We start from the raw sequence: 56697 nt of genomic DNA on the forward strand, positions 1-56697 counted from the left end.
GCCATTCCTGCGGGGAACCTGCTCGACATCTCGATGGACACCTGGCGCAAAGCCTGGGAGCTGAAGGTCTTCGGCTATATCGCCCTTACCAGGCACTTCCTCAAGTCGATGTCCGATGCGGGCGACGGGGTCATCGTCAACGTCATCGGCAGCGCTGGCGAGATCCCGGATTTCGATTATGTGTGCGGCTCGACGGGGAACGCGGCGCTGATGGCCTTCACCCACAGTTGCCGACGATCGTCTTTCACGACGACAGCGATCGCGTGGTGCATCCCTCGCATGCCGGCGGGTTCCTGAGAAACCTGGAGGGATCGCGTTCGGCGCCGCTTGTCTGCACGAGCAGCTTCGGCCGCTCGCCCGGCCGCCGCGACTTCACGCGGAAAACCTGTTCCACCGAGGCTGGAGAGACCCTTCTGGAGGAGTGGACGGTGCATGGCAGCGGTCACGGCTGGTCGGGGGGGCGGGCCGCCGGCTCGCACACGGACCCGGCCGGGCCGGATGCATCGCGGGAAATGCTGCGCTTCTTTCTCTCCAAGCGGCGATCCGGCTAGGCCGAGATGAACTATCGCGAACAGGACTGCAGCGTCATCAGACGAAATCAACGCGCTTTCACGTGATCAGGCACGTCCAAGCAATCGTGATTGCCGGATGGTATCCTGGTCAGGAGATTGGCCTCCGAGAGGGACGACAATGGGACCTCGCCCGGCCACTTCACAGGCACAGCGAGGTGGTCGCCACCGGCATGAGGCTCCAGACCGTTGCGACGAGCGCCGCGAAGCCCAGGATCGTGGCCAGGCGTTGTACCCAAGGCAGGGGCGAACCGCAGCGCGGCAGGCGCAGGATCACGAGCATGGCGACCTGCAGCGAGATGGCCGCGGCCCAGGACGCGATCAGCGCGGCGCGTCCCTGACCGAGGCTCAGCCCCGCCGCGGTCCACAGATCCGAACAGACGATCCCCTCGAGCCCGTAAACTGCGCTGAAAGCCGCAATCCAGACGGTGATCGGGACCGAGATGCGCAGAATGTCCATCATCGCGGCACCTCCGCCAGGATCCCGGGCAGCCATGCCGCGCCAAGCCCCAAGGCCGCGACCAGCACGGCGTAGTCGATCCACAGCCGCACCACACGGGCGTCGCCGAAGCGCCGGGACGACAGATAGCCTGCCCGGATGCGGAACAGCAGGAACAGCGTCATGATCCCCGCAAGCGTGGCGTGAAAGATGATGTAGCCCGCGATCACCCAGAGCGTTGCGTCATAGGCATGGGCGTTGTGGGTCGTTCCTCGGAACACCGTGGCGGCAGCCGCCATTAGGGTGACGAGCCCGGCAAGGCTGACCAGAACGCCCGCCCAAGCCGACCCGTCGGACCGGATCGCGCGGTCGGCGAGCCGGATGCCCCCGCTGGCAAGACCCGCGCCGCCAACTGCCAGGACCGGCCCCAGAACGCCCGGTTCCAGGATCCGGGGTGGCGGCCAGTTCGGGGCGACGGTCCACAGGAAGGCATAGCCGAACAGCAGCGAGCCGAAGAGCACCGAGTCCGCCAGCAGCAGGAACAGCGATCCCCACCACCCCGGCGGATGGGGGATCTCGTTGTGGGTGGGCAGGGACACGCCGCGCCCGGCGTCCAGCAGGCCCTCGTCCTCGCGCGAACCGCCGGACCATGCCCAGACAAGTGCCAGAGCCGTCACCCCGACGGCCGAAATGCCCGAGAGCCACCACCATTTGAACGTCGGGGCCATGAACATGATGCTGGTCACCACCGCCATGACGAAAGGCACGATCGAGTTCTGCGGAAAGACGGCGATGAACTCGGGCTCTCCCCGGGACACGCTGACCGCCAAGGTCTCGCGCCGGTTGCGAACCGGCTCACCAAGGAAGCCCTCGCCGCGGGCGATCTGGACGGGCAGGTCAGGATGGTCGTGCAGGGGATAGCGGCTGTTCACGACAGGGATCGAGGCAAAGTTGTAGGCCGGCCCCGGGATGGGCGTACCCCATTCCAGCGTCCCCGCGTTCCACGGGTTGCGCCGGCCGCGCACCGCGACAAACGCGTTTACCGCGATGTCGAGGATCACCAGGCCGAAGCCGATCGCCAGGACGAAGCCGCTGATCGACGCAAGCAGGTTGATGAGCTCCCACCCCGAGCCTGCCTCGAAGGTGTCGATGCGCCGTCGCATGCCCAGAAGGCCGACCCAGTGCAGCAGCAGGAAGGTGCCGTGGAACCCCACCATGACCAGCCAGAACGCCGTCTCGCCCATCCGGAAGAAGCGCTTGCGCCCGGTGAGAACCGGCAGCCAATAGTAGATCCCGGCGATCATCGGGAAGACATAGCCGCCGATCAGGACATAGTGCAGATGGGCGACAATGAAGTAGCTGTCATGCGCCTGCCAGTCGAAGGGAACCATCGCCACCATCACCCCGGTCAGCCCGCCCATGACGAAGGTCACGAAGAAGCCGAGGATCCACAGCATAGGCAGATGCAATTCGGGGCGGCCCTTCCACAGGGTGCCGATCCAGATGAAGATCTGCACCCCGGTGGGCACCGCGACAAGGGTCGAGACGGCGGAGAAGAAGGCCAGACCCATATGCGGGATGCCGGTGGCGAACATGTGGTGGACCCACAGCCCGAAGCTGAGAACCGCCAGCGAGATCGCCGCCGCGACGACCCAGCCATAGCCCAGCAGGGTGGTGCGTGCCATGACCGGCAGGACCGTCGACACGACGCCCGCCGCGGGCAGGAAGATGATGTACACCTCCGGGTGGCCGAACAGCCAGAACAGGTGCTGCCACAGCAGGCTGTCGCCGCCGTTCTCGGCCTGGAAGAAGGGCATGTCGAAGGCCCGCTCCAGCTCCAGGATCAGCGAGCCCAGGATCATGGGTGGAAAGGCGGTGAGGATCATCACCGCCACGACCAGCATGTACCAGGCAAAGATCGGCAGCTTGTCCAGCGACATGCCGACGGCGCGGTAGCGCAGCACCGTGACGACGACCTCGACGGCCGCGCTGATCGCCGAGATCTCGATGAAGCTGATCCCGAGCAGCCAGATGTCGGCATTGATGCCGGGCGAAAACGCGGATGAGGACAGCGGCGGATACATGAACCAGCCGCCGTCGGGCGCGACACCTGCGACAAGCGCGATGATCATGATCGTGCTGCCGATCATGTAGCACCAGAAGCCGTAGGCACTGAGCCGGGGAAAGGCCAGGTCGCGGGTCCCCAGCATCCCGGGCAGCAGGAAAATGGTCAGCGCCTCGAAGAAAGGGATGGCAAACAGGAACATCATGATGGTCCCGTGCATCGTGAAGACCTGATTGTAGATCTCGGGACCCATGAAGGCGGACTGGGGCGACGCCAGCTGTGCCCGGATCAGCATGGCCAAGATGCCGCCGGCCAGGAACATGCCGGTGGCGCCCAGGATGAACATGTTGCCGATCGTGTTGTTGTTGACCGTGGTGAACACGCCCTTCCAGCCGGGGTCATTCCGCCAGATGGAATACAGCGCCTTGTGCAGGCGCAGCGCGGTCATGCGTCGCTTTTCGGTCACGGCATCTCCCCAGTCAGAAAGGCGTCCCAGCCGGCAGCGTCATGGGCGATCACGGTGAACCCGTGGGTGCGGTATCCGGTGCCGCTGAACTCACCACTCACACCCGCGTATTCGCCGGGCTCCCACGCCTCGACGCGCAGGACGTTCACATGACCGGGGATCGCGTCAAGCTTGCCGGCAAGCCGCGGCACCCAGAAGCTGTGGATCACGTCGGTGCTGGTGATCCTGACATCGATCGGGCGCTGGGCCGGGATGTGGAGGGTATTCTCGGTCGTGCGGCCGGGCGCGTCCGGATAGGAAAAGCGCCACGACCATTGCCGCCCTTCGGCCTCGACCGCCACCACGTCGGGCCCGGGACGTGGCAGCAGCCGTTCGCCGATCCACAGCCCCCAGGCGGTCAGGGCCGCCAGCACGGTCATCGTGAAGCCGAGGCCGAAGCCCTTGACCCAGACCATCTCGCGCTGCCGGTCCGCCCCCGCGTCCGACGGCCCCTCGCCCCGGCGGAAGGCGAGGACCAGCAGGACCACCACCAGCAGGAAGATTGCCGCCGCCCCGGCCAGCATGGTCCACCACAACGTGGCGATGAGGTCGGCCGCGGGTCCGGCCGGATGGACGGCGGACAGGCGTTCTTCGCAACCCGCCAGCGCCAGCGGCGTTGGGACCACGAGCAACATCCTGGAGAAAGTGCGCCAATGGCTGAGGAACGGGACGAGACACAGGATGACGGCTCTGGAAGCGCGCAGCAGAGCGCCGACGACGGCCGCAAGGGAAAAAGCGAAACGGACGACGCCCCGTCCAACGGCGAAGAAGGGCAGGAGAAGGAGGGTCGGTTCGAGGATCCGGTCGCGGATCTGCCGGGCTTCGACCAGACCTCGTCCACGATCGCCATCGCGGGTCATCCCCTGCATGCGATGAGCGTGGCGTTCCCGATCGCGCTGACCTTCTGCAATTTCGGCGCCGACGTGTTCTACTGGTGGACCGGCGACAGCTTCTGGGCACGGGCCGCATTGTGGGCCGCTGGCATGGCGTTCCTGATCGGCGTTGCCGCGGCGTTCACGGGAACGCTGGAACTGCTGTTCGTGCCGGGCATCCGGGCGCGGGCCGCGGCGTGGACCCATGCCGGGATCGCGGTCGTCCTGCTGTCGGTACTGGGCGCCAACTGGGGCTACCGGCTTTACGGCTACGAATCCGCGGTTCTGCCCTACGGCATCCTGCTGTCCGGATTTTGCGTCCTGATGGTGGGGGCGACAGGCTGGCATGGCGGCAGGCTCGTGTTCGACTACCATCTGGGAACGTCCGAAACCGGCAGTTGACGGTTGCGCGGCTCGGTCAGCCAGTCGGGCAGGGGAATGTCCTCTAGCGGTGGCTTGCTCAGCACCAGGGTCAGGATGACGAGAACGGGCACCAGCAGAACCAGAAGCGGCACCCGTGGCCCCGGCGGATCATGCCGCCCGTCGCTTTCCCCCATCTTGACGACATGATGGCCGACCCAGGCATGAAAGCCGATGAGCAGCGCCACGAAGACCAGCTTGGCGAACATCCAGACGACGAACACCTCGCGCAGGAAGATCAGCCACGTCCCGGCGATGATGGCCGTCACCGCGGCGGGCGTCACGATCCAGACATAGCTGACATGCGAGGCCAGCCGGATGCGGGTATAGTCGGCCTGCCCGATGATATGGTCATGGCGGGACAGCATGACCGGCAGGCCGAAGAGGCCGCCCACCCACAGCGCCAGTGCGATCACGTGCAGTGCCTTGAGGTGGGGAATGACAGGCTCCAGCCAATCGATCATGTCGGCAGTGCCTGCAGCCGCCGCCAGCCCCGCAGCGCCACCAGCGCCCCGAAGGCGGCATAGGGAACTGCCGCCGGCACCCACATGATGATCCCGCCCAGCTGCTGGTCCGACAGCGGTGTGAACCCCCAGGCAAGCGGCGCCTGCTGGTGGATCGCATAGAGCGGATCGGGCGCAAAGGTCAGCAATGCCCCCAGCAGTCCCATCTGCATGTAGGCGCCCAGAATTGCCAGTCCCGCCTGTCCGGTCGGCTGGTCGGACGCCAGCACCGCCCGCCAGAACGCGACGGCCGAGCCGAGCAGGGTCGCCTGCATGACCCAGTAAAGCCCCTTGTTCGCCATGGCCGCGTCATAGGCCTGTGGCAGGTGCCAGGCCCACAGCACGGCCGTCGCGACCAGGAACAGTCCTGTCGCCCCGCGCGGGGTCCGTGCCGGCCAGGCCAGCGCGATCAATGGCGCCGCGACGGCAACCAGCAGCAGATGATGCACCACCCGCGCCGAAAACAGCGCCGCGGACAGCGCACACAAGGGCGAGACGAAGGCCACGAGCAGCACGGCGACCGCCGCCGCGCCGGGGCGCGACCGGCCGAGCACCAGCGCCAGCACCGCCATGGCCGCCAGCAGCAGCGGATCGAGGTTCCAGTTTGCCCAGATCGCGCCCGGATCGGGGGCGGGGCTACAGTAAAGCCCCTCCAGACCGCCCCCGATCAGCGCGTCGGGGATCATTCCGCGGCCCTCGCCTCGGCGCCGGCGTCATCGGGATGGATGCGAACGGGAACGCCCTTGTAGGCGGGGGTGTCGGACATCTCGTCGCGGTAGTGCACCGGAACCAGCGGGTTCACCTCGGGATAATAGGCTGCCACGCAACCGTCGGGCAGATCGTAGCCGACCAGGCGCAGGCCTCGGACGGTCCGCTCGTGACCGTCATCGACGGTGGATTCGAGCTTCACGGCCTGGCCTTCCGCCATTCCCAGGCGAGCCATCTCGTCCGGGTTGACCAGCACGATATCACGCCCGGCCAATCCTCGCAGCCGATCCGAGAACCCGTAGACGGTGGTGTTGAACTGATCGTTCGAGCGCAGCGTGACCAGCGTCAGTTCATCGCTGCCGACCGGTTTCTCACCCAGCGCGCTGATCGTTTCAGGCGCGGTGAACTCGGCCTTGCCGCTGTCGGTCTGCCAGATCCGCTCGCGCGCCTTGTTGCCGCGATGGAAGCCGCCGGGGGTAAAGAGCCGGTCGTTGAAGTCCCGGAACTTGTCCGGATAGGTCGCCTCGATCAACTCGCGGATCAGCCCGTAGTCGCCGGTCCATTCGTCCCATTTGACCTTGGGGTTCGGCGGCAGCGTCGCCTTCGCAAGGCCCGCGACGATGTCGATTTCGGACTTCAGCTGCGGCGAGGCCGGCTTGCGCTTGCCCAGCGAGCCGTGGATCATGCTGAGGCTGTCCTCCATCGACACCGCCTGCGGTCCGGTGGCCTGCCGGTCCTCTTCGGATCGCACCAGGCAGGGCAGCAGCCAGCTGTGCTTGCCCGGAAACAGATGCGAGCGGTTGAGCTTGGTCGCGACCTGCACGTTCAGGTCCAGATTGCTCCAGCAGGGCTCCGCCCGCTCGCGGTCGGGGATGGCGCGGGCGAGATTGCCGCCCAGCGAGATAAAGCCCTTGACCGACCCGTCCAGCAGTCCCTCGACCAGTGCGGTGGTATTGCGGCCCTCCTCCATCGGCGGCTCGAACCCGAACAGCTTGCGCAGCTTGTCGTTCGGGACCAGCTTCGGCTTTTCGGTGATGCCCACGGTCCGCTGACCCTGCACGTTGGAATGGCCGCGCACGGGCGAGATGCCGGCCCCCTGCCGCCCGATATTGCCGCGCAGAAGCAGAAGGCTCACGTACATGCCCAGGTTGAGCCAGCCCTTGACGTGCTGGGTCAGGCCCATGCCGTAGATGCCGATGGTCTTCTCGGCCTTGCAGTACATGTCGCCGACCGTCTCGAGATCCTCCCGCCGCAGGCCCGACGTCTGCTCGATCTCGGCCCAGTCGATCTGTTTCACTGCGATCACGAAGTCCTGGTAGCCGGTCGTATGGGTTGCCAGGAAGGCGTGATCGATGATCTTGCGGTCGTTCCGTTCGTCCTGCTCGATCACGCGCTTGCAGATCCCCGCCAGCGCCGCGACATCGCCGCCTGGTTTCACCTGCAGGTAGAGGTCGGAAATCGTGGTCGGCGGGCGTACCGTCATCTGGGTGGGGCTCTGCGGATTGGCGAACTCGACCAAGCCCCGTTCGCGGATCGGGTTGAAGGTGACGATCTTGCAGCCCCGTTCGCGCGCGGATTGCAGCGTGTGCAGGAACCGGGGAGAGTTCGAGCCCGTGTTCTGCCCCATGAAGATGATCATGTCGCAGTGATTGAAGTCGTCCAGCACGCAGGTGCCGACCGAGACGCCGATGAACTTCTTCAGCGCGACGCTGGTGGTCTCGTGGCACATGTTCGAGCTGTCCGGCAGGTTGTTGTGCCCGTAGAGCCGCGCGAACAGCGCGTAGAGATAGGATGCCTCCAGGCTGGCCCGGCCCGAGGTGTAGAAGACCGTCGATTTCGGATCGAGCGCCCTGAGCTGTGTCCCGATGCCCGCGAAAGCCTCCTCCCAGGTCGTCTCGACATAGCGGTCGATTGCCGCGTCGTAGCGCAGCGGGTGGGTCAGCCGCCCGGTCTTTTCCAGCTCGTGGTCGGACAACTCGCGAAGCTCCGTGACGGTACGGTCGGCAAAGAAATCCGGGCCGCAGCGGTCGCGGGTCAGGTCCCAGATCGTCGCCTTGGCGCCGTTCTCGCAGAACTCGAAGGTATGGGGATGCTCGGGCTTGGTCCAGGCGCAGGATGTGCACATGTGCCCGCCGGGCTTGTTCTGACGCATCAGGGTGCGGAGCGCGCCCGCGGTCGGTCTCTGGTCGGCCAGGATGCGACTGACACCCTTGAGCGAGCCCCAGCCGCCGGTGGCGTTGGTGTAATAGGGCGTGTCCTCTCGCTGCTGGGTGGACTCGACTCCGGTGGGCTCGTCATCGCTCATCGTTTCCTCCTCTGGGCAGTGCAGGCGCCGGGTGCTATCGGCAACACGGGTATGCGGGGCCGGGTTCCAGCGTCGGCGGTCTCGATGGCCCACGGTGTAGCATCGCTCCAGCTTCCATATGGCAGATCGGGCGCGTTCGGGATCTTGGCCCGTAACGGTCGAGAGCGCGAATCGTCTGAGTGGGTCAGGGTACCCACGGGTCGGAACGACAGCGACCAGATGGATGGCCTTCTCGATGGCATGCTTGACAGGCTCGGCCCTGATTGCGCTTGATGTCGGAAGTGGGGGCACGATCGTGATCAGACTAATTGCCGCGAGCGGTTTTTGCGTCGCCTTGGCTGGCGCAGCATTGGGGCAGAGCCCCGAAGCATCATCATCGGATTCACCGACGCAGGCGCAGGCCAGCGCACTGCGCGAGATCATCGTGCTGATGGAAGACGAGGCGGCCGATCTGCGCAGGCAGATCGAGTCCATGCGGGCCGAGGTTGCTGAAGGGCAAGCCCAAGGTGCCAGTACCACCCAGGGCGAGGCGAGCGGGCCCGAGGCAGCAGCAATGGCCCAGCAACTGCAGGCGGCACAGGACGGAATGCGTGCGGCCGAGGAGCGGGCGGCCGCGGCCGAGCGCCGGCTGCAGGAACGTGAGGATGAACTGGAGGCCGCCCGGCAAGCCGCGGCAGCGGAAGCCGCGAGCGCAGAGGAGTTGCGCGACAGCGAACGCACGGCACAGGAACTCTCCGCGCAGCTGCGGGCCGCCAAGGACGAGGCAACTGCGGCGCAAGAGCGGCTGCGCGCGGCCGAGGCGGCTCTGGCCGAGCGCGAGGCTGAACTGGCCGCCGCCCAGGAAGGCGCCGCGCAGGCAGCCGCCAGCGCGGATGAAGCGGCCGGGGATGAAGAGGTGCTGGCCGAACTGCGTTCACAGCTTGCCGCGGCAGATGCCGCGCGACTTGAAGCCGAAAAGACGCAGGCCGACCTGACCGCCGCTCTGGATGCCACCCGGCAGGAACTCGAGACGCTGCGCCAGGCCGAGGACCGTCAGACTGCCGATCAGGCTGCCGTGGCAGACGCGGAAGCCCGCCTCGCCGAACTGCAGCAGCAGACGGCCGACGGAGAGTCGCGTCTTTCCGACCTGCAACAGCAGGCCACCGAGGCGGAGCAGCGACTTTCCGGGCTGCAGCAGGAGGCGGTCGATGCGGAAACCCGCCTTGCCGAACTGCAGCAGCAGACGGCAGACGCGGAAGCGCGTCTTTCCGAGCTGCAGCAGCAGGCCACCGAGGCGGAGCAGCGACTTTCCGGGTTGCAGCAGGGGGGGGTAGATGCGGAAGCCCGTCTCGCCGAACTGCAGCAGCAGACGGCAGACGCGGAAGCGCGTCTTTCCAACCTGCAACAGCAGGCCACCGAGGCGGAGCAACGACTTACCGGGCTGCAGCAGGGGGCGGTCGATGCGGAAACCCGCCTTTCCGAACGGCAGCAGCAGACGGTCGATGCGGAGACGCGCCTGGCCGAACTGCAGCAACAGTCGACCGAGGCGGAAGCGCGGTTGGCGGATGTGGAGCAACAGCGCACCACGGTTGAGCAGCAGATCGCGGAACGCAGCGAAGCGCTCGGCGCCGCCCGGCAGGAGGTCGCGGCCCTTGTCGAGCAGCGCGAAGCGACGGAGGCGGAAATTGCTGCCTTGGAAACGCGCCAGACCGAGGCCGAGGCCAGGCTGACCGAGACCCGGCAGCGCGAGGAAGAGCTGCGTGAAGGGATGGAGGCGGCGGCTGCTCGACAGGCGGCTGCAGAGGCGGCGGCGACCGAGGCCGAGCGACGGCAGGCCGAAGCCGAACAGGCTTTCGCGGAGGCGCAGGAGCGGCGCGCCATGACCGAGGCCGCCCTGGCCGAGACAAGCTTGCAGCTCGAACAGATGAATGCGTCCCGCAGTGCGTTGGAAGAGGAAAGCGCCAGCCTGACCCCGCCGCCAGCCGAGCAGGTGAGCGACGAGGTCCAGGGCGGGGAGCCCGCCGAAGGGGAGCCGGCCGAAACCGAACCCGCCTTCGCGCAGCCGCGATGGTCGACAGCACAGATCGATGCGGCGTTGTCGCGGGCGCCGGGGCTTGGCACTGGCCGTGAGCGGGCAGAGTTGCGCCAGAATCTTGCCAGCGGCGCATGCCCGCCTGAAGCCTTGAGAAGCGCCTATGGACAGATCAACCGGCAGACATTGCGGATTCTGGTCGCGGAACTCGGTGCCTGCAACTGACAATTTCGGCCCGACCGGCCGAGCGGGGAGGACAAGGACATGTTGAGGACCAGATGGCTCGGGGCGGCACTGGGCGCAATGCTGGCGCTGTCGGCCAGCCCCGCGGCCGCGCAGGAGGAATTCGGCAAGGCGATGATGACCGGCGGCGCGACCGGCACCTACATCCAGATCGGCCGAGATCTCGCGGGGCTGATGTCGGAGTGCGGACAAACGCTGGACGTGATCGAATCGGAAGGGTCGCTCGAGAACTTCATGGCGGTCCGCACGCGCAGCAACACCCAGTTCGGCATCGTGCAGAACGACGTGCTGGAATATCTGAAGACCTATTCCGCCGACGATCCTGCCGTGGCCCGGGCCATCCAGGGGGTGCGCATCGCCTTCCCGCTCTACGACGAGGAAGTTCACCTGCTGGCGACATCCGACATTGGCAGCATCGGTGACCTGGCCGGCAAGCGCGTCGGCGTCGGGGTAGAGGAAAGCGGCACGTTCCTGACGGCGTCGCTGGTGCTTGACCTGACTGGCACCGAGCCTGCCGAGCGACGCGAGATCTCGCCGGCCGACGCGCTGCCGGCGCTGAAGGCGGGTGAGCTTGATGCCTTCTTCTATGTCGCCGGCGCGCCGACCGCCCTGTTTGCCGAGGGCGAGATCGACGGCGAGAAGTTCCATCTGGTGCCGATCTCGGACGGAACGCTGGAAAGCGTCTACGACCCCGCGACGATCCCCGCCAACACCTATCCGTTCCAGCCTGAGGCGGTGACCGGGATCGCCGTCAAGGCGCTGCTGATGACTTATGAATTCAACCCGCGTGCCAATGGCTATCACCGGCAGAGCTGCAAGGCGGTGTCGGATGTGGCCAATCTCGTCCTGACGCGGTTGCCGCAGTTGCAGGAGAACGGACATCCGAAATGGAAGAACGTCGACCTGCAGGACATCCCGCAGGGCTGGGACATCGGCAGCTGTGTCAACGCCGGCCTTCAGCCGGGATACGAGCTTCAGTGTATGGCGCCGGAGGCAAGCACCACGGCCGAGGAGAGCGAGGCAAACCGCGCGTACCGGGAGTATATCTGTGCTGCCATAGGCTGTTGATACGCCGACGCCGGCAGGTCGGACGATGCCGGTGCGGAACCGGGGTCGCTTTTGCGTCTGGCAACACTGCTCGGCGGGCTAGTCGGTCGCGGGGATCATCTGGACCATTGATGACGGAGCGCTTTCTTTGCCGTCCGCCCCGATCGCCGCCACGCGCCAACTGTGGACCACTGACGGCAGGATCACGCCTGGCACCGTCGTCTCCTGGTTGGCGATCGGCGCATCGTCGGGGCCGAAGACCTCGACGCGAAAGCGGGCTGGTGGCGCGCTGCCTGTCGGGCGCCAGATCATCTCGCTGGCGCCATCGCTCAGCCGGGCCTGAAAGATCGGCACCGGCGTCGACGGTGCGCTATCGGACGCCGTGGCAGCGGGCAGCGCCTCCAGCCGCGCCTGGGCCGCCGAAAGGTCAGCGGCCGCCGCATACCATGCTCGCGCCGAGGCGGGGTCCCTTTCGACGCCGATGCCCGTCTCATAGAACTGGCCGAGGTAATAGGCCGCACGGGCACGCCCGCGAATGGCGGCACGGGCATAGGACAGGGCCGCGGCGGCAGGATCCTGTCCTTCGGTCTCCAGCGCATGCTGCATCAACTCGGGGACTGTCGGTGCCGGGGTCACGGCGACCGGCTCCAGAACCGCGGGCTCGGCTTGCAACGTCGCGGGTGCGAGCTGTCCATCAGGCGGGCTGAGAGCAGGTGCGGCCGCTGCCGGCTGCTCGACGGCCTCGGGGGAGGGCGGGGGCGGATCGCGGGGCGCGGGCGTTGGCCCTGGACCGGCCTGAAGCCAAAGGAACGCAAGGCCGACTGCGAGAGCCATACCTCCGGCCAGGGCCAAGGCAGGTCCGGGACCCCAGCCCAGACCGGGCCCGGACGGGAGCGCCTGCGGAGCTGATGGTTCCCGCTGAGGCGGCAAGTCGACCGCGGCGGCGGCGGAGGGCAGCGTGGCCTGGTCGCGGGTGCGCGGCGACTCCGCCAGAGGTGCCGGCCACATGGGGATGTCGCCGTCCACTGCGGCGACCGGGGCCTTTTCCTCGGGCATCTCCGCCGCCGGCGCGGTGGTTGGCCGGTCGTCTCGCAAAAGGACGGCAGGAGGTGCGACTGCGGTCGTCGCTGCGGTGTCGTCCGACATGTCCTCTGCCGCGGCACCTCGCATTGATGTCTCGACCGAGGGGCCAGGCGCCGCCGTCGCAGCCTCTGTTGCCGGAGAAGGTGCTTCGACGCGGGGAAGTACGCTCAGGTGGCTCAGCACGCCAGTTGTCGTTGCCTGACGCAGGGTGGCCCAGACCCAAGAGGCATCCAGTTGCCGCAAGCTCTCTGCCGCCGCGTTCGACAGGCAGTAATCGGCCATGATGTTGATCACGCGCGGCACACCCTGACTGAAGGCGTGCAGCATCTCCATCGCACCGGGGTCGAAGATGGCCGTCCCCGCGCCAGCGCGCGCCAGCCGATGCGCGACGTAGGCGGCGGTGTCGTCTTCGCTGAAGGTCGTCAGAACCGCGTGGGCGCTGTCCGATGTCCGCAAGTGGAGCAACTCGGGCGCGGCCAGCAGCTCGCGCAGCTCCGGCTGCCCCACGAGCAGCACTGTCATCGGCGCCTCGTCCGCCGAGTCCTGGGCCAGCGAGGCCAGGGCGGAGATGCCGCCTGTCCCCAGTGCCTGCGCTTCGTCCACGATCAGCAGGGTTCGACCGTCGCGTGCCCGGATGGTCTCGGCGAACCGACGGATCTGCGCGGGTGCGGCTTCGGGGCCTTGCTCCTCATCCGGCAGACCGAACGCGACACGCGCCTGGTCGAGGATGTCGTCGTTCCACCAGGAATGGAATGCCGAGATGAGCCCGACCGACCAGTCCGTGCTGTGTCGTTCAAGCAGGAACCTCAGCAGCGTCGTCTTGCCTGTTCCCACGGGACCGAGCAGCAGCAGCAAGGGCACCCGCGCGGCGACGTCACGCTCGATCCAGTCGAGCACCTGCTGGTGCAGCTGCGAACGGTAGAAAAAGGCCGGGTCGGGCCTGATGCGAAACGGCGCCTGGCTGAGACCGAAGTGATCAAGGTAAAGCACAGACATGGTTAACCCTATGTGCCGGGTTGCCTTCGCACCCGCAAGCGCCTCGGCAGGTCGAAGCGGCGGTGGGTGCGTCGACCTGTTTACCTCGTCGGAGGAAAGGATCGGCGGCAGCGCGCTATCCGCCGGCACAAGTCGGCAACGACGCTGCGGCTGGCGGGCGGATCCGAGGGGCGATTTGTTCCGCTGCACCCGCGGTGGTCGGCGCCGGATGAGCGGTTGATTCAATCCTGCTTCGCGCCCACACTGCGCCCCGACAAGGACCGGGGGGCCGATGCTGCAACAGTCCGACGACCTGAGCGATCCGCGCCAGCTTCGCGCGCTGATACGGGCGGGGCGCTTCGACGGTCCGACGGCCGGTGTGGGTGGCGACGCGCTGCAAGGCAACCTGGTCATCCTTCCGCAGGAGGACGCGGCCGACTTCCTGCGGTATTGCCAGCAGAACCCGCGTCCATGCCCGCTGCTGGCGGTCGGCGCTCCGGGCGATCCGTCCCTGCCGACCTTGGGGGACGGAATCGATCTGCGGCATGATCTGCCGCGCTATCGCGTCTGGCGGAACGGAAACCTGGTCGGCGAGCCGACCGACGTCGCGGATCTGTGGCGCGATGATCTGGTCAGCTTCGTCCTCGGCTGCTCTTTCAGCTTCGAGGATGCGCTGACCCGCGCGGGTATTCCGGTCCGTCACCAGACGGCCGGGCGCAACGTGCCGATGTACCGCACCAGCATCAGCACCCGTCCGGCGGGACGCTTTGGCGGACCGCTGGTTGTCAGCATGCGCCCGATGCCCGCGGCCGATGCGATCGAGGCCGTCCGCATCTGCGACCGTTTTCCACTGGCACATGGCGCACCGGTCCATCTGGGCGACCCGTCGCAGATCGGGATCGCCGATCTCGACACACCCGATTACGGCGATCCACCCGATATCCGCGACGGCGACCTGCCGGTGTTCTGGGCATGCGGCGTTACCCCGCAGGCGGCCATCGCGGCGGCGCGGCCCGATTTCGCGATCACCCATGCGCCCGGGCACATGCTGGTCACCGACATTCCCGCCGCACAGGCCGACCGCATCCTGACCGGTCCCGGCGACCGCAGCTGACAACAAGAACCAACAGGAGAGACCGATGAAAAAGACCCTCGCGATGTTGATGACAGGAACATTGCTGTCCGCCCCCGCCATGGCTGAGGAACTTGCCGTGGTCGGCAGCTGGTCGAACCTGCCGCTGTACCAGGACTTCGAGACGCCGTTCTGGACCGAGCGTCTGCCCGAGATGACGGACGGCGAACTGACCGCCCAGCTGACCAGCTTCGACCAGATGGGGATCGCCGGCGCCGATGTCTATCGTATGCTGGGCGACGGCGTCTTCGATGTGGGGTCGACCGTTGCCGACTATACCGTCGGCGATGCGCCCGAGCTGGAGGGGCTGGATGTGCCCTTGGTCGCAAGTGACGCAGCCGAGGCAAAGGCGATGGTCGAGGCGGCCCGGCCGATGGTCGAGGACATCATGCGCGACCGGTTCGGCGCCCAGGTGTTGGGAATCGCGCCCTATCCGCCGCAGGTCGTCTTCTGCAAGGGCGAGATCACCTCGCTGGCCGACCTGGAAGGCAAGAAGGTCCGCGGGTCGGGGCGCATGACCACGAAGTTCCTCGAGGCGCTGGGCGCCGAGGGCATCAACATCGCGTTTTCCGAGGTTCCCGGCTCGCTGGAGCGTGGCGTGATCGACTGCGCGGTGACCGGCGCGGGGTCCGGCTATTCGGCGGGCTGGTGGGAGGTGTCGGATCACCTGCTGACGCTGCCCCTTGGCGGCTGGGACCCGGTCGTGATCGCGATGAATGCGGATCGGTTCGACGGCCTGTCAGAGGAGCATCGCGCGGCCCTGCTCTCGGCCGTGGCCGAGGGGCTGGAGGCGCCCGCCTGGGACGCCGCCCAAGGCGGGCTGGAAAGCGACATCGCCTGCCTCACCGGGCAGGGCGAGTGTGCCGCTGGCCAGGCCGCGTCGATGACGCTGGTCGAGGCCAGCGAAGAGGACGTGTCCCGCGCCCGCGAGATCCTGACCAACGAGGTGCTGCCGGACTGGGCATCGCGCGCGGGCGAGGAATGGGCGACCCGCTGGAACGACACGGTGGGCCAGGTGGTCGGCCTGACCATCGCCCGCTAGACCCCGGCAGATGGTCGACCGGATTCACGGCGTCCTGCGGCAGGCGAACAGGGTCGTCGCGCTGCTGCTGGGTGTCGCACTGGTGCTGACGGTCCTGTTCATCCTGGGCGACGTGCTTCTCAGGCGGCTCGCCTGGGGCTCGCTGGGCGGCTCGGACGAGATCTCGGGATATGTGATGGCGGCCGTGTCCAGCTGGGGGCTGGCATTCGCGCTGATCGAACGGGCGCATGTCCGCATCGACGTTCTTCGCCTCAAGCTGGCGGCAGGCGGGCGTGCAGCATTGGACCTGCTGGCGATGATCGTCGCGAACGCCATCGTCCTGCTGGTGGCGTTCCAGAGCTGGCCCGTCCTGCAAAAGACGCTCGAGCGCGGCTCGCGCGCGAACACGCCGCTCGAGACACCGCTCTGGATTCCGCAGGGCATCTGGTTCGCGGGCTGGCTGTGGTTCGCCCTCACGGCGACTGCGCTCAGCTTGATCGCGCTGGTCTACCTGATCCGCGGACGACAGGACGCGCTGGAAGCGACCGTCGGTATCGGATCGGAGGCCGAGTTGTGATCTGGTCGGTCGCCATCGCGCTGCTCGGCCTGATGACCCTGTCGATCCCCGTCGGGATCGTGCTCTTCCTGCTTGGCGTGGGCGTCAGCGAGTTCTACTCGGCCTTCCCGCTGCTGCGGGGGCTGGGGCAGGTCGTCTGGTCCTCGTCCGCGTCCAGTACCCTGATCGCCATCCCGCTGTTCGTGCTGCTGGGCGAGATCCTCGTCCGGGGCGGTGTGGCCGAGCGCACCTATGCGGCGCTGGACAAGTGGCTGTCCTGGCTGCCGGGCGGGCTGGTCCATGCCAACATCGCCACGGCCACGATGTTTTCGGCGACGTCGGGATCGTCGGTCGCGACTGCAGCCACCGTGGCGACTGTCGCCATGCCGCAGGCGGAGCGGCTGAACTACGACCCTCGCCTGTTTTCGGGGGCTATCGCGGCCGGGGGCACGCTGGGGATCATGATCCCGCCCTCGATCAACCTGATCGTCTATGGGTTTCTGACCGAAACCTCGATCCCGCAGCTTTTCCTGGCTGGACTTGTCCCCGGGTTGCTGCTGGCCTTGGCCTTTATCGTTGTCACCGCCGCGATCTGCATGGTGCGGCCGTCGCTGGGTGGCCCGTCACGCCGCTTCAGCTGGGCCGAGCGCGGCCACAGCCTTGGCCAGCTTCTGCCGATCGTCGTCCTGTTCGGCGTCGTGATCGGCTCGATCTATGCGGGCTGGGCGACGCCGACCGAATCCGCCGCGATCGGCGTGGCGATGGCGACCGTCATCGCGGCCTTCGGTGACGGGCTGACCCTTCGGTCCGTGGGCGAAGCGCTGGAAGGGACGATCCGCATTTCCGCCATGATCATGCTGGTCATCGTCGGCGCCTATTTCCTGAACTTCGCCATGACCTCGGCCGGGCTCGGTCGTCAACTGACCGACCTGATCGAAGGGTCTGGGCTGTCGCCCTTCGGGACGCTGCTGCTGGTGATTGCCCTCTACATCGTCCTGGGGTTCTTCATCGAGACGCTGTCATTGATGGTGGCCACCATTCCCATCGTCGTCCCGATCATGGCGGGGCTGGGCTATGACAAGGTCTGGTTCGGCATCCTGATGATCGTGCTGGTCGAAATGGCCCTGATCACCCCGCCTGTGGGTCTGAACCTGTTCGTGGTGCAGGGCGCGCGCAAGCGCGGGTCCATCAACGACGTCATCATGGGCGTCATTCCCTATGTGCTCGTCATGGCGCTGATGGTCGCGGCGCTGATCGCGCTGCCCGGTATCGCGCTGTGGTTGCCTGCTGCCTTGTGAAAGGATCGATCCATGCGCTTCCACTGCAACGGCCTTCGGCTGGACATCGATGTGGCCCATCTGGTCATCGCGGGCTGGACCGGCCGCGACGAGGCCGCGATCCGGCATCACATCGATGAACTGGCGGCCATCGGCGTCACGCCACCCTCGGCAACGCCGTTGTTCTACCGCGTGGCGGGGGCGCTGCTGACGTCGGCTCCCCGGATCGAGGTGGTTGGCAACGGCAGTTCGGGCGAGGTCGAGCCGCTAATCGTTCAGGCCGGCAACCGGCGCTGGCTGGGTCTCGGCTCGGATCATACCGATCGCACGCTCGAGACGCATTCCGTGGCGCTGTCCAAGCAGGTCTGCGCCAAGCCCTGCGCGCTGGAGCTGTGGGAGTGGGGCGACGTCGCGGGGCGCCTGGACGAGATCGTGCTGGAAAGCTGGATCGAGGAAGGTGGCGAGTGGCGGCTCTACCAGCAGGGCACGCTGGCGGCGATCCGGCCACTGGAGCGGTTGGCCGGAGGCGCGGGGCTGGACGGCCTGGCAAGGGACGGCGCGGTTGCGATGATGTGCGGCACGTTCGGCGCCAAGGGCGGCGTGCGTCCGTCCCCGCGTTTCCGCATGGCGATGACCGACCCCGCGACCGGCCGCCGCATCACCCACGAGTATGCCACCACGGTGCTTGCCGAAGTGGCTTGAGGCGTTCTCGACAAGATCGGACTGGACCCTGCTGCTTCGGAGTGTCCGTTGCCGCTGCGCCTTGAGCATTGACAGCAAGGGCTCCCTAGCACCCGGCAATCTCGCGCCACGTCGGCGATATGCTGCCGAATCCAAGCCAATCGCGTCTGTTTTCCGCCGATTACCACCAAATGTCTCGTTTTTGCGGCGTGAGTTCTGCAGCAGAGGCGCGTAGGTCGTCCCTCAACCTATGAGGAAGACGATGCCGCGCGTTCCTGGGACCCGGATGGGTCATGCCGCCGACTTCGGCACGATCCACCGGGCAAGATCGTCCTGGGTGCCGAGCCGGGTCACGACCGGTTGGCCCGCGTGCTCCTGCCGCCGCACAGGGCCGGACTGCCCCGCCAACTCGCCCCATAGCGCGTCCGGGGTCGATTGATCGGCCCACCGACCGCCTCTCAGATCGCAGAATAACAGCAAGGAGACACACTGCGCATGCCGCTGCCGAGAGTTTTCATTTCCACCGATCTCAGGCTCACGTCCGAGGAAAAGGACGACGCCCAGTCCCTCGTCCACGCGCTGCTCTATCAGGACAAGATGAACATCGTGGGCATCGCCGGGACGGCGTCGAAACACGGCCACCAGAATGGCCGCGTGGGTGACATCGACAGGATCATCGACGTCTATGCCAGGGATCACGCCAAGCTCGAGGCACACAGTTCTGCCTTCAAGTCCGCCGACGAACTCAAGGCCGTGAGTTGGCAGGGCGCCTCGGAAACCGCACCATGGCAGGGCTACTCGTCGCCGACGGAGTCCTCGCGGGCGATCATCACCGAGGCCAGGGAGGCCGCAGCCGCCGGTGAAAAGCTGAACGTACTGACCTGGGGCGGCGAGACGGACCTCGCGCAGGCGCTGCATGACGATCCGTCGATTGCGGCGCATGTCCGGTTCTTCAACATCTCCAGCCAGGACACCGACGCCTACGACTACATCAAGAAGAACTTCCAGGGAGAGCTTGACCTGTGGGTCGACAACCAGTCGACGTTCCGCGGGATGTACCAGACGCCGACCAGTTCCAGCATCATCAAGGGCTGGCATGAGGAGAACGCAAAGGGCCACGGAGCGCTGGGCGACCTCTTCGCGGAACTTTCCGGCGACATCTTCAACCAGGCGGGCGTGAAGATGGGCGACAGCCCCACCGTGCTGCGGTTTCTCAGCGGGGACCAGGACAATCCCACCCGGGAAAGCTGGGGCGGCGAGTTCATTAAGGTCTCCGACGGCTACTATACGGACAACCCGCACCCCGATCTTGACCTTGGCGGCCGCTCCAACACCAAGGGCGCCATGACGATCTACGAGGATCGCGCCGCGTGGATGAAGGATTTCGCGGGGCGTCTCGACTGGCTCGATGGTGACGCGGCCGGCAAGCCCCCGGCTGAGCGGGTCGAGCCGGCCGAGCCGGACACATCGGAAGACCGGACGCCCGCCAGCCCTGCGCCCGCCCCGGCGCCAGCGCCAGTGCCAGCGCCCGTCCCCGTGTCGTCGGGAGACAATATCCTGGTGAACGGGTCTTTCGAGGGATCTCCCGTGGCATCCGGCCAGTTCGCATCCTTCGGATCTGTGCAAGGCTGGACCGCGATCCCGGGTGGCCGGATCGAGATCTGGAACGACCACCGGGGCGTCGGGGCCACGGATGGCGACGACTACCTCGAGCTCGACCACGAGGCGGCGCGCGACGGCTTCCACCAGGACGTCGCCGCCGCCACGGGGCAGGCCTACACGCTGAGCTTCGACCTGCGGGCGCGGCCCGAGAAGTCTCTCTCCACCCAGGATATCGAGGTGGTCTGGAACGACAAGGTCGTGGCCACGGCCAAGCCGGGCGCCGACTGGGGCACCTTCACGACCAGCGTCACCGGTGCCGCCGGGACGGACCGTCTGATGATCCGCGAGGTCGGCTCGCAGTCCGGCGACGGCTACGGCGCGCTGCTGGACGACTTCGTCCTTGTTCCCACGGGCGCCGCGCCAACCCGGACCCCGGCACCGGCACCGGCACCGACCGGAGAGACAGGCGAGGACGTGGTCGTGGTCAAGGCCAGCGGCGACGCCTACAAGGGGGATCCGGCCTTCGCGCTCACCGTGAACGGCAAGACGGTCTCGGCATCGACCGTGGTTGCCGCTGACCGGGGCGACGGCGAGTGGGACAGCTTCGTGTTCCGCGGCGACTTCGACGTCGACGGCTCTGACCGGGTCGGGATTACCTTCCTCAACGACCGCTACGAAGGCCGCGGCAACGACCGCAACCTCTATATCGACGAGGTGGTGCTCAACGGCGAGGTGAATGGCGCCGACGAAAGCTTCTACCGCAACGGCACGGCGGAGTGGGATTTCTGAGGACGTGCTTTGGGCAGACCCTCGGGTCTGCCCATCATGCTGGCGCGTTCCGGCCAGATGAACTGACGACTTTCAACCCCACCGGATCGCATCTGGCATAGGGGCACACGTGACATAGGGGCACACGCCGCCCAAGGATCGCGGCGGGAAGGGCGGAGGTGCGCCCCCGGAAGCCCGCCGTCCCGCCGATCGTAAAATGATGCGTCGGCGCAACAGAACCCGCAGCGATCTGCAACCTCAGGTAATATGATTCAAGGGAGATATATACTCAGACGTGCATATGATTCGGAGGGTGCGGGAAGTGGGTTCGGTGAAACTGGTCGTTGTCCATTGTGCCCTGGTGTCCACCGCCATCGGGGCCGGGGGCGCTTTTGCACAAGCGGCAGCCGAGGCCGAAACGGTCCAAAAATCCTTCGGGGCCTCGATGTCGCTCGGCTACACCGACAACGTGTATGCGACCGAGAACGACAAGGAGGGTGACCTGGTCACGACGTGGTCGTCGTGGGGCGAGATCTCGGCAAAGACCGAGGCCTATGAATGGAGCCTGGGCGCCGAGTTCGACATCGGCCGCTATGCGTCGGAAGACAGCGACGACTATGAGGACGGGGTGCTGCGGGCCGAGGGCCGGTACAACATCGGCGCAAACAGCTATGTCTTCGGCGGTCTGGATCGGGCGTGGGAACACGAGACCCGCTCGTCGCCCGACGACGCGAATGGCATCGCCCCGACCGACTACGTCCAGGACAGCGGCTTCGCGGGGATCTCGCTGGGTTTCGGCCGTGCGGGCGTGCGGATCGGTGCGAACGTCAAGGATTACGACTTTTCCGACGGGCGCGCCGGCGATGGCAGGGTGATCAACAACGACGACCGCGACCGGACCATGACAGAACTGGGCGCCCGCCTTGGCTACGAATTGTCACCCGACCGGACCCTGTTCATTCAGGGGGTCTATGACGAGCGCGACCACGACGCGGACGTCGACGATTATGGCCACGACAGGGATTCTGCCGGGGTTCAGCTTGGTTTCGGCGTCGCCGGCCGGGCAGGGGACGTGACGGGCGAGGCGATGATCGGCGTGCTGTCTCAGGATTACGACGATCCGGCATTCGACACCACGACCGCCCTGGATTTCGGTCTGGACCTGACCTGGCGGCCATCCAGCCGCACCCGGCTGACCGCCTCGGTCGAGCGGCGGCTGGGAGAGACGACCCTGTACGACAGCGATGCGTCGGCGAGTGCGTCGGGATACCTGTCCACGAGCGCCGGGGTACGCGCGTCGCACTGGGTAGCCGGCGATGTGACCGTCAACGGCTGGCTGTGGTTCAGCGAGAACGATTACCAGAACGTCGCGCGGACGGATTACGTAACCGAGGCGGGCTTCGGCCTGCGCTATCACATGACGCCGCGCGTCTATCTGGGCGGGTCCTATGCCTATGAACAGCGCGCCTCTGACGCGGCCGGGGCGGATTACGATGAACACTCGTTCCTCCTCAGCGTCGGCACCCAGCTGAAGCCGCTCGACGACGGAACCGGCCCGCGCGCGCGTGTCGAGAACGGCGGCGCCTATGCCGGTTTCAACCTTGGCCACGGGACCCTGGTGACCGCGGTCGACGGAGAGCGGAGCAACACAGGGTCGCTCACCGCCGATTTCGGCGATGATGGCGCATCCGGCGGCGTCTTGGCCGGCTACCGCGCCGACGTGGGCGACATGGTGGTCGGGGCAGAGATCGGGATCGAGGACAGCGGCGCAGGCTGGACGCATGACGGCGGCCGGGACTTTTCCGTAAGCCGCAGCGACGCCATCACTGCCGATCTGCTGTTCGGGTTCCGCGCCCGCAATGATGCGCTGCTCTATACCCGTGCCGGCATCGTCGGCGCGACATTCGACACGGATTACGCGCGTGAGGACAAGTCGGCGGACCGCTCTGATCGCGAGGTGGGATTGCGGGGCGGCCTGGGCGTCGAGATTCCGGTGCGTGACCGCTGGTCCGCGCGGATGGAATACCTGCTGGCGGCGTATCCGGATTACGACCTCGGCGTCGGCGAGCAGGAAGACAACTTCGGCAACTTCGAGTCGGCGGCGCGGGTGGGTCTCGTTTACAGCTTTGCCGAGCGGCAGCGGCCGGAACTGAAGAAGGCCAGTTTCGACGGCTGGTATGGCGGTGTGCAGCTTGGCCACAGCGTGCTGTCGACCCTGAATGCGGGGCCGCGGCCCGAAGGCGGGGAAACCCGCTTCGACCTGGAGGTGCCGCGCGCCAGCGGGGGCGGGGTCCTTGGCGCCTATCTCGGCTATGGGCGGACAACCGGGAGGATCTATCTGGGGGGAGAGATCGACGGCGATCTGACCACCAGCAACTGGAACATCGAGCGCGACCCGGACGGCCGGATCATCTCGTCCGACCGGCAGGGCGGAATCGGGGCATCGCTTCGTGCGGGCTACGTCCTGAACGACGCGTTTCTCGTCTACGCCCGCGCGGGTGTCGTGAGCGGGTCTTTCAAAACCGATTACGACGAAAGCCGGTCCGAGATCTCGCAGGACGATACGCTGTCCGGCTGGCGGGTCGGCCTGGGTGTCGAGGTGCCGCTCACCGACGACCTGAACGTGCGCTTTGACTACACGCACGCGGATTACGAGGACTACCAGGTCACCTATGGCGGCAGCACCGACCGGTTCGATCCGGAAGAAAACCTGTTCCGGGTGGGCCTGACCCGACGTTTCTGACGCAAGGTGCGTTGTCACATTCTAGTGACTGAATATGTCTAGCCCTCAAGAGAAACACAAAGAGGATTTGGAATGTGTTATCTAAGGGATACCGCGCGATGATTCGCGGTAAGGTTGAAGAATCGCGTATCCTGCACACTCGGAGCCAGACTATATTTTCACTGAAGACCATTGGGACTGCGCCACGCCTTGCGATCCTCGGCGGGGTCGCCGTTGCGGCGCTCGCGGCCGTTCCGGCCGACTGGACACAAGCCCGGGCCCAAGGCCATGGCGAGGGGCGCGGCGGCGAGTCCGCCGGCGGGGCCGGCGGTGGCGGCTTCATGGGCGGCGGATCCGATGGCGGACAGCGCGGCGGTGCCGGCGGCCAGGGTGGCCGCAGCATGGACAGCATCCTTGCCGAGGAAGATGACGGCGAGGACACGCCCGACTGGGCGGGCGAGCGCGGCGGGAACCCGGATCGCGGTGCCGACCAGACCGGCGGCGGCGGCCGTCCGGAAGGAAAGGGGGGCCGGCCGGAAGGTGTCGGCGGCGGCGACGAGGATTCCGACCGCCCCGCCTGGGCGGGCGTCCCGGGCGGCTCGGCTGGCCGCGGCGGCACGCCGGATGCCGGCGGCAGCGGCGACGAGTTCGGGGATCTCTATGTCATCCTGCGCGACGACCAGGGCATGCCGATCCTGAGCCCGGAAGGCTTCGTCCAGCCGATCGACGCCGACGGCAACCTGATCCCCATCGACGCCGAGGGCGCGCCCCTCGACGACACGCTGGTCCAGGAGGTCGAGATCGGCAGGACCAACGTCGCCCGCTCGCCGGAGAGCGTCATCGACAACCGTCTCGAGGAAGTCGTGGTCGCGCTGAACGACGCGGAAGCGGTCGCCCTCGATCCGGCCGGACGCCTGCTGGTCACCATCGACGGAGAGACGCGCACGATCGACTCGCCGCTCGAGAACCTCGCGATCTACGAGGCCCTGATGACGAACGGCACGATCCCCGGGATCACGGCCACCCTGCCGGCCGAACTCTCCTATCTGACCGACGGCGCGTTCACCTCGGCGGATCTTGCTGCGGCCGGCACCTTCCTGGCAGCGGCCACGGACAAGTCCTCTCCGATGACGCTCGACGAGATCGCCTATCTGAACCGGATCCTCGACGTCGGTGTCACCACCGTCGAGGGCAGCGAGGTCACCTACTCGGACGTCGACTACTCCAGCTTCAGCTATGATCGGTCGGACACGTATGGCGACGTGACCTACAACGTGCTGGTCCGGCAGGAGGATGGCAGCTACGTCCCGACCGAGGTCAACATCTATGACGTGGTATTCGGCGGGACCGAGCCCGAGGTCACGGACGGCACGTTTGCGGCCTTTACCCAGTCGGCGGACGATGCCCGCGCGGTGATAAACTACATCCACAACTACGAGGTCCCGGCGGACCTGTGAGCCAACGAAGGCGCGGCGCGCGGTGGCGCCGCGCCGCTTCCTTCGGCTGGAGAGCCTCATGACTGACAGCAGCGACCTACTGCAGAGACGAGCATCTGTGTCCATCGCCCGTGCCGCCATCGCGGCGGTGTTTCTGGCCGCCGGGTCGGTGACGTCCGGCGCACAGGAGCATGGAGGCGGGCACACCGACACGACGGCCACCGGGCACGAGGAATCCGACCATGTGCAGCCCGGCGATGATCACGCCGATGACGAGGGCGGCCGGGGCCGGGGTCCGAAATGGCAGGGCGGACGCGACCCGGGCGAGCGCGACGATCACGACGACAGCGATCACGCCGACGGCGGTGACGATGGCGGCACCCACGATGACGGTTCGCGTGGACCGCGATGGATGGGCGGGCGCACGGCGGGTGAGGCGCCCGACCACGGCGATGCTGGCCTTGACGAGACCCACGCTGACGGGGAGGATCACGCGAGCGGTGCTCGCGGCCCACGCTACATGGGCGGCCGGGCCGGGGACTCGATCCTGAGCGGCCGGCACAGCGCGTCCATCGAGGACCGGGTGTTTCGCGGCCACGGCAACTGAAAAGCGGCACCGCCGGCGCGCCGGTGCCCGCCTTCTCGGCTGGAAGCGGCTGTGGAAGGCACAAGTCATGCGCGCTTTAGGAGAAGCCGATGAAGACCAGAAGCCTTGTGGCATTGGTGACGGTAGCGATGCTTGCCGCCGTCCCGGCAACAGCGCAGGACAGGGATCAGGACCGGGACCGCGATCGCGACTGTCTTGAGGACGCGGATCTCGACCGGCTGCGGGACCGCGACCGCGACTGCATCTATGGCTATGACGTCATGCTGCCCGAAGAGCATGAGGAGCTGTTCAGGCAGTTGGAAGCCGCGCCCGACGCGCAGGAGCGCAACCAGATCATGGAAGAGCATCGCAACATGATGCGCGAGCGCGTCGGCGCGTTGCTGCAGAACATCGAGGCACCGGCCGGTGGCCAGGCCCCCGGTGCCGGCCAGGGCGGCGCCCAAGGTAGCGGCGACGCCGGTCAGGGCGGCGATTCAGGCCAGGGCGGCGGATCCGGCGCTGGCGGCGCTGGCGGGGGGCAGGGGGCAGGCGGCTCCGGCAACTGAGCCGCGCCTGACGTCGCCGGCCGCCCCGGCAGAATCGAGATGGCAGCGCGCCGCGTTGGCGGCGCGCCTAATTCTCGCGGGCGGCTGCGGCTGAGCGATTCCCGCAGTTTTTTTTCCGAACGCGAGCCTTGGAGCGGACATGCAGCGCGCCGAGCCGCCGCTGACCTCTCCCACCTCGACGCGCAAGGGCGGGAGGGCCCACCGCCCCGTCGCACGGCTGGGGAGAGGCGGCCGATCACGGGCAACCGCCCGCCTCAGATTTCCCGGGACCCGAGAAATTGCCCGAAGCTCTGCATGGTCGCGCCGAACAGGACCACCTCGTAGACCTCGGGATCGACACCGGGGAAGTCCATGCCGGGCGAGCCGGCGGGCATTCCTGGCACGGCAAGTCCTGTCCCGACGGGCCGCTCGGTCAGAAGGCGGCGGATCGCAGTGGCGGGGACATGGCCCTCCACCACGTAACCGTCCACCTCGGCGGTATGGCAGGAGGTCAGTTCGGCCGGCACGCCGAGCCGCTGTTTCAGCGCGTCCACATCGGACGATTCCACGACATGGACCGGGAACCCGGCCGCCTTGATGTGCTCGATCCAGCCGCCGCAGCAGCCGCAGGACGGATCCTTGGTGACCGTCACCAACGGCAGCGCCTCGGCACGCGCCCTTGTCGGAATGGACATCAGCAGGGGAAGGGCACCGGCAGCGGCGAGAAGGGCGCGCCGGCTGATGAAGTGATCGTTTCGCATTCTTGGACCTCTTTCCGTGGGTTGGATAATCTCGTCGCCGGGATCCCGGGCGATGCAGGACGGGATGAGCCGACGCCCGGTCGCCGCAGCGTGATCTCGCGGGATACATGCGTCCCCCATCGTCACAGCTCAACCGAGCGCAGGCGCGCGGCGTTCGCGATCACGCTGACGGAAGAGAGCGCCATGGCGGCCGCCGCGATGATCGGCGACAGCAGAATGCCGAAGAACGGGTACAGCACCCCCGCCGCGACCGGCACGCCGAGTGCATTGTAGACAAAGGCGAAGAACAGGTTCTGGCGGATGTTGCGCATCACCGCCTGTGACAGCCGCCGCGCCCGGACGATGCCGTTCAGATCGCCCCTCAGCAGCGTGACGCCCGCGCTCTCCATGGCCACATCGGTGCCGGTCCCCATGGCGATGCCGACGTCGGCAGCAGCGAGCGCCGGCGCATCGTTGACGCCGTCGCCGGCCATCGCGACGATTTCGCCCGCGGCCTTGTGCCGCTGCACGACCGCGCTCTTCTGATCGGGCAGGACCTCGGCCTCGACCTCGTCGATGCCGAGCTGGCGCGCGACTGCCCGCGCCGTCGTCCAGTTGTCGCCGGTAAGCATCACCACGCGGATGCCCTGCGCCTTCAGCGCGGCAAGCGCCTCGGGCGTGGACGGCTTGACCGGATCGGCGATGGCGAAGATCGCCGCTGGCTGCCCGTCCACGCCCATGAAGATCGCTGTCGCCTCGTTCTCGCGCAGCTCGTCGGCCCGCGCGGCCAGCGGCGCCACATCGACGCCTTGGTCGGCCAGGAACCTGGCGTTGCCGAGCGCGATGTTGCGCCCGTCGACGGTTCCCAGCGCGCCCTTTCCGGTCGGGGAGTCGAACTCCGTGACCGGCGCAAGCGCGATCTCTCGCCCTTCGGCCGCGCGGACGATGGCCACCGCCAGCGGGTGCTCGCTCGCACGCTCGACGCTCGCTGCGAGGCGCAGGGCCTCTGCCTCGGCAAAGCCCGGTGCGGGAACGATAGTGGTTACCGCGGGCCTTCCCTCTGTCAGGGTCCCGGTCTTGTCGACCACGATCGTGTCGACCTTCTCCATGCGCTCCAGCGCCTCGGCGTTGCGGATGAGGACACCGGCCTGCGCGCCACGCCCGACCCCGACCATGATCGACATCGGCGTCGCCAGCCCGAGTGCGCAGGGACAGGCGATGATCAGGACCGACACCGCCGCGACCAGCCCGAAGGAGAAGCGCGGCTCGGGACCCCAGATCGCCCAGGCGACAAAGGCCAGGACGGCCACGGCGATCACCGTCGGGACGAACCAGCCGGAGACCTGGTCGGCCAGCCGCTGGATCGGTGCACGCGAACGCTGCGCCTCGGCGACCAGTTGCACGATCTGCGACAGCATCGTGTCGCGTCCGACCCGCCGCGCCTCGATCACCAGGGCGCCGGACTGGTTCAGGGTCCCGCCGATCGTGGTCGCCCCGACCTCTTTCGTCACCGGCATCGACTCGCCCGTCACCATCGACTCGTCGACGGCGCTGCGACCGTCCAGCACCGTGCCATCCACGGGCAGCTTCTCGCCGGGCCGGACCCGCAGCCGGTCACCAACCTGGACCGTGTCCAGCGGGACCTCCTCCTCGGCGCCATCCGCGCCGATGCGCCGCGCGGTCTTGGGCGCCAGGTCGAGCAGCGCGCGGATCGCGCCGCTGGTGCTCTCTCGCGCCCGCAGTTCCAGCACCTGACCCAGCAGCACAAGCACGGTGATGACGGCCGCGGCTTCGAAATAGACCGCGACCGAGCCGTCGTGCTGTCGAAACGCGTCCGGGAAGATGCCGGGCGCGACTGTGGCAATGACGCTGTAGATCCACGCCGCCCCGGTGCCCATGGCGATGAGGGTGAACATGTTGAGGTTGCGCGTGACGAGGGATTGCCAGCCCCGCTGGAAGAACGGCCAGCCCGCCCAGAGAACCACCGGCGTGGCGAGGAGCAGTTGCAGCCAGTTCGATGTCCGCTGGCCGACGTAGTGGTCCAGGCCCAGGAAATGCCCGCCCATCTCCAGCACGACGACGGGGATCGCCAGCAGCAGTCCGATCCGGAACCGGCGGCGCATGTCGATCAGTTCGGGATTGGGCTCTGCCTCCAGGCTGACCACGACAGGCTCCAGCGCCATTCCGCAGATCGGGCAGGAGCCCGGGCCGACCTGCCGGATCTGCGGGTGCATCGGACAGGTATAGATCGTTCCCGCAGGCACCGGCTCCGCCGCCGTCGTCGCCGCCGGATCGAGGTAACGCACCGGCTCGGCCACGAACTTCGCGCGGCACCCTGCCGAGCAGAAATGATACGGGTGGCCAGCATGCTCGGCCTTGTGCGGGGTCGTGTGCGGATCGACCAGCATGCCGCAGACCGGGTCCCGGACACGACGGTTGTCCTTCGCGGCTGCGCCGCTCGCGGGGTCAGGTGCCCGATCCTGGCCGTGGTGCTGGTGATTGTGCTCGGTTGTCCTGGTCATCCCTCCGCCTCCTCGGCGTCCTGTCCTGAACATGCGATCGCTCGTACCCTCTCCTCCGTCGTCGTAACGCACGGAGATCGACCCGCGAACCTGCGTCGGAGAGGACCATATTGCTGCATGCGCCGCGACAGCGCATGGCGGATCAGAGAAGACGGAGCTTGGGAGGGCGTTCGTTCAGTTCGGCCGTGCGGCTCGCACGAACTGTCCCGCGAGGCAGGTCGTGGCCGGCAAGACCGGCGTTCCGTACCGCTCCGCTATCAGACGCGGGCGAAAACAGCGCGAACCCCGCACAGACGAACTCGCATGCGCCGGTGTCGACCTGCGCGCAGGGTGCGACGTCCTCACAGGCATGCTGGTCACCGTCCGTGACCTGGATCATCTCGCTGGCATGGATCGCGTGATCGGGTGCGGCGCTCAGGCCCGCCGCATGCGCGAAGGTCACCGCGGTCGTGACGGCGATCGCGGACATGGCAAGCATCGTGACGACGCGGGCGAACATGCCGGCACAATAAGCGCTGCTCACGAGATTGTCCATTGCCACACAGCTCGTGGCTCACGCAGACCCCCTTTGCGGCATGATTGATCATCGACGCTGATTTGCCGACGGGGATCCGCCTCTTGAAACCAGTCCTGACCAATCCTGTCGTGATCGGATCGCTTCTTGGGGGCGTGACCCTGCTGGTGCTTGCGGGGTGGCGCATCTCTGGAGCGGCAGACACCGCCTCGGCCTCTGCAGACGTCATCGAACTGGGCCGGCAGATCTATGCCGAACGGTGCGCGGCGTGTCACGGTGCCGAACTCGAGGGGCAGCCCGACTGGAAAACGCCCCTTCCCTCCGGCCGTCTGCCGGCGCCCCCGCACGACGCCAGCGGGCATACCTGGCACCATCCCGACGACGTCCTGTTCCGGATCGTCAAGGAGGGTACCGCCGCTATTGTCGGCAGCGCCTATCAGAGCGACATGCCCGGGTTCGGGGACGTTCTAAGCGACACGGAAATTCGCGCCGTGCTCGCGTATATCAGGACCACATGGCCAGAGCGCGAGCGCAGCTATCAGGAGCGCGTGTCCGGGGCGAGCTGACTATTCGGTTGATCCTCGCCTGCCGCTCGCGCGTGGCCCTTTCGCAGATCGGGTGGAGAACAAGTCCAAGGTGAGATGGTAGTGCGGGAACTGCGGGGACAAGCCGCCGCGTCGAGACGAGGCCGGACGCCGGCCGCCGAGATCACAACGCCCTGCTGCCCCGTGGTGGAGATTGTCTGTACCTGATATCTTCCGCCGTTTCGCCGGTCGTATCCGCCGCCCGAGCCGCTGAGGTTTTGTCTTCACATAAACCGGCTATCGTTGGAGCGGCGTCCCACGCGTAGTAGCGGCCGACTCCATTCCGTTGCCCGAAACGACCGCGAGGCGACGACGGGCGCTCGGCGGCGCCTCCTAGCCATCTGCGTCGGCGGTTAGACTACGCCCAGGCGCCAGTGGGAGGCTTGTTAACGAGCAACGCGAACCCCACCGCGGGTCACGACGATAAACGCTCGCGGAACCGACATATTCAGACCAGGGTACAACCGATTTCTTACGGTTGTGCATCTCCTTGCGGAGCCGGCAAGCTGCCACCGAAAAGTCGACGTGCGTTGTGCCGGAATTCATACGGCCGTCCCAATCGGTTGTAACGAAAAGACGAGGTCCTGGAAATGGTGCCGCATGAGGGACTCGAACCCCCGACCCCCTCATTACGAATGAGGTGCACTACCAGCTGTGCTAATGCGGCTGCGATACCCGTTTAGACGTTGAGCTGCGGACGCGCAAGGCCGAAGCGCCGGGGCGGCGCGTTGTGGGCGCGCAGTTCTGGGCCACGCTGCAGCCGTTTCCGCGACGATCACCGGCGGCTCGTGTGGACCGTATCGTCGCCGGGTTCAACGTCCGGGCGCACGGGCGGGTCGCCCAGGTCGATCTGACGCGAGTCACCTGCGGTGCCGCCGGCCACTTCGGCCTCTGCATCCGCCGCCTTCGGAGGCTGGCCCACAGGATGCCCGTTCAGCTGGACGTCCGGTGACGGATCCTGTCCGTTGCCGGGCGGCGGGGCCGCGGGCGGCAGCACGATTTCGGGATCTGTGATCGTCGCCGACGGCGGGGCATAGTCGGATTCGCGGGGGACCATCCCCGGCGCCACCTGGGCCACCTCGCGGATTGCGGGGCGACGGTCGGCCGCTGGCTCGACCGGCGGCCGATGATCCACCTCGCCCGGCTGCGGCTTGCCCGGTCCCATGCGGCCCGGATCGGGCAGATGGCGGGCGGCGCTGTCGCTGCCTTCCGCATAGGCGTCGGCTTCGTGGAACGTCCGGTCGACATGGTCTTCCGATCCGGTGGGCCGGCCGATGATCAGCGGCAGCATCGTGACGCTGTTGCCGGCCGAGGCCATCCGGATATCCGACGGCGGTTCGCGCCAGCTGAGCGTGTCGAACCCGCCGCAGCTGTCACAGACCGGAGACCAGTCCGCCATGATGTTGTGGCACTTGTCGCAGACCCATTGCGGACCGCGGCTGGCGGTCAGGGCGCGGGCGAGCCAGCCGCGCACGACGCTGTCGTCCGCGCCTTCGCCCCGCTCGACCGCGGCCATGATCGACAGCGAGCGAACCGTGGGATGCTTTTCGGCGATGTCCCCCAGCGCGCGGCGTGCGCCCGGGAAATCCTCGGCCGCCAGCATCAGTTCGGCCTGCAGCAGGCGGGTTTCCTCGTGCGTCGGCGACTGCCTGATCAGTGCGTCGAAGCGGCGCAGCCGCTGGGCCGGGGTCTCGTCCGGGACAATCTCGGCATAGGCCGCGGCAAGCGCGGGGTGGGGCTGTGCCCCCCATGCCTTTTCCAGCACCCGGCTGGCATGGCGGGTGTTCTTCTGGGCCAGATAGCTGCGCGACGCCAGCACCGCCGCCGGGACCAGATCGGGCGACGCGCGATTGGCGCTGATCGCCGCCTCGCGGGCGCTGATGGAATTGCCATGCGCCAGCACTTCCCGCGCTTCCTGCAGGGCCAGCACGGCATCCCGGCGCAGATGCACGTCCTTGGGCAACGCACCCTGACGGCGCTTGTCCTTCAGAACCGACCGCGCGCCCTTCCAGTCGTGTTCCCGTGTCTGCAGCGCCAGCAGCGTGTCCTGCAGGTCGACATGCGAGGGTTTCAGCGCGTAGGCCTTTTGCGCCAGCTGCAGGGCGGTCGTGGTGTCGCCGGCCTGCAGACGCTGGTTCATCAGCCCCCGCACCCCGACGAAGCGGGTGCGGCTGTCGGCCAGCATGTCGCGATAGACACGCTCGGCCTGCTGCGGCTCATGCGCGACTTCGGCGGCCTGTGCGGCCAGCAGGTTGGTGACATGGGGCTGGTTCAGGAACTTTGCCGCACGCGCGGCCTTGTCCTGGGCCAGCCGGCCTTCACCCGACGCCACGGCCAGCATCCCGTCCGCCAGCGCCTGGTACCCCTTGCGTTCACGGATCCGCCAGAAATAGCGGTCGATCGCCGTTTCATCCCCTGCGAGAAACCGCATGAACGCCACGGCGAAGCGCAGCAGCTGCACGATCAGCCAGCCCGCGATCACCAGCAGAGCGACCAGCGCCAGCGCCTGCAGCGGCTGCAGCGAGTATTCGACGCCGTCGAACACGATGCGCAGCACCTTGCCCGTTTCCGCCAGATGCACCGCGCCCAGCGTGGCCGCCAGCACGATGCCGAAGAAGAACAGGATCTTCAGAAGCGAAAGCAGCATGTGCGGATGTTCCTCAGTTCGACGGTTGCGCCGGGGCTGCCGCGGTATCGGCAGAGCGGCCAGGGGATGCGGATGCGGCCGCCGTGTCGTCGGGACCGGCCGGGGCGGTCAGGTCGGCCACGGCGCTGCTGGCGGCGACCCAGGCGTTGGCCTTGGCGACCCAGGCGGCCATCGCCTCCTGTGCAGGTGCAGGCAAACGGGCGATTTCGGTCAGCGCCGCGTTGATGTCGCCGCGCGCGACGGCGTCGCCGGCCCGCGACAGGATCGCGTCGGGGTCGGACCCTTCGCGCGGCGTGACGGACCGCGCGCCGGTCTGGGCCCGCAGGAAGTTGCCGATCGTGCTGCCGCCGCTGCCCGGGTCCGCGCGCAGGGCCGCCTGGAGCCCGGCACGGGCCGCGTTATCGTATTCGGCCTGCAGCTGCTCCAGGGGTACCACCTCGGCGGTCAGCGCCGGGGGCACCTCGACGCCCGCCTCCTGCAGCTGCGCCAGCGCGGCCTGACGGTCGCCGCCGTCCGAGCGGGTCAGCGAGGACGACAATGTTGCCGCGGCGGCGGCCGTGCGGGCGCGGCGGGCCGCCTCGGCGGCGGCGGTCTGCAGGTCGGCGGCCTCGTCCCGGACCCGGGCGAGTTCCTGCCGAGCTTCCTCGCGGATCGACTCCAGTGCGGTCCGGGTTTCCGCAACGCTGTCGGCGATCTGCTGCAGGTTGTCGATCTGCGCCTGGTCGAGGACCGGGCGATCGCCCAGTTCGGCCAACATCGCCTGCTGTTCTTCCAGTCGTGCCGGCAGGTCGGCAGGAATCTGGTCCAGGCGGCCGGCCAGATCCTGGGGGATTGCATCGCGCAATGCGACAATCGCGTCGTCCAGCGCCGTCAGCTGTTCGGCCTGGGCCGACAGCGTGGCGTTCAGGTCCGCAGGTGTATCCGAAGCTGGCGACTCGGCAATGATCTTGCGGGCCGCGTCCGCGCCGGCAGTGGCGGCCTGCTCGGTCAGGGAGCGCAGGGCCGCTTCATCCAGTTGCGGCGCAGCGGCCTGGGCGGCAGCGGACTGCACGGCGGCTTCGGCGGCCGACCGGGCGCTGGCGGCAGCAGCCTCGGTGCTGCGGGCCTCGATCGCCTCTGCCTGCGCGGCCAGTTCGGCGCGCGCCGCCTCGGTCGCGGCCGCCACGGCCTCGTCCCGCAGCCGGGCGGCCGCGGCGTCGACGGCGGCTTGCGATTCGGTCTGCACCTGGCTGGTCAGCGCGGCCATGTCGACCGGTTCGGCCATCGGGGCGGGCGGATCGGGTGGCGGTTGCGGAATGAACATCCATGCGGCCCCTGCGCCAAGCGCCGCGGCGATGGCCCCGCCCAGCACCATCGATCCGGCACCGCCCCTGCGGGGTGGGGCGGCGGCCGGCACGGGCGGCGAGTTGAGATCGGGCACCGGCTCGGATTCCCCCGCCTGTGTGCCCGCCGCGGGACGATCGACGCGGGGCATTCCGGATGCGACCGGTGCGGCCGCGGCTCTTGATACTGCCGCCCCGAGGGTGTCGGGGCGCGCGGATCCCGGGCCGGCGTCGTCCGTTGGGACGCCATCTGTGCTGCCACCTTCGGCTTCGGCGCCAGGCCTCGCCCCGATCAACGGGTCACCGTCGTGAGGCGGTTCGTCCTGTGGCGCTTCGTCGACGGGCTCTGCGTCGGTGGGTCTGGCCAACGCTTCCTCCGCGTCCCCCCCATGGTCCGTAGACTTTCGCTCCGCCGGCGGCAGGCCATTCCCCTCGCCCACGAGAGTCGACTCGATCATCGGGCTGGGTTCGGCCGCGCCCGGTTCCGCATCGATCCGCTCGGCGTCGCGCACCTCCAGAACCGGCCGCTTGGCCGGTTCGCGGCGGTCGCCTGCCAGGTTCGGATCGTCGGCACCGGTGGGGTCTTTGTCAGAGCTCATCGTGGTCGTCCCAGGCTTCTACAGGTGGCAGCCCGGCAACGGTGCCGGTCCGGAAAGGGCGGTGTCGCGGGCACACGCCTGCACCGGCCGCAGCCGATCAGTGCAGCCTATGCCGGGCAGCGCGGCGGCTCAACCCGCCGCGACGCTGGAAGTTTCCGCGCCAGCAGCGATCCGATGGCACGGATCATTCCGGCACTGTCGGGGGTGGGCGCGATCTCCAGCAGGCGCGGGGGCGGCGTCCATGCGTCCGCGGCGGCGCGGCTGATCGCCGCGACCGCCAGCGGCGTGTGACCCGCGGGGTAGTGGTCGCCGGCCGCAGCCAGGGAGCGCGCCACCGCCGCCGCGGCCAGTCGGGCGGAGCGGGGCGAGAACACCGGCAGGATCACGGCTGCACTAGTGGTCAACAGGCGCGTCGCGTCAGCGGGCAGGTCCAGCGGTTGCTGATCATAAACGACCATGCCGGGCACCGGCATCTCGGCGGCGACGTGCCGGCCGTGCGGGTGCAACCAGCCATCGCCCAGATCGCCCAGCATCGGCATCAGGCCCGCGGCGTCACCCGGACCCACGGTCACGGCGAACCCCGCGGCGCGGGCGGCATCCGCGGTGGCCGGCCCGACGCAGATCGCCGGTCGTCCCTGCCCGGGACCCGCCGCAGGCACCGCATGGGCCGAGGTAAAGATCAGCCCCCGCGCCGCGCGCAGGGCCGCCGGGTCGTGGTTCACCCGGACGATCCGCATCAGGGGCGCCACATGAACCCGCAGGCCCTGCGCCTTCAAAACCTCGGCAAAGCGGCTGGCGCCGGGCTCGGGGCGGGTCACCAGCACGACCGGGCCGCTGGGGGCGGACCCGTCGGGGCTAGCGGCGGGCTGCGAGGCGCGGAACACGGCATGGGGCATGGTGCGTGGGACCCTGCAATGATAACCGGCACCTGCGTAGGCCCCTTCCCGTGACGGCACAAGCATGACGCTGACCTTTCTGGGCATCGAGAGCAGCTGCGACGACAGCGCCGCGGCCGTCGTGCGGACGGCCGTCGCGGGCGGTGTGCCCCGCATCCTGTCATCCGTCGTGGCCGGCCAGACGGGGCTGCACGCGGCGTTCGGCGGGATCGTGCCGGAGATCGCGGCACGCGCCCATGCCGAAACGCTCGACCACTGCGTCGAAGCGGCGCTGACCGACGCGGACGTCGGGTTGCGCGACCTCGACGGCATCGCCGTGACTGCCGGGCCCGGGCTGATCGGCGGGGTCATGGCCGGCGTGATGCTGGCCAAGGGGCTGGCGGCCGGAACCGGCCTGCCGCTGGTCGGCGTGAACCACCTCGCCGGCCACGCGCTGACCCCGCGGCTGACCGACGCGGTGGCGTTTCCCTATCTAATGCTGCTCGTGTCGGGCGGGCACTGCCAGTTCCTGCTGGTCCAGGGTCCGGACGCGTTTACCCGGCTGGGCGGCACAATCGACGACGCGCCTGGCGAGGCGTTCGACAAAGTCGCCAAGCTTCTGGGTCTCGGCCAGCCCGGCGGTCCCGCGGTCGAGGCCGAGGCGGCACATGGCGATCCGACCCGCGTTCCCCTGCCGCGTCCCCTGCTGGACAGGGCGGGGTGCGACCTGAGCTTCTCGGGGCTGAAGACGGCGGTGCTGCGGGCCCGCGACACGGCTGTGGTACGCGCGGGGGGGCTGACCCGCGCTGATCGCGCCGACATCTGCGCATCATTCCAGGCGGCCGTGGCCGAGGTGCTGGCCGAAAAGACTCGCCGGGCGCTGGAAGCCGCGCCGGTACCGCTGCTGACGGTCGCCGGCGGGGTGGCGGCGAACGCCACGATCCGCGCGGCCCTGGCGGCGCAGGCCGACACGGCAGGCGTCCGTTTCCTGGCCCCGCCGCTCGCGCTCTGCACGGATAACGGGGCGATAATCGCCTGGGCGGGGATCGAGCGATTCCGGCTGGGCCAGCGCGACGGGATGGATCTGGCGGCCCGGCCGCGCTGGCCGCTGGATCAGGGCGCCGCGCCGATGCTGGGGACGGGAAAACGCGGGGCAAAGGCATGACATCGCATATCTCCATACTCGGGGCAGGGGCCTTTGGTGCTGCCTTGGCGGTTGCGCTTGCAGTGAAGGCCCCGGTGACGCTTTGGGGGCGCAATCTGGGCCGCGATCGGCAGGTCGCGCGCCTGCCCGGTGTGACCCTGCCCGATGCCGTCATCCTGACGGATCGGCTGGATGGCGCGACGCGGGCGTCAACCATCCTGCTGGCGATCCCGGCCCAGGCGATCGGGGCATTCCTGCGCGATCATGCGGATGCGCTGGATGGCCGCAGGCTCGTCAGCTGTGCCAAGGGCATCGACCTCTCGACCGGACAGTCGCCTGCTCGGCTGATCGCCGCCGCCTGTCCCCAGGCGGTGCCCGCGGTGCTGACCGGACCCAGCTTTGCCGCCGACATCGCCGCGGGCCTGCCGACCGCCCTGACCCTGGCCTGCGCCGATTCCGAAGCCGGCGAGGAATTGCAGCACCAGCTGTCCACCCCGACGCTGCGGCTTTACCGGTCGACCGACGTGGCCGGGGCCGAACTGGGCGGCGCGCTGAAGAATGTCGTCGCGATTGCCGCGGGCGCGGCGATCGGCGCGGGTCTGGGCGACAGCGCGCGGGCGGCGATCGTGACCCGGGGATTCGCCGAGATGACCCGGCTTGCGGCGGCGCTGGGCGCACAGCCGGACACCCTGACGGGACTGTCCGGTCTGGGTGACCTGATCCTGACCGCCACGTCGGAACAGTCGCGCAATTTCCGGTTCGGCGTCGCGCTGGGCCGGGGACAGCCCTTCGATCCCGGCGTGACGGTCGAGGGCGCGGCGACGGCCCGCGCCGTTGCAGCGCTCGCTCCCCGCATGCAGGTGGACATGCCGATTTCGACGCTGATCGCCGGGCTTGCCGAGGGCCGGATCGACGTGAGACACGCCATGGACCGGCTGCTCGCCAGACCGTTGAAGGAGGAATGATGCCCCTGTTTGCCGTGATCTGCCGGGACCGACCCGGCAGCCTGCAGATCCGCATGGATACACGAGAGTCCCATCTGGCCTGGCTGCAGTCCGATCAGCCCGGGACGGCAACGGTCCGCATGGCCGGCCCGCTGATCGAGGCGGGCGAGATGCGCGGCTCGCTGATCGTCATCGAGGCGGCCCGCCTGTCCGATGCCGTGGCCTGGGCTGCAGAGGACCCCTACAAGGCGGCCGGACTGTTCGCCTCGGTCGACGTGATCGAGTGGAAGAAGGTGATCGGGTGAACCGCTGGCTGTTCAAGTCGGAACCCGACGTGTTCGGCTGGGACGACCTGGTCGCCAAGGGGAAGGCGGGCGAGGAGTGGGACGGCGTCCGCTCGGTCCAGGCGCGCAACATCATGCGCGAGATGAAGCGCGGCGACCGGGGCTTCTTCTATCATTCGAACACCGGCAAGGCGGTGGTCGGCATCGTCGAGGTGATCGCCGAGGCACATCCGGACTCGACAGCCGAAGATCCGAAATGGGAATGCGTGGACGTGCGCGCCGTGGAACCACTGCCGCGGCCGGTCACCCTGGCCGAGATCAAGGCCGATGCGCGTTTCGCCGACATGGTGCTGGTCCGCAATTCGCGCCTGTCGGTGCAGCCGGTGAGCGCGTCGGAATGGGACATGATCGTCGATCTGGCCGGGCAGGCCGCCGAAGGGGAGTGAAGGAATGGAACTGCTGATCGTGATCATGGCGGCGGTGCTCGCCTGGGTCGTCGGGGCGATCTGGTATCGGCTGACCGACAATGTCTACGCCGATGCCTCGGCCCTGCAGGTCCGCAACATCGGCCACCCGCAGTCCAGATCGGTGGTGCCATATCTTCAGGCCGGCATCGCGCTGGTAGCGGTGGCCGCCATGATGCGCATCCTGTTCGTCCGCGCCGGCATCGACGGGCTGCTGGCGGGCATCGCCTGGGGGGCCGGGCTGGGCGCGTTCATGGTGGCGCCCTGGTTCGTGATCGAGAACACCTATTCCACCCGGCCGTTGATCATGACGCTGGTGGACATGGCCTATGCCGTCATGGCCTGCGCCCTTCTGGGCGCCATCATGGGCGGCGTCTGATCACCCCGGCACCGGCGCCCTCCGCTGCTGCCCCGCACAGCTGAACGACGGTGTTCGGCGGCGGACGCGCGTGCGCGGCTCGGCTTCCGCGCCTGTCCGTTCGACTGGACGCGGCCACAGGCGCTTGCCCTTGCCCGGCACAGTTCTTAAACCCCGGGGCGCAAGCGGAGGTGACATGGCGCGCAAGCCCAGATCAGACGTGGACCGGCCCACGACCAAGCGGGTCGGCGCATTGAAGGCGCTGTGGCCCTTTGTCCGTCCCTATCGCGCCTTGCTGACCGCCGCGCTGGTGGCGCTGGCAATCACCGCGTCGATCAGCCTGATCCTGCCGCTGGCGGTGCGCCGGATCGTCGACGGCTTCGACCAGGGCGCGCAGCTTCTGGACAAGTATTTCGTGGCCGCGCTGGGGATCACTGCGCTGCTCGCCGTGGGCACGGCGCTGCGTTATGCGCTGGTGACCCGGCTGGGCGAACGGGTCGTGGCCGATATCCGCAAGGCGGTGTTCGACCGGGTGATCGGCCTGTCGCCGGCTTTCTACGAGAAGGTGATGACCGGCGAGATCATCAGCCGCATCACCACTGACACCACCCTGATCCTCTCGGTAATCGGCTCGTCGGTCTCCCTGGCCCTGCGCCAGACGCTGGTGGCGATCGGCGGCTTGGGGATGCTGCTGCTGACCTCGGCCAAGCTGACCGGTCTGCTGCTGCTGCTGGTGCCGGTGGTGGTCGTGCCGATCATCGTGCTGGGTCGCCGGCTGCGCGTGCTGGCCCGCCAGAACCAGGACTGGATCGCCACGTCGTCGGGCTCGGCCTCGGAAAGCCTGCTGGCCGCGCAGACGGTCCAGGCCTTCACGCATGAGGACGCCACCCGGGCCGATTTCGCCCAGGTGACCGAGCGGTCCTTCGACGCCGCGCGCCAGCGCATCGCGACGCGGGCCGTCATGACGGCGCTGGTGATCTTTCTGATCTTTGCCGGGGTCACCGGGGTGCTGTGGGTCGGGGCCCGCGACGTCCGCGCCGAGTTGATGACGGTGGGCGAGCTGGTGCAGTTCGTCATCTACGCGGTGATGGTCGCAGGCTCGATCGGCGCGCTGTCCGAGATCTGGGGCGAACTGCAGCGCGCCGCCGGGGCAACCGAACGGCTGGGCGAGCTCCTGGCGACCGATGACAGCATCAGCGATCCTGCCGACCCCGTCCCGCTGCCGCGCCCGGTGCGCGGTCGCATCGACCTGCAGGACGTCACTTTCCATTATCCCGCCCGGCCCGACGTCTCGGCGCTGGAAAATGTCACGCTGAATGTCGCGGCGGGCGAGACCGTGGCCCTGGTCGGCCCCTCGGGTTCCGGCAAGACCACGATCATCCAGCTGATCCAGCGCTTCCGCGATCCCCACGGCGGCAGGGTGCTGATCGACGGGATCGACCTGCGGCAGATGTCACGGCATGATTTCCGCCAGGCCATCGCGCTGGTCCCGCAGGACCCGGTCATCTTCGGCGCGACGGCCCGCGACAACATCCGCTTCGGCCGTCCCGACGCGACTGAGGACGAGATCGTCGCCGCGGCCAAGGCTGCCCATGCCGACGAATTCCTGCGCGCGTTGCCGGACGGCTATGACAGCCAGGTGGGCGAACGCGGGGTCATGCTGTCGGGGGGGCAGAAGCAGCGCATCGCGATTGCCCGCGCGATCCTGCGGGACGCACCGATCCTGCTGTTGGACGAGGCGACCAGCGCGCTGGACTCCGAGTCCGAAAGCCTGGTGCAGGAGGCTGTCGATCGACTGGCCCGCGGCCGAACTACCATCGTGATCGCGCACCGGCTGTCCACGGTCAAACAGGCCGACCGGATCGTCGTCATGGAACATGGCCGCATCGTGCAGCAAGGCACCCATGACGACCTTATCGCGCGAGGTGGGCTATACGCGCGACTGGCGCGGCTGCAATTCACCGACGGTCTGGCGGCCTGATCGGCGCGGCAGCGGGTTGATCACCAGGCGGAAGCGGGCCGTGGAGGGGCGCAGTCTTGCCACGCCATTCCAGCGCGCCAGCACCAACACCGGCAGCAGGTGAGCCGTTCGGTCGAACCGGGCCGCGTCGCGACTGCTGCCCATGCCGCTGTCACGGGTTCCGCCACAGGGCAGCGCCGGCTGTGCCTCCTGCAGCAGCCCGTCGTTGATCGTGACCCCGGCCGCCGCGACGCCGTTCGCGGACCACGGATCATCGGCAAGGTGCCGCCTCGGGCCCGAACACCGCGTGAGGGAGAGCGGTGCAGAACCGGTGCGATCCCCCTTGCGGCCTTGCACGGGTTTTGGCACGGGGGGCGCCATGACGCATGCTGGCCCGGTCACCACCCTTTTCGAACGCGCCGTCCGCGAGGGGCGGATCAAGGACGATCCCGAACAGCGCGACGTTCTGCCGATCCTCGACCGCATCGTGCAGGGCCTTGCCGCGCGGCCGCAGCCGTCCGGCAACGGTGGCGGCTGGCTGGGCCGGCTGTTTGGCGCCGCCGCCCCCACCGCGGCCGCGCCGCGCGGGCTGTACCTGTGGGGCGGGGTCGGGCGCGGCAAGTCGATGCTGATGGACCTGACCATGCAGGCGGCACCGATCGAGGCCAAGCGCCGCGTCCATTTCCACGCCTTCATGCAGGAGGTACAGGCCGGTCTGACCGCCGCACGCCGCACCGGGGCACAGGACGTCGTCCGCCCGGTGGCCGAGCGGATCGCGGCCGAGACACGGCTGCTGTGCTTTGACGAGATGCAGATCACCGACATTGCCGACGCGATGATCGTCGGCCGGTTGTTCCAGCTGCTGTTCGATGCCGGGGTGACGGTGGTCACCACCTCGAACCGGGTGCCCGAGGATCTGTACAAGCACGGGCTGAACCGGCAGCTGTTCCTGCCCTTCATCGCCCTGATCCGGGATCGTCTGGACGTCGTGCACCTGGACAGCATCCGCGACCACCGGCAGGGCCGCCGGACCGGCGACCAGGTCTGGTTCGTGCCCGCGGACGCCGCCGCGCGGCGCGAACTGGACGCGGTATGGGACGATCTGACCGACTGTGCCGATCCGGGGCAGCTGCGGCTTGCCGTCAACGGCCGCATGGTGGTTCTGCCCGGAGGGTGTGACCGGGTCGCCCGTGCGTCCTTCGACGATCTGTGCAGTCGGGCCTTGGGTCCGGCCGATTATCTGGCGATCGCCCAGGCCCTTGACGTCCTGATCATCGACGATATCCCACGGCTGGGCTCGCAGAACTTCGATGCGGCCCGGCGGTTCGTGACGCTGGTCGACACGCTTTACGAGGCCAGGGTCCGGCTGATCGCCAGTGCCGCCGCCGATCCCGAGGAGCTGTACGTCAAGGGCACCGGCAGCTTCGAATTCCAGCGCACCGCCAGCCGCCTGCACGAGATGCGCGACGCGACCTGGGGCAGGGTCGGGGGAATGGCTGCCGGCTGACGTCACCGGCCTCTGCCTGGCCGGTTGCCGCGATTGGGGTCACAGCAGGAAGCAGTCGCTCCCCAGATCGTCGAGGTCGAACCCCGCGATACGCAGCGTCCCCACCCCCAGGTCGATGACGACGGCCCTGCCGGTCAGGGTCGCTGCCGCGCGAACGGCCGACAGGCTGTCGAACGCCACGGACAGGTCGATGACGTCCTGCCCCGGCTGGAAATCCTTGATGACGTCGCGCCCGCCGCCGGCGATGACAAACCGGTCCGCGCCGGCGTCGCCGCGCAGCACGTCGTTGCCGGCACCGCCGCCGCTGCTATCCATCTGGTCGTTGCCGTCCCCGCCAGCAGGGTGTCCCGTGCGGCTTCGCCCCGCAGATGAGCGTGCACTCGCTGCGCCACCCACCCCGCGGGTGCCGCCGGATCGCATGAGAAACAACAAATCTACGGTCTGAAGCTGCCGGCGGTCAGCCGTTCTCGCGCAGGACCAGACCGGCCAGGTACAGCGATCCGCAGATCAGCATCCGCGCGCCCGGGTGGGCCGCAGCAAGCTCCCCGACCGCCCCCATCAGGTCGTCGGCGACCCCGGCGGGCAGCCCGGCCCGCGCCGCGGCGCCGGCGGTTTCGGCCGCCGGGAGGGTGTTCGTCTCGCTCGGAATCGACACCGCCGTCAGGCTGTCCGCGACGCCCGCCATCGGCCGCATGTAGCCCGCGACATCCTTGGTGTTCAGCATGCCGCAGATCAGGTGCACCGGCCGGCGCGGCAGGCCGCGCAGCGTCTCGGCCACCGCATCGGCGCCGGCCGGGTTGTGGCCACCATCCAGCCACAGTTCGCACCCGGATGCCGCCGCCGCCTCGACCAGCGGCCCGCGCGTCAGCCGCTGCATCCGGGCCGGCCACACCGCCCGGGTCATCGCGCCGGCTGCCTCTGCCTGGCCGAAGCCGAGCGCACGCAGCGCGGCAATGGCGGTGCCGGCATTGTCGATCTGGAACGGACCCGTCAACCTTGGCAGGGGCAGGTCCAGCAGGCCACGGTCATCCTGAAAGACCAGGGCGTCGCCCTCGCGGGCCGCTGACCAGTGCTGGCTGTGGATCGACAGCGGGCAGCCAAGCCGCGCGGCCCGCGCCTCGATCACCGCCAGCGCCGCATCGTCCTGGCGGGCGACGACGCAGGGCACGCCCCGCTTCAGTATGCCGGCCTTTTCCCCCGCGATCTGTTCCAGCGTCTCGCCCAGGTACTGGGTATGGTCGATGCTGATCGGGGTGATCACGGTCAGTCGGGGTGTGGCGATCACGTTGGTGGCGTCGAGCCGCCCGCCCAGACCCACCTCGAGCAGCGTGAAGTCGGCCGCGGTTCGTGCAAAGGCGAGGAAGGCGGCTGCTGTGGTCACCTCGAAAAAGGTGATCGGCCGCCCGGCGTTCACCTTCTCGACCTCGGCTAGCAGCTCGGCCAAAAGGTCGTCGGCGATGTCGCCGTCCGGCAGGCGGATGCGTTCGTTGAAGCGTGCCAGATGCGGCGAGGTATAGGCGTGCACCCGCAACCCCGCGGTCTCTAGCCCGGCGCGGATCATCGCCAGGGTCGAGCCCTTGCCGTTGGTGCCGGCGATGTGGATCACCGGCGGAACGGCGGCCTCCGGGTTGCCGAGATTGTCCAGCAGTGCCCGCAGCCGGTCGAGCGACAGGTCGATCATCTTCGGGTGCAGCCGGGTAAGCCGGGCCAGCAGCGCGTCGGCGTCGCGGCTCATGACGCGCCCGTCAGGCGGTGGCCGCGGCGGCCTCATCCTCGGCCGCCAGCGCCGACGGAATGACGCCGGGGGCGGGCAGGTCGCCTGCGATCGGGGCCGATTGCCGGGTCAGCATGCGCAGGATCGAGATCAGTTCCTCGCGCAGCTTGCGGCGGTGGGTCACCCGATCCAGCATCCCGTGTTCCAGCAGGTATTCGGCCCGCTGGAATCCTTCGGGCAGCTTTTCGCGGATCGTCTGTTCGATGACCCGCGGCCCCGCAAAGCAGATCAGCGCGTTCGGTTCGGCGATCTGGACGTCGCCCAGCATCGCATAGGACGCGGTGACCCCGCCGGTGGTCGGATGGGTCAGCACCACCACATAGGGCAGCCGGGCTTCCTTGAGCATCTGCACGGCCACCGTGGTCCGGGGCATCTGCATCAGCGACAGGATCCCTTCCTGCATCCGCGCGCCGCCGGCAGCCGAGAACAGCACCAGCGGGCGGCGCAGCTTGATGGCCCGCTCGGCCGCGGCAATGACGGCGTTCCCGACATACATGCCCATCGAGCCGCCCATGAAGCTGAAATCCTGCGCCGCGGCAACGATCGGGGTCCGCCCCATCTCGCCCTCGGCCACCAGCATCGCTTCCTTTTCGCCGGTCTGCTTCTGCGCGGCCTTCAGGCGCTCGGGGTATTTCTTCTGGTCCTTGAAGTGCAGCGGATCGACGATCGGATCGGGCACCTTGACCTCGACAAAGGCGCCGCCGTCGAACAGCGCAGTGAACCGCGCCCGCGGGCTGATCGCCAGATGGTGGTCGCAACTGGTGCAGACGTTCAGGTTGTCGGCGAGCTCCCGGTGGAACAGCATGGTTCCGCAATCCGGGCACTTGGTCCACAGGTTCTCGGGGACCTCCCGGCGCGAGAACAGCGAGTTGATGCGCGGCCGAACGTAGTTCGAAATCCAGTTCATCCAGACAGGCCTTTCGCGCGGTCGTGCATCGGGTGCGGGTGAGATATGCCGCACTGCCGCGGATTGCAATTCCGGCAGGCTGACGTTAGCTGCCGTGATGCGCGCAGACATTCCGATCCTATTGCATTACGGGGTGACCGTGGCCGCCGTGGTGCGGCTGCTGCTGCGCCCCCGTATCGAACCCGCGGCCCGGCTCGCCTGGGCGCTGGTGATCTTCGTCCTGCCGATCCTTGGCATCGCCGCCTATGTCCTGTTCGGCGAGATCCGGGTCGGCCGCGCCGAGCTGCGGGCCCGGCGCGGCGCCCGCCAGCAGGTCTCGGCGCTGTACGAACAGAGCGCGCCGCCAGCGCCGTCCCTGCCCTATGCCGCGATACCCGTTGCTGAATCCGGTCACGCGGTCGGCGGACTGCCCGTGGTCGGCGGCAACCGGATTTCGCTGCTGGCCGAGGATGACAGTGCCTTCGACCCCGTGATCGCCGCCATCGACGCGGCGGGCGACCACGTCCACCTGCTGTTCTACATCTGGCTGGCCGACGCCTCGGGCGGCCGGGTTGCCGCGGCCGCGATCCGCGCGGCCGAACGGGGTGTCACGGTCCGCGTCATCGTGGACGCGATCGGATCGCGCAGCTTCATGCGGTCACCCTGGTGGGCCCGGATGGTCGAGGCCGGCGTCGAATGCCGGGCGGCGCTGCCCGTGGGCATTCCCATGATGCGCGCGCTGGTGCACAGGCTGGACCTGCGCAACCACCGCAAGATCGTCCTGGTCGACGGCGCGGTCGCGTTTACGGGCAGCCGCAACTGCGCCGACCTGGCATTCCGGCCCAAGCTGCGGTTTTCGCCCTGGATCGACATCCTGGTGCAGGCGCAGGGGCCGGTCGTCCGGCAGATGCAGACCGCCTTCATCGTGGACTGGGTCGACGCCGGGGGTGAGTATCTGCCGCGGCTTCTGGAGGTGCCGGGGGATGAGGCGCGGGGCAGCGTCGCGGCCCAGGTGATACCGACCGGACCCGACCGTCACGGCGGGTCGATGTCGGAATGCCTGTCAACGCTGGTCCATGCGGCACGCGAACGGATCATGATCTGCACGCCCTACTACATCCCCGACGAGGCGCTGGATTCGGCCATTCGGGCGGCGGCCCGGCGCGGCGTCGAGGTGCACATGATCCTGCCGGAGCGCAACGACTCGGTGCTGGTGGCGGCGACGAACCAAGGGTTCTGGCGCGCCCTGCTGGAGGCCGGCGTCCAGCTGCACCTGTTCCGCCCCGGCCTGCTGCACGCCAAGATCGTCACCGTGGACGGGCTGATGGGCATCATCGGCAGCGCCAACCTGGACCGCCGCAGTTTCGAGCTGAACTATGAACTCAACATGTTCCTGTGCGATGCGGACACGATCGCAGCTCTGGACATGCGCCAGCGCAGCTACCTCGATCGGGCCCGTCCCATGACGATCGAGGAAGTCCGCGCCTGGCCCTGGTGGCAGCGGATGCGCAACAACGTGCTGGCCCTGGCGGCACCGCTGCTGTGACCCCCTGCGGGCGCCTGGCTTTGCCGGCGCACCGGGTGCTGCGCCCTTGCCCGACGCCGCGTGCGGCACTATGCCCGGCATGAGCCAGAAGGGGATAGCCGATGCGAAACGCGCGCTTTGACAAGTCGAAACTGCCCAGCCGTCACGTCACCGAGGGGCCGTCGCGGGCCGCGCATCGCAGCTATCTCTACGCCATGGGGATCACCGAGGAAGAGATCCACCAGCCGCTGGTCGGCGTCGCCACCTGCTGGAACGAGGCGGCGCCCTGCAACATCGCGCTGAACCGGCAGGCGCAGGTCGCCAAGATGGGCGTCAAGAAGGGCGGTGGCACGCCGCGGGAATTCACCACCATCACCGTGACCGACGGCATCGCGATGGGGCACGAAGGGATGCGGTCGTCGCTGGCCAGCCGTGACGCCATCGCCGACACGGTCGAACTGACCATGCGCGGCCACTGTTATGACGCGCTGGTGGGCCTGGCCGGGTGCGACAAGTCGCTGCCGGGCATGATGATGGCGATGGTGCGGCTGAACGTGCCGAGCGTCTTCATCTATGGCGGGTCGATCCTGCCGGGCAGGTACAAGGGCCGGGACATCGTCGTGCAGGACATGTTCGAGGCCGCGGGCCAGCACGCGGCCGGCCTGATCTCGGATGCGGAACTGGCGATCATGGAACGGCTGGCCTGCCCGTCGGCGGGGGCCTGCGGCGGACAGTACACGGCGAATACCATGGCCTGCGTGAGCGAGGCGATCGGCCTGGCCCTGATGAATTCGTCCGGCGCACCCGCGCCCTATGAATCGCGCGACATGTTCTGCGACGCGTCGGGCGTGGCGGTGATGAACCTGCTGGAAAAGAACATCCGAGCCCGTGACATCGTCACCCGCAAGAGCCTGGAGAATGCGGCGCGCGTGGTGGCCTGCACCGGCGGGTCCACGAATGCGGGGCTGCACCTGCCTGCCATCGCGCACGAGGCGGGGATCGAGTTCGACCTGTTCGACGTCTGCGACATCTTCCACGACACGCCGTATTTCGTGAATCTGCGTCCCGGCGGGGACTATGTCGCCAAGGACCTGTTCGAGGTGGGCGGCGTGCCCGTGGTGCTGAAGGAACTGGCCAAGGCGGGGCTGCTGCATCTGGACTGCATCACGGCGTCGGGCCGGACCCTTGGCGAGGAGCTGGACGAGATCCGGGGCGAGCCGGACGGCAAGGTCATCCACCCGGTCGAGACGCCGATCACCCGGACCGGCGGGGTCGTCGGGCTGAAAGGCAACCTGGCCCCCGAAGGGGCAATCGTGAAGGTCGCCGGGATGAGCGAGGCGGATCAGGTCTTCAGCGGTCCCGCCCTCGTCTTCGAATGCGAGGAAGACGCGTTCGAGGCGGTGCAGAGCCGCAATTATCAGGAAGGCTGCGTCTTCGTGATCCGCAACGAGGGGCCGGCGGGGGGGCCGGGCATGCGCGAGATGCTGGCGACCACCGCGGCGCTGTCGGGCCAAGGAATGGGCAAGAAGGTGGCGCTGATCACCGACGGTCGCTTCTCGGGCGCGACACGCGGGTTCTGCGTGGGCCATGTGGGGCCGGAATCGGCCCATGGCGGGCCGATCGCGCTGATCCGCAACGGCGACACCATCACCATCGACGCGATCCGCGGCACCATCGACGTGGACCTGTCGGACGAGGAACTGGCGGCGCGCAAGGCCGAGTGGGCCGGTCCGCGCAAGACCGACTACGCCTCGGGTGCGCTGTGGAAATACGCGCAGCTGGTCGGCGGTGCCCGCCTTGGCGCCGTGACCCATCCGGGCGCCAAGGCCGAGACGCACGTCTACATGGACCAGTAGGCGCCATGCGGCCCGATCCGCGCCGGCTGATCGAGCACCTGGACCGTGCCCGGTCCGCCCGGCGCTGGGATCGGCTCACGACGCAGATCGGGTCGATGCCCCTGTCGCGGCTGCGCGGCGTGCTGAACGAGGCGCGGACGCTGCGGACCAGACTGACCGTGATCATCGCCGCGGGCGAGGCGCGGCTGGACTGGGGGCGGCCCGATGCCGCTCCGCCGGACCTGCCCGCCGGCACCGACTGGGGCTGGCGGCCCTTGTGCCTGACCTCCCGTATCAGCCCGGACGGCGTTGCCGCACCGGCCAGCGGCACGAGGCTGGGGTCCGAGGTCGCGGTCTGGCATGACTGCAGCCATCGGGCGCTGATCCTGCGCCAGATCCGGCGTGATCGGGCGGCAGATCGGCCGCCCTTTGCGCTGCAACTGGAAACACTGGGGTTCTCGGGTAGCTTCCTGTCGCTGGCATCGACCTGCCGCCCGGGGCCGTCTAGCCGCCGTCGGGCGGCGAAAAATACCGGTAGCCGCCGGCCTCGTCAAAGCCGAGAGCCCTGTAGAAACCGAGCCCCGCGTCATTCGCGCGCGTGACCGCAAGCGCGATCCGGCCTGCGCCGTGTTCGGCCGCAAAGACGGCGGCGCGGCGCATCAGCCACCCTGCCACACCCATCCGGCGGAAATCCGGGTGCACGGCCATGGCATGGACCATGGCCACCGACCCGCACACCGCCACGAAACCCGCGCCGGCGGCGCGATCCCTGACCCGTCCCAGCAAGGCCGCCTTGGGGTGGACGACCCGCGCCATCGCCGCACGGCGGGCGGGGCCGATCCCCGCCTCGTCCCACAGCTCGCACTGGATCGCCAGCGGCGGCCAGATGGTAAAGGCGGTGACCGGCGGAATGGTCCGGTCGGTCAACAGCTTCACCGGCGCCTGCAGCAGGACGGTCGCATCCCTCGCCTGCCAGCCGCGGCCGATGAGCAAGTCGGACAGATCGAACTGGTGGTCGAAGGCAAGCACCAGCGGCGCGGCGCCCCAGCCATGCTGGACCGCGACGACTTGGTCGACGTCCTGGGCAGTCCAGTTTCCAACGGCACGGGCCGCGTTCAGCCGTCCGCCGCCGCCCTCGCCCCTAGCCACGCGGAACCCGCTTACAGTCCGGTATTCGGCGGCAGGCCAGGTCTGTTCGAAGGCACGGTCCAGGTCAGGATCGATCATCGCGCAGCCCAGCCTGCGGGTCAGCTCGGCCGCCGCCAATGCGACCTGATCCCCGTCCAGACCACGGACGACCAGATTGGTGCCGAAACCGTCGTCATGGCGGAACGGATAGCTGCCCAGCGACAACGTCGGAAAGTCCCGCGCCACCGCGGACAGGTCGTCGGCAACCTCCGACTCAGGGCGCCGCACCTCGATCGACCGGCTGACCGGTGGCCGGCCGATCGGCAGTCGGGGCACCAGCCAGTCGACCATCGCGCGAAACACCGACGGCACCCCGGCCATCACGTGGGTGCCCCCGATCGAGAATCCCGGTGCCGCCGAGACCGCGTTCTCGATCAGCGTGGCACCGATCGGAACCCGGGCCATGCGCAGGCGGCTGGGCGTGATCTCGACGCCCCTCGCGGCCCAACGCTCGGTCATCAGGGCGCGGGCCTGGTCGTTGATTTCGAGCGCCACCCCGAACGCATCCGCCACCGCGTCGGCCGTGATGTCGTCATGGGTGGGCCCGATCCCGCCCGAGGTGAAGACCATGTCCCAGGCCCCGCCCAGGCTGCGGTCCAGCGCCTGAAGCGCCGCGACGATGGCGTCGTGATCGTCCGCGACGACCCGGATCTCGCGCAGGTCGATCCCCACCGAGGTCAGCACCCGGGCCAGGTGGTGCGAGTTGCTGTCCTGGGTGCGCCCCGACAGGATCTCGTCACCGATGACGAGGATGGCGGCGGTCGGATTGTCGGACTGCATGCGCGATCTCCCCAGAGGTGACGCCATAATGCCGCTGTGCGGGTCTGGAACAAGGGCCGGCCGGCGGCTATCTCACATCAAACCGAAAGGACCCGCGATGAACGAAGTGCGCCAGACCCGCGAGAGCATCCGCATCCATGCGCCCGACGATTTCGCCGGCATGCATGTCGCCGGGCAGCTGGCCGCGACCATCCTGGACGAGGTCGGCCCGATGGTGCAGCCTGGCGTCACGACCGGCGCGCTGGACGATTTCATCCGTGCCCGGATCGAGGCCGCCGGTGCCACCAGTGCGACGATCGGTTATCGGGGCTATCAGCACGCCAGCTGCATCAGCGTGAACCACGTCGTGTGCCACGGCATTCCGGGCGACAAGCTGCTGACGAACGGCGACATCCTCAACATCGACGTGACCGTGATCGTCGACGGATGGTACGGCGACACCTCGCGGATGTACGTCGCGGGCACGCCCAGCGTGAAGGCGCGACGGCTGATCGAGGTCACCCACGACAGTCTGATGAAGGGGATCGAGGCGGTGCGTCCCGGGGCGACCTTTGGCGATATCGGCGCAGCGATCCAGCAGCATGCGGAAAGCCACCGGATGTCCGTGGTGCGCGATTTCTGCGGGCACGGTCTGGGCCGGGTGTTCCATGCGCCGCCCAACGTCCTGCATTACGGCAAGCCGCGCACCGGTGCCGTGCTGGAAGAAGGAATGTTCTTCACGATCGAGCCGATGATCAACCTGGGGCGGCCGGAAACCAAGGTGCTGCAGGACGAATGGACGGCAGTGACCCGCGACAAGTCCCTGTCCGCGCAGTTCGAGCACTCGATCGGCGTCACCGCGACCGGGGCAGAGATCTTCACGCTGTCCCCCGCAGGCACCTTCTTCCCGCCGATCGCCACCTGATCGCGCAGGCGTCTCAGGTCCTGTCGCGGGCGATGCGGTCCAGCACCGCCTGGCGTTCCGAGTCGGTCATCGCCGACCATCCCGCGATTTCAGCCAGGCTGCGCCCGCAAGCCAGGCAGATCCGCGACTGCGGGTCGAGGCTGCAGATCTTCAGACACGGGCTCTCGACGGTCATCGTGCCGCTCACGCTGCGCCCAGATGGCGCAGTCGGTCCAGCGCCCCCTGCAGGATGTAGCCGGCGGCAACCTGGTCGATGACTTGGGCCCTTCGGGCGCGCGACGTGTCGGCCTCCAGCAGCGCGCGCTCTGCGGCCATGGTCGACAGCCGTTCGTCCCAGAAGGTGATCGGCAGCGCGGTCAGGCGTTCCAGGTTGCGCGCAAAGGCGCGTGTCGACTGCGCCCGCGGCCCTTCGCTGCCATCCATGTTGCGGGGCAGGCCAAGCACCAGCCCCACGAGCCTGCGATCCGTGGCGATGTCCAGCAGAGCCTGGGCATCGACCGTGAACTTGGTGCGGCGAATGACGGAAAGTGGCGTCGCGACCTGCCGCAGGCCGTCGCTGACGGCGACGCCGATGGTCTTGGTCCCAAGGTCCAGACCGGCCACCGCGCCGGTCCGCGGCAGGACGGCTGCGAAATCCTGCATGTCCGCGCAGATCATCGGACCGCGGCGTCCTCCGCCGCCCGTTCCAGCGCGGCCAGTTCCGCGGCGTCGTCGGCCAGTGCGGTTCGACCCTGGGCCAGCATCGCCCGGGCCTCGGCTGCGTCCCCCTGCACCGACAGCGCGCGGACCAGGCGGCCCCATTCGGCGCCGCTGCCGCCCTGCGTGGTCAGCCGGTCGCGCAGGCCCTGCACCATGCCCGCGATCATCTGGTCACGATCTTCGGCGGACATGTCGGAAGCTGCCGCGACCGCCTCGGCCGAGGGGGCGGGCAAGGCATCCGATCCGACCCGAGCGACGCTGCCGTCTGCGATGGCTGCACCGGATTGCGCCGGGGCAGCGGATCCGACCTCGCCCGACGTCGGGGCAGCCGCAGGCGCATCCCCCGGCTGCGCAGCAGGTTCACCCGTCAGGCCCGCCTGCTCGGCGCCGGTCGTGACGATCGCCAGCGCCTCGGGCCGGTCCGCGAACCGGGTCTGCGCCTCGGCCCAGATTTCCCGGGCGTGGTCGCTGTTGCCCACCACCACCAGCGCGCCGATCAGCCGCGCCCATTCCTCGGGTGTTCCGCCCTGGGTGGCCAGCCGCGTTTCCAGCCGGGTCACCATGTCTCCGATCATCTGCTGGCGTTCGGCGGGCGTCAGGTTCTCGGCCGCGGCGATGGCGGCGGCATCCGGCTCCGGCATCGCCGCACCGCCACCCACCGCGCCCGGCGGCGTGTAGTCCGGCTGCCCGGCCAGCCATGCCAGGTCGACGATGGTGTTGCGGATCGGCGGGATCCAGGGCGCGGACTCGGGGCCCCTGGCCAGCAGGTCCGCCCAGATCGGGAAGGTCCGGTCCGGCCGTCCGTTCTGGGCGTAAAGCAGGCCCTGCATGAAGCGGGCCTGCGCATTCTGCGGGTCCAGCGCCAGCGCCTGGCGCAGCTGCGCCTCGGCCTCGGGCGTCACGACGCCGCCCGCCGCCTCGACCATCAGGGCGGCGAGGCGGGCGTATTCGTCGGCCGGGGCACGATCCCCCAGCGCCTCGACAAGCTTGGTCTGCGCCTCCTTGGCCGCGATCGCGTTGCCCAGGCGGGATTCGTGCTGGGCCAGCAGCGACAGCCCGGTCGGGTCCTGCGGGTTGCGTTCCACGGCGGCACGCAGCTGTTCGATCAGGCGGAGATATTCCGGATCGGGTTCGGGCATCGAGGGGGCGGGCGCGTCGCGTTCCGCCACCTCCTGGCTGGGCCGGCCTTGGTACAATTCGTCGGCCTCGGCTAGCCGGGCCTGCAAGGGGGTATCCGGCAGCCGGGGCGCTCCGAGTTCCAGCGCATAGAGCGCAGCGCCCCCGGCCAGCAGCACGGCCAGCAGTCCCAGTGCGGCCGCCGCCCCGGGCGCGCGTGCAGGGGCGGCGTGGGTTCCGGCCAAGGCCCGGTCGGCGTCCAGGACCTTGCGCCCGATCTCGGTCCGCAGCCGTTCGGCGTCCTCTTCCGACAGCACGCCGCGGGCGCGATCGCGGTCAACCTCGCGCAGCTGGTCGCGATAGACGCGAAGATCGTAGACGGCGGCAGGCTGGGCCACCCGATCCCGGCGCAGGAACGGCAGCGCGATCGCCAGCGCAACGACGGCCACCATGGCCACCACGATGATCCAAAACATCCGCGTCTCCCTGCAGTCCGGGGGGTAGATAGGGGGTTTGGCCGCAAGGGGAAAGGCTCGGGCGGCCAGCAATACGCTGCGGGGTGGGGCGCCGCCCTCACAGCAGGGCCGCGGCGACGGACTGCGACGCAGCGCCGCAGGGTGGCGGCGGACCGGCAGGGGCCCCCTTTCACCTGCCGTCGTCTCGTCGCACAATTGGGCCGAACAATAAACGGTCCGCCATGCCTGCCAGCACATCTGCCGCCGCTCCGTCCGCCCGCAGATCCGGCCGCTATTCCGTCTTTGCCATCGCGCGCGAGGCGATGCGTCTGCACCGCGGGTGGGGACGCGCCTGGGCCAGTCCGGAACCGCGGTCGCGTTACAAGGTGGTCGTGATCGGGGCCGGCGGGCATGGCCTGGCGACGGCCTTCTACCTCGGCAGGAATTTCGGGATCACCGATGTGGCGGTGCTGGAAAAGGGCTGGCTGGGAGGCGGCAACACCGGCCGGAACACGACGATCATCCGCTCGAACTACCTGCAGGACCCGTCGGCGGCGATCTACGACAAGTCGCTGCAGCTCTACGAGACGCTGAGTCAGGACCTGAACTTCAACGTCATGTTCAGCCCGCGCGGCCTGATCATGCTGGCCCAGACCGAACACGAGGTCCGCGGCTACCGGCGAACCGCCAACGCCAACCATCTGCAGGGGGTGGCGACCCGCTGGATCGATCCCGCCGAGATCAAGCGGCTGGTGCCGATCATCAACATCGACGGGCCACGCTATCCGGTACTGGGCGGGCTGTTTCAGGAACGCGGCGGCACGGCGCGGCATGACGCGGTCGCCTGGGGCTATGCGCGGGCCTGCAGCGACATGGGCATGCACATCATCGAGAATTGTGCGGTGACCGGCGTCGACACCGCCGATGGCCGGGTCCGGGCGGTCGACACCAGCCGGGGGCGGATCGAATGCGACAAGCTGGCGATCGTCGTGGCGGGCCATTCCTCGGTCCTCGCCGGGATGGCCGGATTCCGCCTGCCGATCGAAAGCCTCACCCTCCAGGCGCTGGTCAGCGAGCCGATCAAGCCCTGCATGGACGTGGTGGTCATGGCCAACACCGTCCACGGCTACCTGTCGCAATCGGACAAGGGCGAAATGGTGATCGGCGGCGGCACCGACGGGTTCAACAACTACACCCAGCGCGGCAGCTGGCAGCACGTCGAGGAGACGGTCAGGTCGCTGATCGAGACGTTCCCGATGCTGAGCCGGCTGAAGATGTTGCGCCAGTGGGGCGGCATCGTGGACATGACCGGCGACCGGTCCCCGATCCTGTCCACGACCCCGGTCGAGGGTGTCTTCGTCAATTGCGGCTGGGGAACCGGCGGGTTCAAGGCGATCCCCGGATCGGGCTGGGCGATGGCCGATCTGGTCGCCAACGGCCGCCCCGGTCCGCTGGCCGCCGCGTTCGGGCTGAACCGCTTTGCCGAGGGGCGGTTCATCGATGAAAGCGTGGCAGCGGGGGTGGCGCATTGATGCGGAATGGTCCCGACCGACAGGCGGGGGAGCCGCCGCTTGCACCCGGCGTTCTGCCGCTGTGCGAGGACTGACCGATGCTGACCTTGACCTGCCCCTATTGCCACGTCGCTGCCGAGGAAACCGAACTTGCGCCGGGGGGCGAGGCGCATCTGACGCGGCACGGCCCTGGATCGACTGATGAGGCGTTCGAGGCGTATCTGTTCGGACGCCGCAATCCCAAGGGGGTGCATTTCGAGCGCTGGCGCCACCTGTACGGCTGCGGCAGGTGGTTCCTGGCGGCCCGCGACACGATGACGCTGCAGGTGTTCGGCACCTACCCGGCGCAGTCCAAGTACCCGCCCCGCCACATCGTCGACGCGATCCGCGCTGCGCGTCCCGGCTGGGCGCCCGATTGGGACGAGACGTCCGGCGACAGCGCGCCCGGAGTCGGAAACGATCCGGCCCCGAATCCCACACCGACACGAGACAGCTTCGTATGACCGGCAAGCAGCCCTTTCGCCTGCCGACTGGCGGGCGCCTGATCGACCGGTCGAAACCCATAGGTTTTCGCTTCGACGGGCGGCAGATGCAGGGGCTTGCGGGCGACACGCTGGCGTCGGCGCTGCTGGCCGGCGGGCAGATGCTGATGGGGCGCAGCTTCAAGTATCATCGCCCGCGCGGTCCGCTGGCGTCCGGGGTCGAGGAGCCGAACGCTTTGGTGGGTCTGGGGCAGGGCGGCCGGTTCGAGCCGAACCAGCGGGCGACGACGACCCCGCTGATACAGGGCGTGGTGGCAACCAGCCAGAACGCGTGGCCCGGCCTGACTCGCGACGTCGGCGCGATCAACGACGCGCTGTGGCGATTCCTGCCGGCGGGATTCTATTACAAGACCTTCATCCATCCGCGCGCGGCGTGGATGCGGCTGTTCGAGCCGGTGATCCGCCGGGCTGCGGGCTTGGGCCGTGCGCCCGAACTGCCCGACCCTGACCGTTACGAACAGGCCTATGGTTTTGCCGATGTGGTCGTGGTCGGCGGCGGCATTGCCGGCCTGAACGCCGCACGCGCGGCCGCGCAGGCGGGCGGGCGGGTCATCGTGCTGGAACAGACCGGCCACTGGGGCGGCCGAACCCCCGTCGATCACCCCGACGGCCAGGCTGCGATCGACCGGGTCGTGCAGGCGCTGCGGACCATGTCCAACGTGACCTTGCGCCGCAATACCATGGCGACGGGACTTTACGATCACGGCTATCTGCTCGCGCGCGAGGCGCTGGCCGATCACGACCCGAACGCCGGCCTGCCACGGCAGCGGCTGTGGCGCATCCGCGCCGGACGGATCATCACCGCCACCGGGGCGCTGGAACGGCCGCTGGCATTCGCCGGCAATGACGTTCCGGGGGTGATGCTGGCCGGGGCGGTGCGCGACTACCTGGTCGATCATGCCGTCGCGCCCGGACGACGCATCGCCGTGGTGACGAACAACGACGAT

51 protein-coding genes, 1 tRNA gene and 1 pseudogene (1 of these 53 only partly in view) are annotated in these 56697 nt (G+C 68.5%); 30 read left to right on the forward strand and 23 right to left on the reverse strand.

The genetic code is table 11. The annotated features are described in order from the left end of the window. Positions 1–297 (forward strand): SDR family NAD(P)-dependent oxidoreductase (locus tag Q0938_RS07955; RefSeq protein WP_299360807.1); only part of this gene is annotated, 297 nt, incomplete at its 5' end. Next, entirely contained in the window at positions 228–551 is a 324-nt protein-coding gene (locus tag Q0938_RS07960; RefSeq protein WP_299360808.1) for a hypothetical protein, read from the forward strand. The genes Q0938_RS07955 and Q0938_RS07960, both read left to right, overlap by 70 nt. A gap of 160 nt (positions 552–711) precedes the next feature. On the opposite strand, the gene Q0938_RS07965 is transcribed toward Q0938_RS07960, so the two are convergent. Genes Q0938_RS07965 through Q0938_RS07975 form a run of 3 tightly spaced genes read right to left on the reverse strand, consistent with a single transcriptional unit; the run spans position 712 to position 4213 of the window. Beyond that, complete coding sequence (locus Q0938_RS07965; RefSeq protein ID WP_299360809.1) at positions 712–1032, reverse strand: hypothetical protein; 321 nt, start codon at positions 1030–1032, stop codon at positions 712–714. Continuing rightward, positions 1029–3521, reverse strand: a complete 2493-nt coding sequence (gene ctaD, locus Q0938_RS07970; RefSeq protein ID WP_299361150.1) for a cytochrome c oxidase subunit I — start codon at positions 3519–3521, stop codon at positions 1029–1031. Before ctaD ends, Q0938_RS07965 begins: the two co-directional genes overlap by 4 nt. A 14-nt stretch (positions 3522–3535) precedes the next feature. Next, positions 3536–4213 carry a cytochrome B gene (locus Q0938_RS07975; protein WP_299360810.1) on the reverse strand — a complete coding sequence of 226 codons (678 nt, stop codon included), beginning with the start codon at positions 4211–4213 and terminating at the stop codon, positions 3536–3538. 18 nt (positions 4214–4231) lie between these two features. Here Q0938_RS07975 and Q0938_RS07980 point away from each other — a divergent pair, with 18 nt between their 5' ends. After that, a complete protein-coding gene (locus Q0938_RS07980) occupies positions 4232–4852 on the forward strand; it encodes a DUF2231 domain-containing protein (RefSeq protein ID WP_366942738.1) in 621 nt (206 codons plus the stop codon). On the opposite strand, the gene Q0938_RS07985 is transcribed toward Q0938_RS07980, so the two are convergent. From Q0938_RS07985 to Q0938_RS07995, 3 genes are read right to left on the reverse strand one after another with little or no spacing between them, the layout of a single operon-like run. Continuing rightward, positions 4819–5334 (reverse strand): CopD family protein, encoded by a 516-nt coding sequence (locus Q0938_RS07985; protein WP_299360811.1) that lies wholly within the window; start codon positions 5332–5334, stop codon positions 4819–4821. The genes Q0938_RS07980 and Q0938_RS07985 overlap by 34 nt on opposite strands. Next, positions 5331–6059, reverse strand: coding sequence for a cytochrome c oxidase assembly protein (locus tag Q0938_RS07990; RefSeq protein ID WP_299360813.1), 729 nt, complete (start codon positions 6057–6059; stop codon positions 5331–5333). The genes Q0938_RS07985 and Q0938_RS07990 overlap by 4 nt, the downstream gene beginning before the upstream one ends. After that, positions 6056–8386, reverse strand: a complete 2331-nt coding sequence (locus tag Q0938_RS07995; protein WP_299360815.1) for an FdhF/YdeP family oxidoreductase — start codon at positions 8384–8386, stop codon at positions 6056–6058. Before Q0938_RS07995 ends, Q0938_RS07990 begins: the two co-directional genes overlap by 4 nt. Positions 8387–8810: 424 nt before the next feature. On the opposite strand from Q0938_RS07995, the gene Q0938_RS08000 reads away from it, so the two are divergent. Next, positions 8811–10622, forward strand: coding sequence for a hypothetical protein (locus Q0938_RS08000; protein WP_299360816.1), 1812 nt, complete (start codon positions 8811–8813; stop codon positions 10620–10622). 39 nt (positions 10623–10661) lie between these two features. Beyond that, on the forward strand, positions 10662–11708 hold the full coding sequence (locus Q0938_RS08005; RefSeq protein WP_299360818.1) for a TAXI family TRAP transporter solute-binding subunit: 1047 nt from the start codon (positions 10662–10664) through the stop codon (positions 11706–11708). Between the two features lie 78 nt (positions 11709–11786). Here the strand turns inward: Q0938_RS08005 and Q0938_RS08010 are convergent, their stop codons facing one another. Continuing rightward, positions 11787–13766: an AAA family ATPase gene (locus tag Q0938_RS08010; protein ID WP_299360820.1), complete on the reverse strand. Its 1980-nt coding sequence runs from the start codon at positions 13764–13766 to the stop codon at positions 11787–11789. Positions 13767–14037: 271 nt separating this feature from the next. Here Q0938_RS08010 and Q0938_RS08015 point away from each other — a divergent pair, with 271 nt between their 5' ends. The 10 genes from Q0938_RS08015 to Q0938_RS08060 all read left to right on the forward strand — a co-directional run bounded on the left by Q0938_RS08015 (position 14038) and on the right by Q0938_RS08060 (position 26092). Next, positions 14038–14859, forward strand: coding sequence for a putative hydro-lyase (locus Q0938_RS08015; protein ID WP_299360822.1), 822 nt, complete (start codon positions 14038–14040; stop codon positions 14857–14859). A 25-nt stretch (positions 14860–14884) separates the two neighbouring features. Further along, the gene (locus Q0938_RS08020) at positions 14885–15919 is read left to right on the forward strand and encodes a TRAP transporter substrate-binding protein (protein WP_299360824.1); all 1035 of its coding nucleotides are present in this window, start codon (positions 14885–14887) and stop codon (positions 15917–15919) included. Between the two features lie 10 nt (positions 15920–15929). Further along, positions 15930–16475 carry a TRAP transporter small permease subunit gene (locus tag Q0938_RS08025; protein ID WP_299360826.1) on the forward strand — a complete coding sequence of 182 codons (546 nt, stop codon included), beginning with the start codon at positions 15930–15932 and terminating at the stop codon, positions 16473–16475. Continuing rightward, entirely contained in the window at positions 16472–17752 is a 1281-nt protein-coding gene (locus Q0938_RS08030) for a TRAP transporter large permease (protein ID WP_299360828.1), read from the forward strand. The genes Q0938_RS08025 and Q0938_RS08030 overlap by 4 nt, the downstream gene beginning before the upstream one ends. Positions 17753–17764: 12 nt before the next feature. After that, on the forward strand, positions 17765–18433 hold the full coding sequence (locus Q0938_RS08035) for a DUF2848 domain-containing protein (RefSeq protein WP_299360830.1): 669 nt from the start codon (positions 17765–17767) through the stop codon (positions 18431–18433). Between the two features lie 474 nt (positions 18434–18907). Continuing rightward, positions 18908–20803 carry a nucleoside hydrolase-like domain-containing protein gene (locus tag Q0938_RS08040; protein WP_299360831.1) on the forward strand — a complete coding sequence of 632 codons (1896 nt, stop codon included), beginning with the start codon at positions 18908–18910 and terminating at the stop codon, positions 20801–20803. A gap of 310 nt (positions 20804–21113) precedes the next feature. Next, a complete protein-coding gene (locus tag Q0938_RS08045; protein WP_299360832.1) occupies positions 21114–23525 on the forward strand; it encodes an outer membrane beta-barrel protein in 2412 nt (803 codons plus the stop codon). Between the two features lie 98 nt (positions 23526–23623). Next, positions 23624–24961 (forward strand): hypothetical protein, encoded by a 1338-nt coding sequence (locus Q0938_RS08050; RefSeq protein WP_299360833.1) that lies wholly within the window; start codon positions 23624–23626, stop codon positions 24959–24961. A gap of 97 nt (positions 24962–25058) precedes the next feature. Further along, positions 25059–25547 (forward strand): hypothetical protein, encoded by a 489-nt coding sequence (locus Q0938_RS08055; protein ID WP_299360835.1) that lies wholly within the window; start codon positions 25059–25061, stop codon positions 25545–25547. A gap of 89 nt (positions 25548–25636) precedes the next feature. After that, entirely contained in the window at positions 25637–26092 is a 456-nt protein-coding gene (locus Q0938_RS08060) for a hypothetical protein (protein ID WP_299360837.1), read from the forward strand. A 254-nt stretch (positions 26093–26346) separates the two neighbouring features. Here Q0938_RS08060 and Q0938_RS08065 read toward each other — a convergent pair whose 3' ends face one another. From Q0938_RS08065 to Q0938_RS08075, 3 genes are all read right to left on the reverse strand, one after another. Beyond that, complete coding sequence (locus Q0938_RS08065) at positions 26347–26832, reverse strand: DUF411 domain-containing protein (RefSeq protein ID WP_299360839.1); 486 nt, start codon at positions 26830–26832, stop codon at positions 26347–26349. 122 nt (positions 26833–26954) lie between these two features. After that, positions 26955–29333, reverse strand: coding sequence for a heavy metal translocating P-type ATPase (locus Q0938_RS08070; RefSeq protein WP_299360840.1), 2379 nt, complete (start codon positions 29331–29333; stop codon positions 26955–26957). Between the two features lie 142 nt (positions 29334–29475). Beyond that, a complete protein-coding gene (locus tag Q0938_RS08075; protein ID WP_299360842.1) occupies positions 29476–29856 on the reverse strand; it encodes a hypothetical protein in 381 nt (126 codons plus the stop codon). 176 nt (positions 29857–30032) lie between these two features. On the opposite strand from Q0938_RS08075, the gene Q0938_RS08080 reads away from it, so the two are divergent. Beyond that, positions 30033–30413, forward strand: coding sequence for a cytochrome c (locus tag Q0938_RS08080; RefSeq protein WP_299361156.1), 381 nt, complete (start codon positions 30033–30035; stop codon positions 30411–30413). A 609-nt stretch (positions 30414–31022) separates the two neighbouring features. Here Q0938_RS08080 and Q0938_RS08085 read toward each other — a convergent pair. From Q0938_RS08085 to Q0938_RS08100, 4 genes are all read right to left on the reverse strand, one after another. Further along, a tRNA-Thr gene (locus Q0938_RS08085) sits at positions 31023–31098 on the reverse strand. Positions 31099–31206: 108 nt separating this feature from the next. Further along, a complete protein-coding gene (locus Q0938_RS08090; RefSeq protein WP_299360844.1) occupies positions 31207–33078 on the reverse strand; it encodes a heme biosynthesis HemY N-terminal domain-containing protein in 1872 nt (623 codons plus the stop codon). A 13-nt stretch (positions 33079–33091) separates the two neighbouring features. Beyond that, entirely contained in the window at positions 33092–34999 is a 1908-nt protein-coding gene (locus tag Q0938_RS08095; protein ID WP_299360845.1) for a hypothetical protein, read from the reverse strand. Between the two features lie 107 nt (positions 35000–35106). Further along, positions 35107–35895 carry a uroporphyrinogen-III synthase gene (locus tag Q0938_RS08100; RefSeq protein ID WP_299360847.1) on the reverse strand — a complete coding sequence of 263 codons (789 nt, stop codon included), beginning with the start codon at positions 35893–35895 and terminating at the stop codon, positions 35107–35109. A gap of 64 nt (positions 35896–35959) precedes the next feature. Between Q0938_RS08100 and tsaD the strand changes: the two genes are divergently transcribed. From tsaD to Q0938_RS08130, 6 genes are all read left to right on the forward strand, one after another. Beyond that, positions 35960–37039 (forward strand): tRNA (adenosine(37)-N6)-threonylcarbamoyltransferase complex transferase subunit TsaD, encoded by a 1080-nt coding sequence (tsaD, locus tag Q0938_RS08105; protein WP_299360849.1) that lies wholly within the window; start codon positions 35960–35962, stop codon positions 37037–37039. Continuing rightward, positions 37036–37983, forward strand: coding sequence for an NAD(P)H-dependent glycerol-3-phosphate dehydrogenase (locus Q0938_RS08110; protein ID WP_299360851.1), 948 nt, complete (start codon positions 37036–37038; stop codon positions 37981–37983). Before tsaD ends, Q0938_RS08110 begins: the two co-directional genes overlap by 4 nt. After that, entirely contained in the window at positions 37980–38267 is a 288-nt protein-coding gene (locus Q0938_RS08115) for a YciI family protein (protein WP_299360852.1), read from the forward strand. Before Q0938_RS08110 ends, Q0938_RS08115 begins: the two co-directional genes overlap by 4 nt. Continuing rightward, on the forward strand, positions 38264–38692 hold the full coding sequence (locus tag Q0938_RS08120) for an EVE domain-containing protein (protein ID WP_299360853.1): 429 nt from the start codon (positions 38264–38266) through the stop codon (positions 38690–38692). Before Q0938_RS08115 ends, Q0938_RS08120 begins: the two co-directional genes overlap by 4 nt. A gap of 4 nt (positions 38693–38696) precedes the next feature. Beyond that, on the forward strand, positions 38697–39089 hold the full coding sequence (locus Q0938_RS08125; protein WP_299360855.1) for a DUF1761 domain-containing protein: 393 nt from the start codon (positions 38697–38699) through the stop codon (positions 39087–39089). 175 nt (positions 39090–39264) lie between these two features. Further along, on the forward strand, positions 39265–41049 hold the full coding sequence (locus Q0938_RS08130; RefSeq protein WP_299360856.1) for an ABC transporter transmembrane domain-containing protein: 1785 nt from the start codon (positions 39265–39267) through the stop codon (positions 41047–41049). On the opposite strand, the gene Q0938_RS08135 is transcribed toward Q0938_RS08130, so the two are convergent. Then, positions 40999–41409, reverse strand: coding sequence for a hypothetical protein (locus Q0938_RS08135; RefSeq protein ID WP_299360857.1), 411 nt, complete (start codon positions 41407–41409; stop codon positions 40999–41001). The two genes, Q0938_RS08130 and Q0938_RS08135, sit on opposite strands and share 51 nt — an antisense overlap. Between Q0938_RS08135 and zapE the strand changes: the two genes are divergently transcribed. Continuing rightward, positions 41408–42535: a cell division protein ZapE gene (gene zapE, locus Q0938_RS08140; RefSeq protein ID WP_299360858.1), complete on the forward strand. Its 1128-nt coding sequence runs from the start codon at positions 41408–41410 to the stop codon at positions 42533–42535. The genes Q0938_RS08135 and zapE overlap by 2 nt on opposite strands. Before the next feature lie 39 nt (positions 42536–42574). On the opposite strand, the gene Q0938_RS08145 is transcribed toward zapE, so the two are convergent. The 3 genes from Q0938_RS08145 to accD all read right to left on the reverse strand — a co-directional run bounded on the left by Q0938_RS08145 (position 42575) and on the right by accD (position 45216). Beyond that, complete coding sequence (locus tag Q0938_RS08145) at positions 42575–42850, reverse strand: M10 family metallopeptidase C-terminal domain-containing protein (RefSeq protein WP_299360859.1); 276 nt, start codon at positions 42848–42850, stop codon at positions 42575–42577. A 142-nt stretch (positions 42851–42992) separates the two neighbouring features. After that, positions 42993–44270, reverse strand: coding sequence for a folylpolyglutamate synthase/dihydrofolate synthase family protein (locus tag Q0938_RS08150; protein ID WP_299360860.1), 1278 nt, complete (start codon positions 44268–44270; stop codon positions 42993–42995). A gap of 10 nt (positions 44271–44280) precedes the next feature. Beyond that, positions 44281–45216, reverse strand: coding sequence for an acetyl-CoA carboxylase, carboxyltransferase subunit beta (gene accD / locus Q0938_RS08155; protein WP_299360861.1), 936 nt, complete (start codon positions 45214–45216; stop codon positions 44281–44283). Positions 45217–45313: 97 nt separating this feature from the next. Here accD and cls point away from each other — a divergent pair, with 97 nt between their 5' ends. The 3 genes from cls to Q0938_RS08170 all read left to right on the forward strand — a co-directional run bounded on the left by cls (position 45314) and on the right by Q0938_RS08170 (position 49157). After that, positions 45314–46741: a cardiolipin synthase gene (cls, locus tag Q0938_RS08160; RefSeq protein WP_299360862.1), complete on the forward strand. Its 1428-nt coding sequence runs from the start codon at positions 45314–45316 to the stop codon at positions 46739–46741. Between the two features lie 101 nt (positions 46742–46842). Beyond that, the gene (gene ilvD, locus Q0938_RS08165; protein WP_299360863.1) at positions 46843–48576 is read left to right on the forward strand and encodes a dihydroxy-acid dehydratase; all 1734 of its coding nucleotides are present in this window, start codon (positions 46843–46845) and stop codon (positions 48574–48576) included. 5 nt (positions 48577–48581) lie between these two features. Continuing rightward, positions 48582–49157, forward strand: coding sequence for a DUF6478 family protein (locus tag Q0938_RS08170; protein ID WP_299360864.1), 576 nt, complete (start codon positions 48582–48584; stop codon positions 49155–49157). Here the strand turns inward: Q0938_RS08170 and Q0938_RS19385 are convergent. Next, positions 49060–49782 (reverse strand): GNAT family N-acetyltransferase, encoded by a 723-nt coding sequence (locus Q0938_RS19385; RefSeq protein ID WP_366942742.1) that lies wholly within the window; start codon positions 49780–49782, stop codon positions 49060–49062. The genes Q0938_RS08170 and Q0938_RS19385 overlap by 98 nt on opposite strands. Positions 49783–49824: 42 nt before the next feature. Further along, a pseudogene (locus tag Q0938_RS08180) lies at positions 49825–50523 on the reverse strand (molybdopterin-binding protein); the annotation flags it as partial. Positions 50524–50620: 97 nt separating this feature from the next. Between Q0938_RS08180 and map the strand changes: the two are divergent. Next, the gene (gene map, locus Q0938_RS08185; protein WP_299360866.1) at positions 50621–51427 is read left to right on the forward strand and encodes a type I methionyl aminopeptidase; all 807 of its coding nucleotides are present in this window, start codon (positions 50621–50623) and stop codon (positions 51425–51427) included. 13 nt (positions 51428–51440) lie between these two features. On the opposite strand, the gene Q0938_RS08190 is transcribed toward map, so the two are convergent. Genes Q0938_RS08190 through ccmI form a run of 3 tightly spaced genes read right to left on the reverse strand, consistent with a single transcriptional unit; the run spans position 51441 to position 53718 of the window. Beyond that, on the reverse strand, positions 51441–51602 hold the full coding sequence (locus Q0938_RS08190; RefSeq protein WP_299360867.1) for a DUF1289 domain-containing protein: 162 nt from the start codon (positions 51600–51602) through the stop codon (positions 51441–51443). Positions 51603–51610: 8 nt separating this feature from the next. Beyond that, entirely contained in the window at positions 51611–52084 is a 474-nt protein-coding gene (gene ruvX / locus Q0938_RS08195) for a Holliday junction resolvase RuvX (protein ID WP_299360868.1), read from the reverse strand. After that, the gene (gene ccmI, locus Q0938_RS08200) at positions 52081–53718 is read right to left on the reverse strand and encodes a c-type cytochrome biogenesis protein CcmI (RefSeq protein ID WP_299360869.1); all 1638 of its coding nucleotides are present in this window, start codon (positions 53716–53718) and stop codon (positions 52081–52083) included. The genes ruvX and ccmI overlap by 4 nt, the downstream gene beginning before the upstream one ends. Before the next feature lie 221 nt (positions 53719–53939). Between ccmI and Q0938_RS08205 the strand changes: the two genes are divergently transcribed. The 3 genes from Q0938_RS08205 to Q0938_RS08215 all read left to right on the forward strand — a co-directional run. Then, positions 53940–55229, forward strand: coding sequence for a sarcosine oxidase subunit beta family protein (locus Q0938_RS08205; RefSeq protein ID WP_299360870.1), 1290 nt, complete (start codon positions 53940–53942; stop codon positions 55227–55229). 77 nt (positions 55230–55306) lie between these two features. Beyond that, entirely contained in the window at positions 55307–55711 is a 405-nt protein-coding gene (locus Q0938_RS08210; protein WP_299360871.1) for a sarcosine oxidase subunit delta, read from the forward strand. Next, positions 55708–56697, forward strand: partial view of a sarcosine oxidase subunit alpha family protein gene (locus Q0938_RS08215; protein WP_299360872.1) — the 5' portion only. Its footprint extends 1938 nt past the window's final position; only the first 990 of its 2928 coding nucleotides appear in the window; the start codon lies at positions 55708–55710; its stop codon lies off the right edge, out of view. The genes Q0938_RS08210 and Q0938_RS08215 overlap by 4 nt, the downstream gene beginning before the upstream one ends.

Origin of the sequence: uncultured Paracoccus sp. (assembly GCF_947496875.1) — a bacterium.
Classification (GTDB): Bacteria; Pseudomonadota; Alphaproteobacteria; order Rhodobacterales; family Rhodobacteraceae; genus Paracoccus.

Bases quoted from the DNA above. Each gene is read 5' to 3' on its own strand.
- map (WP_299360866.1), top strand. From the start codon at position 50,621: ATGAACGAAGTGCGCCAGACCCGCGAGAGCATCCGCATCCATGCGCCC.
- Q0938_RS08110 (WP_299360851.1), top strand. From the start codon at position 37,036: ATGACATCGCATATCTCCATACTCGGGGCAGGGGCCTTTGGTGCTGCC.
- Q0938_RS08210 (WP_299360871.1), top strand. From the start codon at position 55,307: ATGCTGACCTTGACCTGCCCCTATTGCCACGTCGCTGCCGAGGAAACC.
- Q0938_RS08150 (WP_299360860.1), bottom strand. From the start codon at position 44,270: ATGAGCCGCGACGCCGACGCGCTGCTGGCCCGGCTTACCCGGCTGCAC.
- Q0938_RS07985 (WP_299360811.1), bottom strand. From the start codon at position 5,334: ATGATCGATTGGCTGGAGCCTGTCATTCCCCACCTCAAGGCACTGCAC.
- Q0938_RS19385 (WP_366942742.1), bottom strand. From the start codon at position 49,782: ATGATCGATCCTGACCTGGACCGTGCCTTCGAACAGACCTGGCCTGCC.
- Q0938_RS08115 (WP_299360852.1), top strand. From the start codon at position 37,980: ATGATGCCCCTGTTTGCCGTGATCTGCCGGGACCGACCCGGCAGCCTG.
- Q0938_RS08095 (WP_299360845.1), bottom strand. From the start codon at position 34,999: ATGAGCTCTGACAAAGACCCCACCGGTGCCGACGATCCGAACCTGGCA.
- Q0938_RS08025 (WP_299360826.1), top strand. From the start codon at position 15,930: ATGGTCGACCGGATTCACGGCGTCCTGCGGCAGGCGAACAGGGTCGTC.
- Q0938_RS08130 (WP_299360856.1), top strand. From the start codon at position 39,265: ATGGCGCGCAAGCCCAGATCAGACGTGGACCGGCCCACGACCAAGCGG.
- Q0938_RS08035 (WP_299360830.1), top strand. From the start codon at position 17,765: ATGCGCTTCCACTGCAACGGCCTTCGGCTGGACATCGATGTGGCCCAT.
- cls (WP_299360862.1), top strand. From the start codon at position 45,314: ATGCGCGCAGACATTCCGATCCTATTGCATTACGGGGTGACCGTGGCC.
- Q0938_RS08060 (WP_299360837.1), top strand. From the start codon at position 25,637: ATGAAGACCAGAAGCCTTGTGGCATTGGTGACGGTAGCGATGCTTGCC.
- Q0938_RS08065 (WP_299360839.1), bottom strand. From the start codon at position 26,832: ATGCGAAACGATCACTTCATCAGCCGGCGCGCCCTTCTCGCCGCTGCC.
- Q0938_RS08020 (WP_299360824.1), top strand. From the start codon at position 14,885: ATGAAAAAGACCCTCGCGATGTTGATGACAGGAACATTGCTGTCCGCC.
- Q0938_RS08010 (WP_299360820.1), bottom strand. From the start codon at position 13,766: ATGTCTGTGCTTTACCTTGATCACTTCGGTCTCAGCCAGGCGCCGTTT.
- Q0938_RS08125 (WP_299360855.1), top strand. From the start codon at position 38,697: ATGGAACTGCTGATCGTGATCATGGCGGCGGTGCTCGCCTGGGTCGTC.
- Q0938_RS07980 (WP_366942738.1), top strand. From the start codon at position 4,232: ATGGCTGAGGAACGGGACGAGACACAGGATGACGGCTCTGGAAGCGCG.
- ruvX (WP_299360868.1), bottom strand. From the start codon at position 52,084: ATGATCTGCGCGGACATGCAGGATTTCGCAGCCGTCCTGCCGCGGACC.
- zapE (WP_299360858.1), top strand. From the start codon at position 41,408: ATGACGCATGCTGGCCCGGTCACCACCCTTTTCGAACGCGCCGTCCGC.
- Q0938_RS08015 (WP_299360822.1), top strand. From the start codon at position 14,038: ATGCTGCAACAGTCCGACGACCTGAGCGATCCGCGCCAGCTTCGCGCG.
- Q0938_RS08205 (WP_299360870.1), top strand. From the start codon at position 53,940: ATGCCTGCCAGCACATCTGCCGCCGCTCCGTCCGCCCGCAGATCCGGC.
- Q0938_RS08190 (WP_299360867.1), bottom strand. From the start codon at position 51,602: ATGACCGTCGAGAGCCCGTGTCTGAAGATCTGCAGCCTCGACCCGCAG.
- Q0938_RS08090 (WP_299360844.1), bottom strand. From the start codon at position 33,078: ATGCTGCTTTCGCTTCTGAAGATCCTGTTCTTCTTCGGCATCGTGCTG.
- Q0938_RS07995 (WP_299360815.1), bottom strand. From the start codon at position 8,386: ATGAGCGATGACGAGCCCACCGGAGTCGAGTCCACCCAGCAGCGAGAG.
- Q0938_RS08050 (WP_299360833.1), top strand. From the start codon at position 23,624: ATGATTCGCGGTAAGGTTGAAGAATCGCGTATCCTGCACACTCGGAGC.
- Q0938_RS07990 (WP_299360813.1), bottom strand. From the start codon at position 6,059: ATGATCCCCGACGCGCTGATCGGGGGCGGTCTGGAGGGGCTTTACTGT.
- Q0938_RS08135 (WP_299360857.1), bottom strand. From the start codon at position 41,409: ATGGCGCCCCCCGTGCCAAAACCCGTGCAAGGCCGCAAGGGGGATCGC.
- ilvD (WP_299360863.1), top strand. From the start codon at position 46,843: ATGCGAAACGCGCGCTTTGACAAGTCGAAACTGCCCAGCCGTCACGTC.
- Q0938_RS07965 (WP_299360809.1), bottom strand. From the start codon at position 1,032: ATGATGGACATTCTGCGCATCTCGGTCCCGATCACCGTCTGGATTGCG.
- Q0938_RS08170 (WP_299360864.1), top strand. From the start codon at position 48,582: ATGCGGCCCGATCCGCGCCGGCTGATCGAGCACCTGGACCGTGCCCGG.
- Q0938_RS08040 (WP_299360831.1), top strand. From the start codon at position 18,908: ATGCCGCTGCCGAGAGTTTTCATTTCCACCGATCTCAGGCTCACGTCC.
- Q0938_RS08100 (WP_299360847.1), bottom strand. From the start codon at position 35,895: ATGCCCCATGCCGTGTTCCGCGCCTCGCAGCCCGCCGCTAGCCCCGAC.
- Q0938_RS07975 (WP_299360810.1), bottom strand. From the start codon at position 4,213: ATGTTGCTCGTGGTCCCAACGCCGCTGGCGCTGGCGGGTTGCGAAGAA.
- Q0938_RS08070 (WP_299360840.1), bottom strand. From the start codon at position 29,333: ATGACCAGGACAACCGAGCACAATCACCAGCACCACGGCCAGGATCGG.
- tsaD (WP_299360849.1), top strand. From the start codon at position 35,960: ATGACGCTGACCTTTCTGGGCATCGAGAGCAGCTGCGACGACAGCGCC.
- ctaD (WP_299361150.1), bottom strand. From the start codon at position 3,521: ATGACCGCGCTGCGCCTGCACAAGGCGCTGTATTCCATCTGGCGGAAT.
- accD (WP_299360861.1), bottom strand. From the start codon at position 45,216: ATGAACTGGATTTCGAACTACGTTCGGCCGCGCATCAACTCGCTGTTC.
- Q0938_RS08005 (WP_299360818.1), top strand. From the start codon at position 10,662: ATGTTGAGGACCAGATGGCTCGGGGCGGCACTGGGCGCAATGCTGGCG.
- Q0938_RS08145 (WP_299360859.1), bottom strand. From the start codon at position 42,850: ATGGATAGCAGCGGCGGCGGTGCCGGCAACGACGTGCTGCGCGGCGAC.
- ccmI (WP_299360869.1), bottom strand. From the start codon at position 53,718: ATGTTTTGGATCATCGTGGTGGCCATGGTGGCCGTCGTTGCGCTGGCG.